Origin of the sequence: Devosia sp. 63-57 (genome assembly GCF_001899045.1) — a bacterium.
GTDB lineage: Bacteria > Pseudomonadota > Alphaproteobacteria > Rhizobiales > Devosiaceae > Devosia > Devosia equisanguinis.
On sequence record NZ_MKUY01000003.1, the window covers coordinates 114,540 to 172,210 of the forward strand.

General features: G+C 61.9%; 51 protein-coding genes (2 of these 51 cut by a window edge). 13 read left to right on the top strand and 38 right to left on the bottom strand.

From position 1 onward, the window contains the following. On the bottom strand, nucleotide 1 holds a 1-nt sliver of the coding sequence (locus tag BGO80_RS00555; RefSeq protein WP_286718045.1) for a helix-turn-helix domain-containing protein. The gene continues 1,625 nt to the left of window position 1, outside the view; just 1 of its 1,626 coding nucleotides falls inside the window; its start codon straddles the left edge of the window (only 1 of its three bases is visible, at nucleotide 1); the stop codon falls past the left edge of the window. A gap of 190 nt (nucleotides 2–191) precedes the next feature. On the opposite strand from BGO80_RS00555, the gene BGO80_RS00560 reads away from it, so the two are divergent. From BGO80_RS00560 to BGO80_RS00580, 5 genes are all read left to right on the top strand, one after another. Beyond that, the gene (locus tag BGO80_RS00560) at nucleotides 192–1,550 is read left to right on the top strand and encodes a substrate-binding protein (RefSeq protein ID WP_286718047.1); all 1,359 of its coding nucleotides are present in this window, start codon (nucleotides 192–194) and stop codon (nucleotides 1,548–1,550) included. Nucleotides 1,551–1,728: 178 nt separating this feature from the next. Beyond that, nucleotides 1,729–2,760: a branched-chain amino acid ABC transporter permease gene (locus tag BGO80_RS00565; protein WP_126152285.1), complete on the top strand. Its 1,032-nt coding sequence runs from the start codon at nucleotides 1,729–1,731 to the stop codon at nucleotides 2,758–2,760. Between the two features lies 1 nt (nucleotide 2,761). Next, entirely contained in the window at nucleotides 2,762–3,904 is a 1,143-nt protein-coding gene (locus BGO80_RS00570; RefSeq protein WP_286718051.1) for a branched-chain amino acid ABC transporter permease, read from the top strand. 9 nt (nucleotides 3,905–3,913) lie between these two features. Next, nucleotides 3,914–4,678, top strand: coding sequence for an ABC transporter ATP-binding protein (locus BGO80_RS00575; RefSeq protein ID WP_126152287.1), 765 nt, complete (start codon nucleotides 3,914–3,916; stop codon nucleotides 4,676–4,678). Between the two features lie 14 nt (nucleotides 4,679–4,692). Beyond that, nucleotides 4,693–5,451: an ABC transporter ATP-binding protein gene (locus BGO80_RS00580; protein WP_206437897.1), complete on the top strand. Its 759-nt coding sequence runs from the start codon at nucleotides 4,693–4,695 to the stop codon at nucleotides 5,449–5,451. Nucleotides 5,452–5,769: 318 nt separating this feature from the next. Here the strand turns inward: BGO80_RS00580 and BGO80_RS00585 are convergent, their stop codons facing one another. The 5 genes from BGO80_RS00585 to BGO80_RS00605 form a co-directional block, all read right to left on the bottom strand. Beyond that, nucleotides 5,770–6,540: a LamB/YcsF family protein gene (locus BGO80_RS00585; protein WP_286718053.1), complete on the bottom strand. Its 771-nt coding sequence runs from the start codon at nucleotides 6,538–6,540 to the stop codon at nucleotides 5,770–5,772. Continuing rightward, nucleotides 6,537–7,439, bottom strand: a complete 903-nt coding sequence (locus tag BGO80_RS00590; RefSeq protein WP_286718055.1) for a 5-oxoprolinase subunit C family protein — start codon at nucleotides 7,437–7,439, stop codon at nucleotides 6,537–6,539. The genes BGO80_RS00585 and BGO80_RS00590 overlap by 4 nt, the downstream gene beginning before the upstream one ends. Next, complete coding sequence (locus BGO80_RS00595; protein WP_286718057.1) at nucleotides 7,436–8,098, bottom strand: 5-oxoprolinase subunit B family protein; 663 nt, start codon at nucleotides 8,096–8,098, stop codon at nucleotides 7,436–7,438. The genes BGO80_RS00590 and BGO80_RS00595 overlap by 4 nt, the downstream gene beginning before the upstream one ends. 137 nt (nucleotides 8,099–8,235) lie before the next feature. Beyond that, complete coding sequence (locus BGO80_RS00600) at nucleotides 8,236–8,412, bottom strand: hypothetical protein (protein ID WP_164550492.1); 177 nt, start codon at nucleotides 8,410–8,412, stop codon at nucleotides 8,236–8,238. Nucleotides 8,413–8,531: 119 nt separating this feature from the next. Then, nucleotides 8,532–8,768: a hypothetical protein gene (locus tag BGO80_RS00605; RefSeq protein ID WP_126152292.1), complete on the bottom strand. Its 237-nt coding sequence runs from the start codon at nucleotides 8,766–8,768 to the stop codon at nucleotides 8,532–8,534. 141 nt (nucleotides 8,769–8,909) lie between these two features. Here BGO80_RS00605 and lexA point away from each other — a divergent pair, with 141 nt between their 5' ends. Together lexA and BGO80_RS00615 are read left to right on the top strand one after the other, a co-directional pair. Further along, nucleotides 8,910–9,629, top strand: coding sequence for a transcriptional repressor LexA (lexA, locus tag BGO80_RS00610; protein WP_126152293.1), 720 nt, complete (start codon nucleotides 8,910–8,912; stop codon nucleotides 9,627–9,629). A 1-nt stretch (nucleotide 9,630) separates the two neighbouring features. Further along, on the top strand, nucleotides 9,631–10,008 hold the full coding sequence (locus BGO80_RS00615) for a YybH family protein (protein WP_286718063.1): 378 nt from the start codon (nucleotides 9,631–9,633) through the stop codon (nucleotides 10,006–10,008). Between the two features lie 200 nt (nucleotides 10,009–10,208). On the opposite strand, the gene BGO80_RS00620 is transcribed toward BGO80_RS00615, so the two are convergent. Beyond that, complete coding sequence (locus BGO80_RS00620) at nucleotides 10,209–12,017, bottom strand: IlvD/Edd family dehydratase (protein ID WP_126152294.1); 1,809 nt, start codon at nucleotides 12,015–12,017, stop codon at nucleotides 10,209–10,211. A gap of 298 nt (nucleotides 12,018–12,315) precedes the next feature. On the opposite strand from BGO80_RS00620, the gene BGO80_RS00625 reads away from it, so the two are divergent. The 4 genes from BGO80_RS00625 to BGO80_RS00640 are packed head-to-tail and all read left to right on the top strand — an operon-like array spanning nucleotide 12,316 to nucleotide 16,697. Continuing rightward, nucleotides 12,316–13,233 (top strand): 2-dehydro-3-deoxygalactonokinase, encoded by a 918-nt coding sequence (locus BGO80_RS00625; protein ID WP_286718066.1) that lies wholly within the window; start codon nucleotides 12,316–12,318, stop codon nucleotides 13,231–13,233. A gap of 10 nt (nucleotides 13,234–13,243) precedes the next feature. Then, nucleotides 13,244–13,855 carry a 2-dehydro-3-deoxy-6-phosphogalactonate aldolase gene (locus BGO80_RS00630; protein WP_286718069.1) on the top strand — a complete coding sequence of 204 codons (612 nt, stop codon included), beginning with the start codon at nucleotides 13,244–13,246 and terminating at the stop codon, nucleotides 13,853–13,855. Further along, complete coding sequence (locus BGO80_RS00635) at nucleotides 13,852–14,727, top strand: SMP-30/gluconolactonase/LRE family protein (protein ID WP_286718072.1); 876 nt, start codon at nucleotides 13,852–13,854, stop codon at nucleotides 14,725–14,727. The genes BGO80_RS00630 and BGO80_RS00635 overlap by 4 nt, the downstream gene beginning before the upstream one ends. 8 nt (nucleotides 14,728–14,735) lie before the next feature. Next, nucleotides 14,736–16,697, top strand: coding sequence for a beta-galactosidase (locus BGO80_RS00640; protein ID WP_286718075.1), 1,962 nt, complete (start codon nucleotides 14,736–14,738; stop codon nucleotides 16,695–16,697). Here the strand turns inward: BGO80_RS00640 and BGO80_RS00645 are convergent. Then, a complete protein-coding gene (locus tag BGO80_RS00645) occupies nucleotides 16,666–18,654 on the bottom strand; it encodes a ComEC/Rec2 family competence protein (RefSeq protein ID WP_286718078.1) in 1,989 nt (662 codons plus the stop codon). The genes BGO80_RS00640 and BGO80_RS00645 overlap by 32 nt on opposite strands. Before the next feature lie 247 nt (nucleotides 18,655–18,901). On the opposite strand from BGO80_RS00645, the gene gltX reads away from it, so the two are divergent. Further along, nucleotides 18,902–20,317: a glutamate--tRNA ligase gene (gene gltX / locus BGO80_RS00650; RefSeq protein ID WP_286718080.1), complete on the top strand. Its 1,416-nt coding sequence runs from the start codon at nucleotides 18,902–18,904 to the stop codon at nucleotides 20,315–20,317. A gap of 183 nt (nucleotides 20,318–20,500) precedes the next feature. Beyond that, on the top strand, nucleotides 20,501–21,790 hold the full coding sequence (gltA, locus tag BGO80_RS00655) for a citrate synthase (protein ID WP_286718082.1): 1,290 nt from the start codon (nucleotides 20,501–20,503) through the stop codon (nucleotides 21,788–21,790). A 590-nt stretch (nucleotides 21,791–22,380) separates the two neighbouring features. On the opposite strand, the gene BGO80_RS00660 is transcribed toward gltA, so the two are convergent. The 30 genes from BGO80_RS00660 to nuoE form a co-directional block, all read right to left on the bottom strand. Beyond that, nucleotides 22,381–23,520 carry a lipid-A-disaccharide synthase gene (locus tag BGO80_RS00660; RefSeq protein WP_286718085.1) on the bottom strand — a complete coding sequence of 380 codons (1,140 nt, stop codon included), beginning with the start codon at nucleotides 23,518–23,520 and terminating at the stop codon, nucleotides 22,381–22,383. A 31-nt stretch (nucleotides 23,521–23,551) separates the two neighbouring features. Next, on the bottom strand, nucleotides 23,552–24,364 hold the full coding sequence (lpxA, locus tag BGO80_RS00665; RefSeq protein ID WP_286718087.1) for an acyl-ACP--UDP-N-acetylglucosamine O-acyltransferase: 813 nt from the start codon (nucleotides 24,362–24,364) through the stop codon (nucleotides 23,552–23,554). Continuing rightward, the gene (fabZ, locus tag BGO80_RS00670) at nucleotides 24,361–24,837 is read right to left on the bottom strand and encodes a 3-hydroxyacyl-ACP dehydratase FabZ (protein ID WP_286718089.1); all 477 of its coding nucleotides are present in this window, start codon (nucleotides 24,835–24,837) and stop codon (nucleotides 24,361–24,363) included. The genes lpxA and fabZ overlap by 4 nt, the downstream gene beginning before the upstream one ends. Continuing rightward, nucleotides 24,834–25,859: a UDP-3-O-(3-hydroxymyristoyl)glucosamine N-acyltransferase gene (lpxD, locus tag BGO80_RS00675; protein ID WP_286718092.1), complete on the bottom strand. Its 1,026-nt coding sequence runs from the start codon at nucleotides 25,857–25,859 to the stop codon at nucleotides 24,834–24,836. Before lpxD ends, fabZ begins: the two co-directional genes overlap by 4 nt. A gap of 72 nt (nucleotides 25,860–25,931) precedes the next feature. Beyond that, entirely contained in the window at nucleotides 25,932–28,076 is a 2,145-nt protein-coding gene (bamA, locus tag BGO80_RS00680) for an outer membrane protein assembly factor BamA (protein ID WP_286718095.1), read from the bottom strand. Between the two features lie 182 nt (nucleotides 28,077–28,258). Continuing rightward, nucleotides 28,259–29,395, bottom strand: coding sequence for an RIP metalloprotease RseP (rseP, locus tag BGO80_RS00685; RefSeq protein WP_286718097.1), 1,137 nt, complete (start codon nucleotides 29,393–29,395; stop codon nucleotides 28,259–28,261). 41 nt (nucleotides 29,396–29,436) lie between these two features. Continuing rightward, complete coding sequence (locus tag BGO80_RS00690; RefSeq protein WP_164550469.1) at nucleotides 29,437–30,258, bottom strand: phosphatidate cytidylyltransferase; 822 nt, start codon at nucleotides 30,256–30,258, stop codon at nucleotides 29,437–29,439. A 32-nt stretch (nucleotides 30,259–30,290) separates the two neighbouring features. After that, nucleotides 30,291–31,052, bottom strand: a complete 762-nt coding sequence (gene uppS, locus BGO80_RS00695) for an undecaprenyl pyrophosphate synthase (protein WP_286718103.1) — start codon at nucleotides 31,050–31,052, stop codon at nucleotides 30,291–30,293. A 31-nt stretch (nucleotides 31,053–31,083) separates the two neighbouring features. Further along, nucleotides 31,084–31,641, bottom strand: a complete 558-nt coding sequence (frr, locus tag BGO80_RS00700) for a ribosome recycling factor (RefSeq protein ID WP_126151843.1) — start codon at nucleotides 31,639–31,641, stop codon at nucleotides 31,084–31,086. Between the two features lie 104 nt (nucleotides 31,642–31,745). After that, complete coding sequence (gene pyrH / locus BGO80_RS00705) at nucleotides 31,746–32,465, bottom strand: UMP kinase (RefSeq protein ID WP_223214281.1); 720 nt, start codon at nucleotides 32,463–32,465, stop codon at nucleotides 31,746–31,748. 187 nt (nucleotides 32,466–32,652) lie between these two features. After that, a complete protein-coding gene (gene tsf / locus BGO80_RS00710; protein WP_286718110.1) occupies nucleotides 32,653–33,579 on the bottom strand; it encodes a translation elongation factor Ts in 927 nt (308 codons plus the stop codon). A 131-nt stretch (nucleotides 33,580–33,710) separates the two neighbouring features. Beyond that, nucleotides 33,711–34,484 (bottom strand): 30S ribosomal protein S2, encoded by a 774-nt coding sequence (gene rpsB, locus BGO80_RS00715; protein ID WP_126151846.1) that lies wholly within the window; start codon nucleotides 34,482–34,484, stop codon nucleotides 33,711–33,713. Nucleotides 34,485–34,821: 337 nt separating this feature from the next. Further along, nucleotides 34,822–38,277, bottom strand: a complete 3,456-nt coding sequence (dnaE, locus tag BGO80_RS00720; RefSeq protein WP_286718113.1) for a DNA polymerase III subunit alpha — start codon at nucleotides 38,275–38,277, stop codon at nucleotides 34,822–34,824. 473 nt (nucleotides 38,278–38,750) lie between these two features. Beyond that, nucleotides 38,751–39,437, bottom strand: coding sequence for an ABC transporter ATP-binding protein (locus BGO80_RS00725; RefSeq protein ID WP_286718116.1), 687 nt, complete (start codon nucleotides 39,435–39,437; stop codon nucleotides 38,751–38,753). Then, nucleotides 39,430–40,737, bottom strand: a complete 1,308-nt coding sequence (locus tag BGO80_RS00730) for an ABC transporter permease (protein ID WP_286719582.1) — start codon at nucleotides 40,735–40,737, stop codon at nucleotides 39,430–39,432. Before BGO80_RS00730 ends, BGO80_RS00725 begins: the two co-directional genes overlap by 8 nt. A 62-nt stretch (nucleotides 40,738–40,799) precedes the next feature. Further along, complete coding sequence (gene proS, locus BGO80_RS00735) at nucleotides 40,800–42,149, bottom strand: proline--tRNA ligase (protein WP_286718119.1); 1,350 nt, start codon at nucleotides 42,147–42,149, stop codon at nucleotides 40,800–40,802. Nucleotides 42,150–42,606: 457 nt separating this feature from the next. Next, nucleotides 42,607–42,858: a DUF1467 family protein gene (locus tag BGO80_RS00740; RefSeq protein ID WP_286718122.1), complete on the bottom strand. Its 252-nt coding sequence runs from the start codon at nucleotides 42,856–42,858 to the stop codon at nucleotides 42,607–42,609. A 62-nt stretch (nucleotides 42,859–42,920) separates the two neighbouring features. Then, the gene (locus tag BGO80_RS00745) at nucleotides 42,921–44,594 is read right to left on the bottom strand and encodes a ribonuclease J (protein WP_286718124.1); all 1,674 of its coding nucleotides are present in this window, start codon (nucleotides 44,592–44,594) and stop codon (nucleotides 42,921–42,923) included. 74 nt (nucleotides 44,595–44,668) lie between these two features. Beyond that, nucleotides 44,669–45,499, bottom strand: a complete 831-nt coding sequence (locus BGO80_RS00750; RefSeq protein ID WP_286718126.1) for a biotin--[acetyl-CoA-carboxylase] ligase — start codon at nucleotides 45,497–45,499, stop codon at nucleotides 44,669–44,671. After that, nucleotides 45,500–46,945, bottom strand: coding sequence for an NADH-quinone oxidoreductase subunit NuoN (gene nuoN / locus BGO80_RS00755; protein ID WP_286718127.1), 1,446 nt, complete (start codon nucleotides 46,943–46,945; stop codon nucleotides 45,500–45,502). Between the two features lie 9 nt (nucleotides 46,946–46,954). Next, entirely contained in the window at nucleotides 46,955–48,523 is a 1,569-nt protein-coding gene (locus BGO80_RS00760; RefSeq protein WP_286718129.1) for an NADH-quinone oxidoreductase subunit M, read from the bottom strand. Then, nucleotides 48,523–50,649 carry an NADH-quinone oxidoreductase subunit L gene (nuoL, locus tag BGO80_RS00765; protein WP_286718132.1) on the bottom strand — a complete coding sequence of 709 codons (2,127 nt, stop codon included), beginning with the start codon at nucleotides 50,647–50,649 and terminating at the stop codon, nucleotides 48,523–48,525. The genes BGO80_RS00760 and nuoL overlap by 1 nt, the downstream gene beginning before the upstream one ends. Before the next feature lie 11 nt (nucleotides 50,650–50,660). After that, on the bottom strand, nucleotides 50,661–50,969 hold the full coding sequence (nuoK, locus tag BGO80_RS00770; RefSeq protein ID WP_126151896.1) for an NADH-quinone oxidoreductase subunit NuoK: 309 nt from the start codon (nucleotides 50,967–50,969) through the stop codon (nucleotides 50,661–50,663). A 15-nt stretch (nucleotides 50,970–50,984) separates the two neighbouring features. After that, nucleotides 50,985–51,593, bottom strand: a complete 609-nt coding sequence (locus BGO80_RS00775; protein WP_126151856.1) for an NADH-quinone oxidoreductase subunit J — start codon at nucleotides 51,591–51,593, stop codon at nucleotides 50,985–50,987. An 11-nt stretch (nucleotides 51,594–51,604) separates the two neighbouring features. Beyond that, the gene (gene nuoI, locus BGO80_RS00780; RefSeq protein WP_126151857.1) at nucleotides 51,605–52,093 is read right to left on the bottom strand and encodes an NADH-quinone oxidoreductase subunit NuoI; all 489 of its coding nucleotides are present in this window, start codon (nucleotides 52,091–52,093) and stop codon (nucleotides 51,605–51,607) included. Beyond that, the gene (gene nuoH / locus BGO80_RS00785; RefSeq protein WP_126151858.1) at nucleotides 52,093–53,190 is read right to left on the bottom strand and encodes an NADH-quinone oxidoreductase subunit NuoH; all 1,098 of its coding nucleotides are present in this window, start codon (nucleotides 53,188–53,190) and stop codon (nucleotides 52,093–52,095) included. The genes nuoI and nuoH overlap by 1 nt, the downstream gene beginning before the upstream one ends. A 9-nt stretch (nucleotides 53,191–53,199) precedes the next feature. After that, on the bottom strand, nucleotides 53,200–55,302 hold the full coding sequence (nuoG, locus tag BGO80_RS00790) for an NADH-quinone oxidoreductase subunit NuoG (protein ID WP_286718139.1): 2,103 nt from the start codon (nucleotides 55,300–55,302) through the stop codon (nucleotides 53,200–53,202). A gap of 4 nt (nucleotides 55,303–55,306) precedes the next feature. Beyond that, nucleotides 55,307–56,614: an NADH-quinone oxidoreductase subunit NuoF gene (gene nuoF / locus BGO80_RS00795; RefSeq protein WP_286718141.1), complete on the bottom strand. Its 1,308-nt coding sequence runs from the start codon at nucleotides 56,612–56,614 to the stop codon at nucleotides 55,307–55,309. Nucleotides 56,615–56,616: 2 nt separating this feature from the next. Next, on the bottom strand, nucleotides 56,617–56,820 hold the full coding sequence (locus BGO80_RS00800; RefSeq protein ID WP_126151861.1) for a hypothetical protein: 204 nt from the start codon (nucleotides 56,818–56,820) through the stop codon (nucleotides 56,617–56,619). Further along, nucleotides 56,821–57,671, bottom strand: partial view of an NADH-quinone oxidoreductase subunit NuoE gene (gene nuoE, locus BGO80_RS00805; protein ID WP_286718146.1) — the 3' portion only. It continues 457 nt past the right edge of the window; the window shows 851 of its 1,308 coding nt (coding positions 458–1,308); the start codon falls outside the window, past its right edge; it ends in the stop codon at nucleotides 56,821–56,823.

Genomic DNA, 57,671 nt, shown 5'->3' on the forward strand with positions numbered 1-57,671 from the left:
TGCCCTCCCCCTCGAAACCATCACCTCCTGTCAACGAATTAACAGAAAGTCGACCGAACCAGAACAAGAGTTGACAGATTTTCCTTGTATTTACAATGGCATGTTGCCTGCGTTTGCAAATGTGTCGAATACTGGGCGAACGGTGAGCAGTCGGCAATGTATCGACGCCCCGTGCCATAAGGAGGAGATCAATGACACTTTCCAAGCGCGGGCTGACCCGCCGTAGAGTTATCCAGACCGGCATGGCCGGCATTATCGGCACGGGCATTGCGCCCATGGTTTTCACCCGCGGGGCCTGGGCTCAGGAGAACTTCTGCAACAACCCCACCGGCGACACCGTCACCATCGGCCTCAACCTGCCGCTGACCGGCGCCTACGCCGAAGAAGGCGCCGACGAACAGAAGGCCTATGAGCTGGCGATTGCCCACCTCAATGGCGAAGGCGACGGCGGCCTCATCGGCGTCCTGACCCCCACGGCCCTCAAGGGCAATGGCATTCTGGGCAAGAAGGTCGGCTTTGTGTCCTCGGACAGCCAGACCAAGTCAGACGTGGCCCGCGCCGGCGCCACCCGCATGATCGAGCGCGATGGCGCCATCATGATCACCGGCGGCTCGTCCTCGGGCGAAGCCATTGCCGTTCAGGGATTGTGCCAGGAAAAGGGCATCATCTTCATGGCCGGCCTGACACACTCCAACGACACCACCGGCAAGGACAAGCGCCGCTACGGCTTCCGCCACTTCTTCAATGCCTACCAGTCCGGCATCGCGCTCGGCCCGGTGCTCGGCGAAGAATACGGCAATGATCGCCGCGCCTATCACCTCACCGCCGACTATACCTGGGGTTGGACCCAGGAAGAGTCGATCAAGGAAGCCACCGAAAAGCTCGGCTGGGAGACCGTCGCGGCGGTCCGTACTCCGCTCGGCTCCACCGACTATTCCCAGTACCTGACGCCGATCCTCAATTCCGGCGCCGACGTGCTGATCCTCAACCACTACGGCCTCGACATGGTGAACTCGCTGCCCCAGGCCGTACAGTTCGGCCTGCGCGACCGTCAGGCCAATGGCAAGCAGTTCCAGATCGTCACCCCGCTGGTGTCGGAACTGATGGCCAAGGGCGCCGGCGAAGCCATGCGTGGTGTCTTCGGCACCTCCAACTGGCACTGGAACCTGCAGGACCCCGGCTCTATCGCCTTCACCAAGTCCTTCGGCGCCGCCTATGGCTCCCCGCCGTCCCAGGCCGCCCACACCGCCTATGTGCAGACCCTGCTCTATGCGGATGCGGTCGAACGCGCTGGCACCTTCTATCCGCCCGAAGTCATCAAGGCACTCGAAGGTCACGAATTCGACGGCATGGGCAATGGTCGTACGCTGTATCGCGCCGAAGACCACCAGTGCATGAAGTCGGTTCTCGTGGTGCAGGGCAATGAAGCCCCGACCAGCGAATTCGACGTGCTCAACGTGGTGCGCGAAGTCGACCGCGAGGGCGCCACCTACGACCCGTCGATCTTCGGCGGCGAGTTGGGCCCGGCAGAACCGGCCCCCGTGTGCTGATCGGCTGACAGCCATAGAGCGCTGAACGTGCCGCAACGACACCTCTCCCTCTGGGGGAGAGGTCGACCCTCTTGGGTCGGGTGAGGGGGCCTTCCCTGCGCATCGCAATAAGGCCCCCTCACCCGGCGTTGCACGCCGATCTCTCCCCTTGGGAGAGGTTAAGACAACGGAGCCACCCATGTTCGAAGTCATCTTTCTGCAATTTCTCAACGGGCTCGATAAAGGCGCTGCCTATGCGCTGATCGCCCTTGGTCTCACCCTCGTGTTCGGCACGCTGGGCGTGGTCAATTTCGCCCATGGCGCGCTCTTCATGCTCGGGGCCTTCTGCGCCGTCACCGTGCGCATGTTCCTCACCATGGAAACGGTCACCATCGACCCCGAAAAGCTCTCCCCCTGGGGGCAGCCGCTGGAAATCCGCGAGCCGCTGGTTCAGGCCTGGTTCGGCGATTTCGGCGCGGTCCTGGTTAATTACTCGGTGCCGCTCTCCATCCTCATCACCATTCCAGTCATGCTCGTGATCGGCATCGGCCTCGAACGCGGCATCATAAAGCACTTCTACAAGCGCCCTCATGCCGAACAGATCCTGGTCACCTTCGGCCTCGCCATCGTGGCCCAGGAAGTGATCAAGTCGATCTTCGGCCCCAATCCCATGCCGCAACCCATGCCCACCGATTTCCGCGGTGCCGCCGATATCGGCGCCTGGCTCGGCATGCAGGCCAACATCATCACCTACCCGATCTGGCGCCTGGTCTATTTCGTCTTTGCCGCCGTGGTCATCGGTGCGGTCTTCGCCTTCCTGCAGTTCACCACCTTCGGCCTGGTGGTCCGCGCCGGCATGGCGGATCGTGAGACGGTGGGGCTGCTCGGCATCAATATCGATCGCCGCTTCACCATCATGTTCGGCCTCGCCGCCGTGGTGGCCGGTGTGGCCGGCGTCATGTACACGCCCCTGCTGCCGCCGAACTATCACATCGGCATGGACTTCCTCGTCCTCTCCTTCGTGGTGGTCGTGGTGGGTGGCATGGGCTCGCTGCCCGGCGCCGTCGCCGCAGGTTTCCTCCTGGGCATCCTGCAGTCCTTCGCCTCGATGAACCAGGTGAAGGCCATTTTCCCCGGCATCGACCAGATCATCATCTATCTCGTCGCCGTCGTCATTCTACTGGTTCGTCCGCGTGGCCTCATGGGTCGGCGCGGCGTGATGGAGGCCTGACATGAACACCAATCTCATGTCCCGCAACGACCTCCTGCTGCTCGCAGGCTTCACCCTCGTCGTCCTGACCATGCCGATCTGGCTGGCGCCCCTTGGCGCCGGCTATCCGGACCTGCTGCAGCGCTTCATGATCTACGGCATCTTCGCCGTGGGCTTTAACATCCTCTTCGGTCTCACCGGCTATCTCAGCTTCGGCCACGCCGCCTTCTTCGGTGTCGGTTCCTACACTGCCGTGTGGTCTCTCAAACTGCTCACCCTTGATGCCATCCCGGCAATGGTGTTCGCCGTCATCGTCTCGGGCCTCTTCGCCCTGGTCATCGGCTTCCTGTGCCTGCGCCGCTCCGGCATCTATTTTTCCATCCTGACGCTGGCCTTCGCCCAGATGAGTTACAACCTCGCCTATTCGGTGCTCACCCCGATCACCAATGGCGAAACCGGCCTGCAGCTCACCCTCAACGATCCGCGCGTGCTCGATGCTGCCGTCGGCCATGGCTTTGTGGGCCAGCCGATCCCGACCCTGTTCGGCACCCCCATCGGCGGCTATGCCGGCTTCTATTTCTGCGCCGGCTTCCTGATCGTCGCCTTCTTCATTGCCCAGCGCATTGCCGGCTCGCCCTTCGGCATGATGCTCAAGGCGATCAAGTCCAACCAGACCCGCATGCAGTTCACCGGGTTCAATACCCGTCCCTATGCGCTGTCGGCCTTCGTCATCTCGGGCATGTATGCCGGCCTCGCCGGTGCCCTCCTCGCCGTCACCGACCCGCTGGCCGGTGCCGAGCGCATGCAGTGGACAGCTTCGGGCGAAGTGGTGCTGATGACCATCCTGGGCGGCGTCGGCACGCTCGTCGGTCCGGTCATCGGCGCCTGGATCATCAAATACTTCGAGAACATCCTCTCGGCGCTCAACGACAACATCCTCGCCCGTTTCTTCGACTTCCTGCCCGATGGCGTGGACACCTTCTTCGTCAAGGTCGTCGGCAAGTTCGTGGGTGATGGCTGGCACCTGACGCTGGGCCTGCTCTTCGTCATCATCGTGATCTTCCTGCCCGGCGGCATCATGGAAGGTGTGCGCCGCATCGCCGCCGCCTTCCGCAATCGCGGCGCCACCCCGCGCTCGTCCACCCAGACCCAAGCCGCAGAGTAGGATCAGCACATGTCCAATGGAAACATTGTCCTGCACGTCGCGGACGTCCACAAACGCTTCGGGGGCCTGCACGCCCTGGCCGACATCGATCTGCAGATCGAGGAAGGCAAGACCCACGCCATCATCGGCCCCAATGGGGCCGGCAAATCCACCCTGCTCAACGTCATCATCGGCAAGCTCGCCCCGACATCGGGCCAGGTGGTGTTCGACGGCACCATCCTCACTGGCCGCAAGCCCTTCCAGATCAACCAGCTCGGCATTGCCCGCGTCTTCCAGACCCCGGAAATCTTCGCCGATCTCTCGGTGCTGCACAATGTGATGATCCCGGCACTGGCCAAGCGCGACGGCATGTTCAAGCTCAACATGCTGCGCACGCTCGACAGCGAGACCGGCATCCGCGCCGAGGCCGAGCACATGCTCGAGGATGTGGGCCTCATCAACCGCAAGGACAGCCATGCCGGCTCGCTCAGCCGTGGCGACAAGCGCCGCATGGAACTGGCCATGTGCCTGATCCAGCATCCGCGCCTCTTGCTGCTCGACGAGCCGACTGCCGGCATGAGCCGCCACGACACCAACACCACCATCGAGCTTTTGAAGAAGATCAAGGCGCGCGGCATGACCAAAGTCATCATCGAGCACGACATGCATGTGGTGTTCTCGCTCGCCGACAAGATTTCCGTGCTCGCCCAGGGCCGTATCATCGCCGATGGCACGCCCGACCAGGTGCGCGGCAATCCCAAGGTGCAGGAAGCCTATCTCGGAGGAGCCCACTGATGAGTTCGCTCGCCATGTCAGCTGAAACCGCCATCCCCGGCAGCCACGCCGCCAATATCGAAACCAGCCGCCCCTTCTTCTCGGTGCGCGACGTACACGCCTATTACGGCGAAAGCTATATCGTGCAGGGCGTCTCGCTCGATATCCGCAAGGGCGAAATTCTCGCTTTGCTCGGCCGCAACGGCGCCGGCAAGAGCTCGACCCTGCGAACCATTGCCCGTGCCGACAACCCGGAAATGCGCGGCGGAGAAATCTGGCTCGACGGCGAACCCGTCCACCAGATGAAGAGCTACCAGGCTGCCCGCGCAGGCATTCAGCTGGTGCCCGAAGATCGCCGCATCATCCAGGGGCTCACCGTCGAGGAAAATCTCAACCTCGCCCGCGTCGCGCCCGGCCATGGCTTCAGCCTCGAGCAGATCTACGAGAGCTTTCCGCGCCTTGCCGAGCGCCGCACCCAGGAAGGCGTGACGCTTTCGGGCGGTGAGCAGCAGATGCTGGCCATCGCCCGGGCCCTGGCCCGCGACCTGAAACTCCTCCTGCTCGACGAGCCCTATGAGGGGCTGGCCCCCGTCATCGTGCACGAAATCGAGCGCATCCTGCACTCGATCAAGCCGCTGGGGATCACCACCATCATCGTCGAACAGAACGCCGTCGCAGCCCTCAAGCTGGCCGACCGCGCCGTCATCCTCGACACCGGCGAAGTCGCCTTCGCCGGCACCGCCCAGGAAGTGCTCGACAACGCCGAACTGCGGCACGAATACCTGGCGATCTGACACCAAACACAATCCGGCCCGCAAGGCCGCATCAGCTACCCTGGGTCCTTCGAGTTCAAAGGCATAATGCCGATCTCACCCTCTCCCCCTCGAAGGATCCAGGGTATTTTTGTCACTGAAGCCCGCTGCCCACCCACAAAACCGACCTCGGGCTCGACCCAAGCGCCATGCTTTGCGCAAACCCTCCCCCCAACGCGATGCAGCTCCTCCCCCTCCTTCAGGGGGAGGCTGGGTGGGGGTGTGCAAGTGCGATGGCTCCAGGAGGAGAAGGCGCTGCAGCCACATCAACCACAACGTGACTTAACAGAGCGCGCGCCCCTACAGCACCGGCGGTTCCTCCACCTCCGGCGCCAGCGCCCCGATCTCGACACCCTCCGCCTCCAGCGCATCGCGCACATCGCGCGCCAGCTCCACCGCGCCCGGCGTGTCGCCATGCAGGCAAATCGAGCGCGCTTCCGATTTCAGTACGGTGCCATCGATCGCCGCGATTTCCCCCTCCCGCGCCAGCCGCAGGCAGCGCTCGATCACCTGTCCGCTATCATGGATCACCGCGCCCTCCTGACTGCGCGGCACCAACAGCCCCTCGGCCGTATAGGCGCGATCCGCATAGGCCTCGCGAATGAGCGGCATGCCCACCGCCTTGGCCGCTCGCACCTGCTCGCTATTGTCCAGTGCCAGCACCGCAATACGCGAATCCATGCCCTGGATGGTGGCGAACACCCCTACCGCAAATGCCAGTTCCTCCGCCGTCTGGTTGGCCAGCGCGCCATGCAGCTTCACATAGCCCAACGGCACCTCGACCTCGTCCGCGATATGGCGAATGAGGAACATCTGGTCGCGAATCTGCCCCAGCAATTGCTCGAGCGGCATCACCAGCCGGAAGCGCCCGAACCGCTTGGGATCGGCATAACCCGGATGCGCGCCGGCCCGCACCCCGCGCGCCCGGCACAGTTTCAAAAGCCGCCGGATCGTCGGCGCATCGCCGGCATGCCCGCCACAGGCGATGGAGGCGCTGGACACGATTTCCAGCAGGTCCTCATCGGTGCCCATGCCCTCGCCGATATCGGCATTGAGATCGATCCTGGTCATCCCCGACATCCCCGCAACAGACGCTGCGCATGATCGACGCTGACCGGGACAAAGGCAACGGGGCTGCCCGGCCGCAATTGCGCAAACCGCCCGAGATCGACGCTGATTATCGTGCCGATGCGCGGATAACCCCCGGTCGGCTGATGGTCGACCATCAGCACCACAGGCGTGCCGTCGCCGAGGATCTGGATATCACCCGGCAGGATCGGATCCGAAATCAGCGACAGGATGCTTTCGCCGCCGAACACCTCACCCTTGTCCAGCAGGCGCACACCCATACGGTCGAGCGTCGGACTGACCACAAAGCCCGCCCCCACGAACCTGTTCCGCACCGCCGACGAAAACCGCTCGGCGTGAATGCCCCAGATGAAGCGGATCGGGCCATCCTCATCCATGGGCGTCGCGGGCAGAACCGGCGCCCTGCCCTCGCCAATCAGGCCGAGCACGTCCCCCGCCACCAGCGCCCTGCCCTCAAGCCCGCCCAGCCGTGCTCGCGTGCTGGTCGACTGGCTGCCCAGCACCATTGGCAAATCCAGCATCGCGCCGAACCGCAGATAGCCGTAATTCCCCGCCGCCCCCGGCGTAATCGACACGCGGTCGCCCGCTCCGAGCCAGGCGCCGCCCGGCCAGTCCTGCGCCACGCCATTCACGGCCACGCCAAACGCACCGCCATCCCAGCCCAGCACTGCCTGGCCCTCGGCCACCTCGATATCCAGTCCGGCTCGGGTGAATTCCAGCCCGCCATCTCCGCTGGCCCCGGCCCGCAGGCCCGCGCGCCAAAATGCTTCCCGATCCATTGGTCCCGAAGCGCTCACCCCATGCGCCAACATGCCGAAGCGGCCATTGTCCTGAATTGTGGTCAGCGGCCCGGCCCGCAATATCCGAAGCACGCTCCTCATGGCGCGGCCTCGAACACCACCATGTCCCCGGCCCGCAGCCGCGTCGGCGGATCGCGCTCGGGTTCGAAATTTCTGAAACCGGTATGCCCGATCACATGCCAGCCGGTCGGAATTTCCGTAGCGGCGATCGCCGTCTGCCCCGCAGCAAACAGCACCGACCCCACCGCCACCTTGGGCCGCACGGCCGTGCGCCTTGGCACGACCAGCTCGGGCGCATGAAAGCCGCAATAGACGAAACCCGGCGCAAACCCGGTGGTCAGCACCCGCAGCGCCTGTTCATTATGTCTGTTGATGAAATCGGCAACCGACAAGCCCAAGGCCTCGGCGACCTCGGCAAGGTCCGGCCCATCGAACAGCACGCCGATCCGATGCGTCTTGGTGTCGAGATCACAAGGCCGATGGGTGAGCCGCAAGCCGATCTCGCCAGCCAACCGCCAGCCATCGATCGCTTGTGGATCGTAGCGCACCAGCACCGAGACGAGGCTCGGCACAATCTCCAGCACGCCCGTGATAGGTAGCCGCAGAAGTTCTGCCGCCAAAGCCAGCGCATTGCGATTTGCGGCCTCGTCCAGATCGGACCCGAACCGCACCAAAACGGCACTATCGCCGAGCGGCACGATGCGCGGCGCCTGCCCGCTGCCAGTGGTTACCCTCTCCATGCCCAAGGCCCGTTGTTCATATGCGGAACGCACTCCTGCGATGAGGTCGCGCGTCCCGTCAAGTCTTGGGCAGGCTGGCCTTATCGGACCAGCGCGAGCGCTGCTATGGCGCCAGCATAGAGGAGGAAAGACTTGCGCTAATTGGGATCGCGGCCCTCCTGCTCAACCACGGCCTCAAAGAGCTCGCGGGCCTGCCCCGGTCCGATGGCCTCGATGGCCACGGCCGCAATGGCAGCAAAAAGCTCCGCGATTTCCTGGGGATCGGTGATTTCGGCGTCGTCTTCGTCGGCGTCAGCGTTGATCAGGGTAAACACAATAACGCGCCTCCACAGTGAGCCTACACCCACACTGTGCGGCGATTCCTGTTACCGTTTAAATAACGGATTGCACCGATCCAGCGCAGAGTTCGGCTTGCCGAACAGGTCAGGTCCGCTTACTCTTCGCCAGCTTCCAGGGCATCGACATAGGCTTCCACCTCGTCGAGCGTTGCCGAAAACGGCTTGGGACTATCTCCGAAGACTATTTTGAAACTCTCGTCATGGCGAATGGCGTGGCCGCCCGGGTGGCCAAGCACCTTCATCTTTTCCGAGGTCAGCACTGTCAGCCCGTAGCGCGCCGCAGCCCGCTTGATCCGCCGCATGCGCGACGCGTCGAATTCCTTCCGGCTCACTTGGCCACTCCAAACCTGTCAGATCGGCCGTTCGCATAACCCCGGCCGCAGCGACGTGCAAGTAATGTCGGCACTATTGCAGAACATAAATGGAACACCTATAGTCGTTCCGTCTATGTTCCGATTCTGGGTGTGGGGCCAATGCTGACGCGCAAACAACACGAATTGCTGATGTTCATCCATGAAAGGATGAAGGAAAGCGGCATTCCGCCTTCATTCGACGAGATGAAGGATGCGCTCGACCTCGCCTCCAAATCCGGTATCCATCGCCTGATCACCGCGCTTGAGGAGCGCGGTTTCATCCGCCGCCTGCCCAACCGGGCACGCGCGCTGGAAGTCGTAAAACTCCCCGATTCGATGAACCCTTCGCTTGGCGGCCGCAAGGCGCGCTTCGAGCCGTCCGTCATCGAGGGCAATCTGGGCAAGGTTGCCACCCCTCCGGCCCGTGTCAGCGCCGGCATGGCCGACGATTATGCCCGCCCCGTCTCCATCCCGGTGATGGGCCGCATTGCTGCGGGCACCCCGATCGAGGCGATCCAGTCCCATTCCCACACCATTGCCGTGCCCCCCGAAATGCTCGGGCCCGGCGAACATTATGCACTCGAAGTGCGTGGCGATTCCATGATCGATGCCGGCATTTTCGATGGCGATACCGTGCTCATCAAGAAGCAGGACGTCGCTTCCACCGGCGAGATCATCGTCGCCCTGGTCGATGACGAGGAAGCCACCCTCAAGCGCCTGCGCCGCAAGGGCAATACGGTGGCTCTGGAAGCCGCCAACCCCGCCTACGAAACCCGCATCTTCCCGCCCGACCGCGTCAAGGTCCAGGGGCGCCTGGTGGGCCTGCTGAGAAAGTACTGACTTGGCTTTCGCGACCGCCCAAGCGGTCATGGATGCTTATGCCGAGCGCATAAATGCCCACGACTTCGACCTGATGCTGGAGCTGATCGATCCCGACGCTGTGTTCTGGTTCAGCTCCGGCTCCCATCATGGCATCGCCGCTATTCGCGCCGCCTTCGTGTCGACTTGGGACCGATTGCGCAATGAAACCTATTGGCTCGAAGATCTGACCTGGCTGGCTTCTGGCGATGATGCGGCCGCCTGCATCTACAAGTTCCGCTGGCGGGCAGAGATCGATGGCGTCCCCACCGAAGGCGGCGGACGCGGCACTACTGTCCTCCGGCGCAAGGCTAACGGCTGGCATATCGTGCACGAACATCTCAGCCGTGAGCCCGCCTAATTACAAAATCTAACCCAAACGCGATGCAGCTCCTCCCCCTCCTTCAGGGGGAGGCCGGGTGGGGGTGCGCAGCACGCTCAAACGCACATGCTCTCCTCTCAAATGAGAGCCCGCAATAAAGCCGCATCAACCCGAACGTGAAGTGCCCAATAAAAAGGCCCGCCAAGCTGGCGGGCCTTTCTCAATTCATATTGCAGCGATCAGTGATTGTCGCGCGGCAGGCCTTCGTTCTGGGCGATGCGCTGATACTTGTCGGCGCCGCGCAGGATGGCGCCGTCGCCAAGCTGGCCGACCAGGCCGCGCTGGATTTCCTGCCACGGCGTCTGGTGCTTGGGGAACTTGTAGCCGCCATCCGACTCCAGCGCCGCGCGACGGGTCGCGATCTCCTCGGCAGAGATCAGGATATCGGCCTCGCCCTTGTTGAGGTCGATGCGCACCCGGTCACCGGTGCGGAGAATGGCAAGATTGCCGCCCGCCGCCGCTTCCGGCGAGGCATTGAGGATGGAGGGCGAGCCCGACGTGCCCGACTGGCGTCCGTCGCCGATACAGGCCAGCGACGAAATCCCCTTCTTGATCAGGTAATCGGGCGGCCGCATGTTCACCACTTCCGCCGCGCCCGGATAGCCGATCGGGCCTGCGCCGCGCATGAACAGCAGCGTATGCTCGTCGATCTCGAGCGACGGATCGTCGATCCGATGGTGGTAATCCTCCGGCCCATCGAACACTACGGCCTTGCCCTCGAACATGCCCGGATGGGCCGGGTCCGAGAGATAGCGTTCACGGAATTCCGGCGAGATCACGCTGGTCTTCATGATGGCATTGTCGAACAGATTGCCGCGCAGTACCAGGAACCCGGCCTCGGCCTTGAGCGGATTGTCGAAATGCCGGATGACCTTGTCGTCCTCGATCACGGTATTGCGGCAATTCTCGCCAATGGACTTGCCGTTGACGGTCGGTGCGTTCTCGTGGATCAGCCCCTGAGTCATCAGCTCGTTGACCACCGCCGGTACGCCGCCGGCATGGTAATAGTCCTCGCCCAGATATTCGCCCGCCGGCTGCAGATTCACCAGCAGCGGCACCTTGTGGCCATGCTGCTGCCATTCGTCGATATTGAGATCGACCCCGATATGCTTGGCAATGGCATTGATATGGATCGGCGCATTGGTCGAGCCGCCAATGGCCGAATTGACCACGATGGCGTTGAGGAAGTTTTCCTTGGTCAGGATGTCGGAGGGTTTCAAATCCTCATGCACCATCTCCACGGCGCGCTTGCCGGTGCGATAAGCCATTTCCTGGCGATCGCGATAGGGGGCGGGAATGGCGGCCGAACCCGGCAGCTGCATGCCCAGCGCTTCGGCCAGCGAATTCATCGTCGTGGCCGTGCCCATCGTGTTGCAATAACCGGTCGAGGGCGCCGAGGACGCCACCAGTTCGATGAACTTGGGATAGTCGATCTCGCCGGCCGCGAGGAGCTGCCGCGCCTTCCACACAATGGTGCCCGACCCGGTGCGCTCGCCCTTGTGCCAGCCGTTGAGCATCGGCCCAACCGACAGAGCGATCGCCGGAATGTTCACCGTCGCCGCACCCATCAGCATGGCCGGAGTGGTCTTGTCGCAACCAATGGTCAGCACCACGCCATCCAGCGGATAGCCGTAGAGCACCTCAACAAGACCCAGATAAGCCAGGTTGCGGTCGAGCCCGGCGGTCGGGCGCTTGCCAGTTTCCTGAATCGGATGCACCGGGAATTCGATAGCGATGCCGCCGGCTTCGCGAATCCCTTCGCGTAGGCGTTCGGCCAGCACGATGTGGTGGCGATTGCAGGGGCTGAGGTCCGAACCGGTCTGGGCGATGCCGATGATCGGCTTGTCCGACTGCAGTTCCTCGCGCGAAACGCCGAAATTCATGTAGCGCTCGAGATAAAGCGCGGTCATGTCCGGATTATCCGGATTGTCGAACCAGGCGCGCGAACGCAATTTGCGGGGGCCACCGCCGCCGTTGTCTGCCGTCATAGTCACTTTCCTTGCTCATCCGCAGAGCGGACTTTGGGGTCTTGCTGGAAGCCGTTCTATCACGCCGCGGGGCCGAGGGAATGGCTTTCTCGCAAAAAATCATACAATTCATGCACGGCGCTGGCTTTGGCCGATTCTGCCGCATGGCTTGGGCAATCTTACCCGGCGCGAAGACCGCATCCGGCGCCTGCTTTATCAGCAGGGGGACACGGAGGCGGGAATCGCTCTGGCAACGCACCGGGATCGGCTTTAGGGTCGCGCCGCCAATGAGACGACCCGCGAAATGGGAGAGGATTGAGTGACATTAACGGTTGCCTGGATTGCCGTGGATTGGGGCACCTCCAATATGCGCTGCTGGGGCATTGACGCCCATGGCGCCATCCTTGCCTCCGCGACCAGCGACAAGGGCATGGGGCGCCTGACGCCACAGCAATTTCCCGAAGCGCTGCGCGAAACCATCGCCGCCTTTCCGCTGCCCGCCAATCCCGTCGATGTGCTGATCTGCGGCATGGCAGGGGCGCGTCAGGGCTGGCGCGAAGCGCCCTATCTCGAAGCGCCGGCCGATCTGCGCGGCCTCGCCGCCGCAGCTGTTCGTCCCGACATGGACGACCAAGGGCTTCAGCCACTCATCCTCCCCGGCATCTGTCAGAAGCAGGGGGGCGAAAACGTCATGCGCGGCGAGGAGACTCAACTGCTGGGCCTTGCCACGCTGCTGCCCGACTATTCCGGCCTTGTCTGCATGCCCGGCACCCATTCCAAATGGGCGCTGCTGCGCGGCACGCATATCGAGCACTTCACCACCGCCATGACGGGCGAGATGTTCGAAGTGCTGAAAACCCACACCGTGCTGCGCCATTCCCTGACTGGCGAACTCGATGGCCCCGCCCGGGCCGAGGGTTTTGCCGCCGGTGCCGCCGATGGGCTGGAGCGCCCTCAGGATCTCCTGGGCCAGTTGTTCCGCGTCCGCGCCGCCGCCCTGCTCTCCGGCCGCCAGCCCGATTGGTGCGCCGGTTATCTCTCGGGCCTGTTGATCGGCACCGAGATCGCCGCCAACCGCCACCAGATCGGCAACGAGCCGGTGCCGCTCATCGGTTCGGCCAGCCTCTGTGCGCTATATGTGCAGGTACTCGAAATGGCCGGTGCCAAGGGCCGCCCGGTCGATGCCACCGAAGTCGTCCTCGCCGGCCTCAAGGCTGCGCGTCAGTTCCGTTCCTGAAGGATCAGCCATGTCCCATCGTCACATCATTGCCATTCTGCGCGGCATCACGCCCGACGAGGCCGTGCCGGTCTGTGCTGAACTGGTCGAAGCCGGCATTACCCTGATCGAAGTGCCGCTCAATTCCCCCGATGCCCTGACCAGCATTTCCCGCGCCAAGGCCGCCCTGGGCGATCGCGCCGAAATCGGCGCCGGCACCGTGCTCTCGGTGGAGGACGTCAATGCGGTGAACGAGGCCGGCGGCACCTTCATCGTCTCGCCCGACACCAATGCCGCCGTCATCGGCGAAACCGTGCGGCTCGGCCTGAAATCCTATCCGGGTGTCTTCTCCCCCAGCGATGCGTTCACCGCCATTCGCTCCGGCGCCACCGGCCTCAAATTCTTCCCCGCAGAAGTCTTGGGCCCCAAGGGCATCAAGGCCATGAAGGCGGTGCTGCCGCCCGCCATGCCGGTCTATGCCGTCGGCGGCGCCAATCCCGACAATTTCCACGAATATTTCGCCGCGGGCTGCACCGGTTTCGGCCTCGGCACCTATATTTTCAAACCCGGCATGAGTGCCTCCGAAGTGGCCGAACGCTCCGCCCTGGCCGTCGCCGCCTATGATAAGGGAGCCGGCAAATGACCGATACCGCCCGCCTATTGATCGACTGCAAATCCTCCCTCGGCGAGGGCCCGTTCTGGCACCCGGCCCGCCAGCAATTGTTCTGGTTCGACATCAACAACCAGCAATTGTTCGCCGCCAATGCAGCCGGCGTGGTTCAGGGGCAGTGGCGCTTCGATGAGATCGTCGCCGCGGCCGCCATCATCGACAGTGACACGCTGGCTCTGGCGACAGAAACCGGCCTCAAGCGCTTCGACCTCAACACGAACGAAACCGCTCATCTCATTGATATCGAAGCCGATGTCCCGGCGAACCGCACCAATGACAGCCGCGTCCATCCGTCCGGCGCCTTCTGGATTGGTACCATGGTCAAGGATGAGGGCCCCAAGAATGGCGCCGTCTATCACTACCGCGCCGGCGAGCTGACACGGCTGATTGCCAACGCCGCCATTCCCAACGCCACCTGCTTCTCGCCCGATGGCACCATCGCCTATTGGACCGACACGCCGAGCCAGAAGATACTCAAATGCCAGACCGATCCGGCTACCGGCATGCCGGTGGGCGATTGGACCCTGTTTGCCGACGTGTCCGAACATCGTGGCTATCCGGATGGCGCCGTGATCGATAGCCAGGGCTATCTGTGGAACGCCCGCTGGGGCGGCTCCTGCGTTATCCGCTATGCGCCCGATGGCACCATCGACCGCATCGTGGAAGTGCCGGTGTCCCAGGTCACCTGCCCCGCCTTTGGCGGACCTGACCTCAAGACGCTCTATATCACCACCGCCTCCAAAACCCTTTCCCCAGAACAGCTGGCCGCCGAAAAGGTCGCCGGTGGCGTCTTCGCCATCGACGTCGATGTCGCCGGTCTGCCCGAAACACCAATCAAGCTCTGAGCTCTGCCATGATCGACAGCCCTGCCCTTGGCGTCTGCTACTATCCCGAACACTGGCCCGAAGACTGGTGGGACCGTGACGCCCAGCGCATGGCCGAGGTCGGCATCAAATATGTGCGCATCGGCGAGTTCGCCTGGTCGCGGCTGGAGCCCACCCCCGGCAATCTCGACCTGTCCTGGCTGGTGCGCGCCATGGATACGCTTGGTCGCCATGGCCACAAGGTCATTGTCGGCACCCCCACCGCCACCCCGCCGCGCTGGATGATCGACAAGCATCCAGACATACTGGCCGTGGACGCCAATGGCCGCCCGCGCGGCTTTGGCTCCCGCCGGCACTATGATTTCTCCCATCTCGGCTATCGCGAGGAATCGGCCCGCATTACGCAGATCCTCGCCGATGCCCTCAGCGATCATCCGGCGCTGGGCGGCTGGCAGACCGACAACGAATATGGCTGCCACGGCACCACCTATTCCTACTCCCTGGCCGCCCGCGACGGCTTCCGGCTCTGGCTCGCCGCTCGCTACGGCACCATCCAGGCGCTCAACACCGCCTGGGGCAATGTCTTTTGGTCCATGGAATACAATAGCTTCGACCAGGTCGAGCTGCCCAATCTTCTGGTCTGCGAGCCCAACCCGATCCACGCGCTCGACTTCCGCCGCTACGCCTCCGACCAGGTCTCGGCTTTCAACAAGGTGCAGTACGACATCCTCAAGGCCCGCCGGCCCGACCTGCCGGTGATCCACAATTTCATGAGCCGCTACACCGAATTCGACCATTTCGACCTGGGCGAAACGCTAGATGTGGCGAGTTGGGACTCCTACCCCATCGGCCATCTGGCGGTCAGCGACGAGCCTGACGAGATCAAGCGCCAATATCTGCGCCAGGGCGACCCGGACAACGCTGCCTTCCACCACGACCTCTATCGCAGCGTCGGCCACGGCCGCTGGTGGGTCATGGAGCAACAGCCCGGCCCGGTGAACTGGGCGCAGTTCAATCCCGATCCGCTGCCGGGCATGGCCCGCCTGTGGGCCTGGGAAGCCTTTGCCCATGGCGCCGAAGTGGTGTCCTATTTCCGCTGGCGTCAGGCCCCCTTTGCCCAGGAACAGATGCATGCCGGCCTGTTGCGCCCAGACAGCGAGCCCGCGCCGGCCTATCACGAGGCCACCCAGGTGGCCGAAGAGCTGGCCGCCACCGGCCTTTCCGGCACCGCCAATAAGGGCCGCGTGGCGGTGATCTATGATTACCAGAGCGAATGGGCCTGGGAGATCGAAGCGCAGGCCCAGGGTTTTCAGCATGGTGCCCATGTCCGGGCCATCTATTCGGCCTTCCGCAAGCATGGTGTCGATATCGACGTCCTGCCGCCCTCCACGACCAGCCTTGCCGGCTATGACATTGTCGCCATTCCCGCGCTCTTCGCCTGGACAGATGCCCTGCGCACCGCCATTGCCGAGTTCGACGGAAGGGTGCTGATCGGCCCTCGCTCCGGCGCCAAGACGCAAGACTTTTCGATCCCCGCCCGCCTCGCACCAGATCTGCCGCAGAACCTGCTCGATGCGCGTGTCATGCGCGTCGACAGCATTCCCCCGCATGTCTCCGTGCCGGTCAAGGGTGGCGGTTCGGCCCGCCTCTGGCGCGAAAAGCTCGAGACCGGCGCCGAGGTGATCATGGAGGACGAAGAAGACCTGCCGGTGCTGGTTGCCCAGGGCAAGCTCTTCTATCTCTCCGCCAGCGGTGATCGCGCGCTGATCCAGCGCGTGGCCGACCATCTGATCGCCGATGCCGACCTGCCGGTGCTCAGCCTCCCGGCCGGCGTCCGCTGCCGCACCCGCGGCGGCTTCCGCATCTATGTGAATTACAGCGCCGGCAGCGCCCAGCTCAACCCGGCCGCCGACGAGGCCGGCTATGTCGTAGGTGCGGCCGATATGCCCGCCGCCGGCGTCACCGTGGCACGACTCGCCACGGCCGGTTGAGATTTGTAATCGCCGGGCGGACATCGAACCGCCCGGCTGCCGCATCCCAGTGCAGCCAATGCACGCCGCCCGCCGCCAATTGCTCCGGCCCGATCATCACCCCCTCCGCTCCACACCCGACCGGCGGCCTGATGCGGGCGATCACCAGATCATGCCCGAAGCAATCCTCGGCAAAAGCCGCCGCATTGCGCACAATGGCCACCGAAAACGCGTCGGTGCTGACAACACAGCCCAGGCTGTCGCATCGCGCCCCGGGATGCTGCGCCGCGATCGGTGTCTGGTAATGCCGGCTCCACACATCCACCGCGAAGCTGCCGGTCCGCCCGTTGGCCAGCGCCATGCCCTCGCCGCTGCTAATCGCCACCGCCTGCGTCGTGTCCGCTACCAACACATCCGGCCGTGGCTCAAACCCCAACACCAGGATCAGCGGCATTGCCAGCGCCGGCAGCAATAACCGCCATCGCCCCGCGAGCAGCGCAAACCACGCCAGCGCCAGAAGACCCACCAGCAGTGTCCAACCGGCAAGCAGCGGGTTACCGGTCAGCCCGGCACTCCACCCCGCCACCAGCTCGGCGACATCCACCATCCGCTCGATACCCCAGCCCATCACCATGAGGAACGGCGCATCGGCCCCGAACGGCATGGCCAGCACCGACAGAACCCCGAACGGCATGATCACGAAGCTGACAAAGGGCAGCGCCAACAGGTTCCCCACCACCCCCAGCGGCGCCGTCTGCTGGAAGTGATAGGCCGAGAACAGCAGTGTCGCGAACCCAGCGATAAAGCTCGTCCACGCCGTCGCGCTGACCAGCTTCACCAGTCGGTCAACCGTGCCATTCGCCGCCGGCGTGCCGCCACGCGGCATCTCATAGACCCCAATCAGCGCCACTACTGCCGAAAACGACAATTGAAAGCTCGGCCGGAACAGGCTGGCCGGATCGATCAACAGGATGACGAAGGCGGCAATTGCCACATTGCGCATGGTGAGCGCCCGTCGCCCCGCCAGCACTGCCCCAAAGATCAGCCCCAGCATCAGCGTCGAGCGAAAGGCCGGCACATTGTCCATGCCGCCGGCCAGCAGCAGATAGAAGAACGCCGCCAAGATCCCCGCCACCGCCGAAATCTTCTTCACCGGCCAGCCCACGGCCAGGGGCACAGAGGCCAGCGCCAGCCGCACCAGCCAAAATATGCCGCCCGCCACGATCGACAGATGCAGCCCCGAAATCGAATAGATATGCGCCAGCCCCGACGCCGCCATCACGTCACGTGTCTCGTCGGTGATATCGCTTTGATCGCCCATCACCATAGCCTTGCCGATGGCTGCACTGGCCCCCTCGAGCACCGCATCGATACGCGCGCCGATGAAATTGCGCAGCGCCTGCACCCGCCGGACCATGTCGCCCTCGTCGCCCGCCGCGACCACGCTCACCGTGCCGCCCGTCACCGAGCCATAAGCGCCGATCCCCGAGAAATAGGCGTGAAACTGCCCGTCATGCGCCCCCGGCAGCACCGGCCCCGGCACCGGCGCCAGCCGCATCGCCGCCCGGATCCGATCCCCCGGCGCCAAAGCCGGCTCGTTGGGCAGGAACAGCCGTGCCCGACGGATATCCGGCATGCGCGCGCCCTCCAGTGGTACCAGCTCCGAAATCACCACCCGCTGCCCATCGGCCCCGGCCGAAATGATCTCATCCACCCGCGCCTCATAGGTCCCATAGGCCGCCCGCGTCAGCATGGTGCTGTCATAGACCGCCGCATGCAGCGGCAGGAGGCAAAATCCCAGCGCCAGCGCCGCCAGCTGCACCCCCAGGCGCAGCCCGTCGAGCGAGCCCAGCAGCAGCGCGCCGCCGATTACCCCCAGCGCCACGAGGCCCGCGACGCCATAGAGCAGCATGCCGGGCTCGCTCGGCCAGGCCGCATAGGCGATCAATCCGACGATCAGGCTGAATGGCAAAAGCACGAACAGCCGCCGCTGTTCGAAGGCCTGGGCAAAAGCCTCGACCAGGCTCCCCCAGGCGACTCGAGGTCCAAAAGCGGGCGCCGGCCGAGGCGGCCACAGCCGCACCGCGCCCCTTGGCCCCGTCACCAACACGCCCTTTCCGTTCGCCCCTGCCCCCGCTTCGGCCAATCCCGGGCACCCCCACCCTTGCGCTCAAGCCCGCCTATGCTACACACGGCCCGCATTTCCTCAAAATTCTTCGGTTCCCATGTCCCAGGTCGTCACCCGTTTTGCCCCATCTCCCACCGGCTACCTGCATATCGGCGGCGCGCGCACGGCTCTCTTCAGCTGGGCCTATGCCAAGAACCAGGGCGGCAAGATGCTGCTGCGCATCGAAGACACCGATCGCGAGCGCTCCACCGAAGCCGCCGTCACCGCGCTGATCGATGGGCTGAAATGGCTGGGCCTCGATTGGGACGGCGAGCCGATCAGCCAGTTCGCCCGCGCCGCCCGCCATGCCGATGTCGCCCATGAACTGGTGAAGATGGGCCACGCCTATTACTGCTATTGCTCCCCCGAGGAACTTGAGCAGATGCGCGAGGACGCCCGCGCCGCCGGCAAGCCGCCCCGTTACAATGGCTATTGGCGCGATCGCGACCCCTCCGAGGCCCCCGAAGGCATAAAGCCGGTAGTCCGCATCAAGGCGCCGCTGTCGGGCGAAATCATCGTGCATGACCATGTGCAGGGCGACGTGGTCTTCAAGACCGAGAACCTCGACGACTTCATCATCCTGCGCTCGGACGGCACCCCCACCTATATGCATGCCGTGGTGGTCGACGATCACGACATGGGCGTCACCCACATCATCCGTGGCGACGACCACCTGACCAATGCCGCCCGCCAGATCGTTATCTACAACGCCATGGGCTGGCCTGTGCCTGAAATGGCCCATATTCCGCTGATCCATGGCCCCGATGGCGCAAAACTCTCCAAGCGCCACGGCGCCCTCGGCGTCGAGGCCTATCGGCAGATGGGCTATCTGCCCGGGGCCGTGCGCAACTATCTGGCCCGCCTCGGCTGGAGCCATGGCGACGACGAAATCTTCTCGACCGAGCAGATGGTGGAATGGTTCAGCCTCGAAGCCCTCAACAAGGGCGCGGCGCGCTTTGACTTCGTCAAGCTCGAGAACATCAACGGCCACTATATCCGCGAGGCCGACCCAACCTATCTCTACAATGTGATGGTCGAAACCGCGCGCGAGGTGGGTCGCGAAAACGACGTCACGGGCCTAACGGCCAATCACAACACCGTGCTGGCCGCCCTGCCCGAATTGCAGCCGCGTGCCAAAACGGTGCTGGAGCTGATCGACCTGGCGCAGTTCATCTATGCCCTGCGCCCCATTCAGCCCGATGCCGCCGCGGCAGCTCTGCTGACCGACGACGCCAAACTGGTGCTGGCCGGTATTGCCGAAACGTTAGGGGGCCTTGCCGATTGGTCAGTGCCCGCCATCGATGCGGCCATGCGTAGTCTGGCCGAAGAGAAGGGTCTCAAGCTCGGCAAATTGGCCCAGCCGCTGCGCGCCGCACTCACCGGACGCACCGTGTCGCCGGGCATTTTCGAGGTCATGGTGCTGATTGGCCGCGAGGAAAGCATGGCCCGACTCAGCGACCAGATCGGGGGCTGAACCGACCCGTCGGCCCGATGGCGACACCCGGCCGATAGATAAGTCATACTTACCTATCGGTTGCCCTTGCCGGTCAAGACCTGATACCTCTGCGGTAACGTTCGGCGCCGCTGAAAGGCGCCGACCCAAGCCTATAACATCGATCCTTCCTGCGGGGCGCGCGGGTGAAGCGAGGAGATATCAATGACCGATAAAGTCGCAAAACTCGTCATCGGGGACCACACCCATGAATTCCCGATACTGAGCGGTACCGTTGGTCCGGATGTCATGGACATCCGCTCCCTCTACGCCAAAACCGGCCTGTTCACTTACGATCCGGGCTTCACCTCCACTGCGGCATGCGACAGCGCCATCACCTTCATCGATGGCGACAAGGGCGAACTGCTCTATCGCGGCTATCCCATCGAGCAGCTGGCCGACAAATCCAACTATCTCGAAGTCTGCTACCTGCTTCTTTACGGCGAACTGCCGACCCCGGCCCAGTTCAAGGAATTCGAGCAGCTGGTCACGCGCCACACCATGGTGCACGAGCAGATGCACTATTTCTTCCGCGGCTTCCGTCGCGATGCGCACCCGATGGCGGTGATGACCGGCGTGGTCGGCGCCATGGCCGCCTTCTACCACGACTCCACCGATATCAACGATCCGCAGCAGCGCGAGATCGCCTCCATCCGCATGATCGCCAAGATCCCGACCCTGGCGGCCATGGCCTATAAATACTCGATTGGCCAGCCCTTCGTATATCCGCGCAACGATCTCGATTACGCGGCCAATTTCCTGCACATGTGCTTCTCGGTCCCGGCCGAGGAATACAAGGTCGATCCCAAGATTGCCCGCGCCATGGACCTGATCTTCACGCTCCATGCCGATCACGAGCAGAACGCTTCGACCTCGACCGTGCGCCTTTCCGGGTCGTCAGACGCCAATCCCTTCGCCTGTATCGCGGCCGGCGTGGCCTGCCTCTGGGGCCCTGCCCATGGCGGCGCCAACGAGGCCTGCCTCAACATGCTGCGCCAGATCGGCACGGTGGATCGCATCCCCGAATTCATCGCCCGCGCCAAGGACAAGAACGACCCGTTCCGCCTGATGGGCTTCGGTCACCGCGTCTACAAGAACTTCGATCCGCGCGCCAAGGTCATGCAGGCCACCGCCAAGGAAGTGCTCTCCATCCTCGGCGTCGAGAACAACCCGACCTTGCAGGTTGCTCAGGAACTCGAACGCATCGCGCTCGAAGACCAGTACTTCATCGACCGCAAGCTCTATCCGAATGTCGACTTCTACTCCGGCGTGATCCTGGACGCGATCGGCTTCCCGACCTCCATGTTCACCGTGCTCTTCGCCGTCGCCCGCACCGTCGGCTGGATCAGCCAGTGGAAGGAAATGATCGGCGACCCGCAGAAGAAAATCGGCCGCCCGCGCCAGCTCTACAACGGCGCCACCGCCCGCGACTACCAGCCCATCACCCAGCGCTGATCGCCCGGCCATCGCCAAACCAAAGCACCCCTTCCACCAAAGGGGTGCTTTTTCTTTATGGATCATCCGTAAGTGTTGGGTCCCCATATCTCCCGGCCCCTTCGCCTCCCTCCCCCTAGAGCTTTTCACGTTCTGGTTGATGCGGCTCCATCGCCCATCCCCCTTGAGGGCTTTGATCTGTCCCGGAGGGTAAATCTCTCCAGTGGAGAGATTTGAAGAGAAAAGGCCGGGGTGGGGTCGTTTAGCGATCCACTGATGGACCCCTCCCTCAATCCCTTCCCTCAAGGGGGATGGAGGCGAAAGAGCCAAGAATCCACGTCACTATGAAATGATCTAGAAGGCCATTTGAGCTACGCTCGAATGGCCTGGGATTGGGGGAGCGGGTTCTCACCCCAACTGCGATGCCACCCCTCCCCCTCCTTCAGGGGGAGGCTGGGTGGGGGTTCCGCAGGCCCAGCAAACTCCCAATGGCAAACGGTTTCCCGGATGGTCCCCCCGCTCCAAAGGCTTTCGCAAGCCTTCCCCTCACCGCACCGCTCTCGGGCTCAACTCGGGGGCCTGTCAGCGCGCCACAACCACAGCATCGCGCCTCAGCGCCGGACATGCCCTCGCAGCACCGCCAGCACCTCATCCGCCGGGTCCTGCCGTCCGTAATCCGCCTCGCCCACCTGCATCAGCGTATAAAGCTCGGCAAACGCCGCCACCTGCGCCTGCCTTGCTCCGAGATCCCGCACCAGAGCGAACGCAGCCCCTCCGACCGCCTCCGCGCTCAGCGATTGCGAGACCAGTTCCGGAACCGCCTGGCGGCCGAGAATAATATTGGGCAGCGACACCTGCGGCCGCCCGATCTGCTCATAGACCCGCGCCTGCGGCCCATCGAGCGCGTAGATCACCAGCATTGGTACGCGGGCCAGAGCCAGCTCCAGCGTCACCGTGCCGGAGACGCAAATGGCCGCCACGGCCTGACCATAGAGCGCCTTGCGTTCGGCCCGCCGATCCTCGATGCGCACCGGCACCGGCCAGTTGGCCACCGCCTTCTCGAGCCGCCCTCGCAGCGCTGGCAATGTTGGGATCACCAGTTCAGTCACCGCCGCCTCCGCCAATAGAGAAGGCGCAATCGCCGCGAGCAAAGGCAGATGTCGACGTAACTCACCCTTGCGGCTGCCTGGCAGCAGAACGAGCGGCCCCTGTTTCGGCGCGGTCTGGGTCAGCAGCGCCTCGCCGAGCGCCGGATGGCCGACATAGCGTGTCGGCGGCCCGCCAAGACGCTGCATCACCGCAGGCTCGAAGGGCAAGACCGCCAGCGTCGCATCGAACAACGGCCGCAGCTTGGCCGCGCGTTCCGGATGGCGCGCCCATACGGAAGGGGCAACATAGAGGATGATCGGGCCAGAAAAGCCCTTGGCTCGCAAACGCGCCGCCAATAGACGCGAAAAATCCTGCGCGTCGACCAGAACCACCATGTCGGGCTTGCTGCGCAGGATGGCACGCGTCGCCTGGCCGATGCGCCACAACAGTTTCGGCAGGTTGACGATCACGTCGGTGACGCCCATCACCGCCAGGTCCGACATCGGGAACAGCGGCACCAGTCCCTGCCCGATCAACTCGTCACCGCCGACACCGGACAGCGTCACATCGACCTTCTGGCGCAGGCGTCCGACCAGATCTGCAGCGATCCGGTCGCCGGATGGTTCACCGGCAAGAATGAAGAGACGAAGACTCTCCCTCATGCCACCTCCGCGGCGTTCAGAATCCGTTCATTTAGCGGTCAGACTCGTGCCCGTTCTTGGGAAGCAGGATCGGCCGGTCACCGCCATCGGCGATGAACTGCACCACGTCCTGCACCAGCGCATCGTCCTTGAACAGCGCCGCCGCATCCTCGACGCGCTCGCGCAACGTGCCCTCGCTGGCAAAAATCTGCCGATAGGCGGCCCGCAGGCGATGGATAGCCTCGCGGTCGAACTTTCGACGCTTGAGCCCAACCAGGTTAAGTCCCGTCAGCACCGCACGATTTCCCACCGCCATGCCATAGGGAATGACATCGCCGTCGACCATGGACTGCGCCCCGATAAAGGCATGCGAGCCGATGCGGGTGAACTGGTGAATGACGCAGGTACCGCCGAAAATGACGTTGTCACCCACATGAACATGGCCGGCAATGCCAACATAATTGGCCATGACCACATTATTGCCGATGATTGCATCATGCGCCACATGTGCATTGGCCATGATCAGGCAGTCATTCCCAACCTTGGTCAGCATTCCGCCGCCCTCGGTTCCAGGATTGATTGTCACCGCCTCACGAATAGTGCAGCGCTCGCCGATTTCGAGGCACGAATTCTCGCCATGATACTTTAGATCTTGCGGCTCATGACCGATAGACGCAAACGGAAAGATGCGCGATCCGGCGCCAATCGTGGTGTTGCCGTCGATCACGGCATGCGACACCAGCTCGACATTGTCGCCCAGAACCACGTTCTTTCCGACCATGCTATAGGGCCCGATGCGGACCCCACGGCCCAGCGTCGCGCCCTCGGCAACGATCGCCGTCGGGTGAACGACGGGCTCGGTCACGAATCCGCCCCGACAATCATGGCGGTGATCTCGGCCTCGGCGACCACCTTGCCATCGACAATCGCCTTGGCCTCGTACCGGCCCACATTGCGCCGGCGGTGCATCTTGGAGATATGGAATTCCAGCCGATCACCAGGCCCTGCAGGCTTGCGGAAGCGGGCATTGTCCACGCCCAGCATCATGACGATCTTCTTGCCGTTCGCATTGCCGTCATGCTTGATGACGATGGCGCCGGCAGTCTGCGCCATGCCCTCGATGATCAGCACGCCGGGGAAGATTGGATTGCCCGGAAAGTGTCCCTGAAAGATCGGCTCGTTGAAGGTGATGTTCTTGATTCCAACGGCAGATTCGTCGCCGTTGATATCAATGATCTTGTCGATCATAAGGAACGGATACCGATGCGGCAAAGCCTCAAGGATTTCCGCAATGCTCATCGCATCGAGTTCAGTGGCTTCGGTGACGGTATCGTTCATCCCCGCTTGTCCCCCTTAGACAATTTGCGCATCACGGCGATCTCTCGCCAAAAATCTCTTATATCCTGCGCCGGTGCCCCGGCAAGTTTCGAACCGGCGGGCCAGTTCTTGGTCACCGCCGCTCGCCCATGCACGACGGAACCGGCGCCAATGGTGACATGACCCGATGTCCCCACGCCGCCGCCCATCAGCACCCCATCCTCGACAATGGTAGAGCCCGAAAGCCCGCTCATCGCCGCGATAAGGCAGTTTCGACCGATCCGGCAATTGTGGCCGATCTGCACGAGATTATCGATCTTGGTACCGTCGCCGATCACGGTATCGCCCAGCGCGCCGCGGTCGATAGTGCTGTTGGCACCAACCTCGACACGATCCTGGATGATCACCCGGCCCAGCTGCGGAATCTTGCGGTTAGAGCTGCCGAAATCGAGCCAACCAAAGCCTTCCGTGCCAATACGGACGCCGGAATGCAGCACCACGTCATTGCCGATATGAGCACAGTCGATCGTGCAATTGGCGGCAATTGTGCAATTGCGCCCGATGGTTACGCCCGCACCGATGACGGTATTGGCGCCGATGATGGTACCGCGCCCAATCTCCACACCGGCGCCGATCACCACATTGGAGCCGATAGTAACGTCGCGCTCGAAAATCGGCGCACCCAGATCATCACGACCAGCCGCAATGATCGAGCGCGTACTGGACGGATAGAGGAAGTCGAGGACATCGGCGAAGGCATTGTGGGCCTTGTCGGCAGCGACACCGACCGTTCCGGCAGGCACGACATCGCGCAGCGCCCCGGAAACGAAGACAGCGCCAGCATTCGTGCGGCGCAGTTCCTCGATATAGCTGGTGTGAGCGGCCAGGGCGAGATCATTGGGACCAGCCAGATCCAATTCGGCAACGCCGGAAATGATCAGCTCGGCCTCGGAGCCATCAACCAACCCAGGAAGGCCGATCTGCTCCAGCAGGGCTCCGAGGGCAACGGGGCCCGCAAAGCGGTGAAAACGGGTATCGACCATGGTGCCACTTAAATAACGAGAGCCGCGGCGCTACCGCCCCGCGGCTCTTCAAACTCTGTCACGCGCCTTGCACTAGAGCAAGGTGGAGATGGTGAACTGGAACACCTGCGTCCGATCGTCGGTCGACTTGTTCAGCACATGCGCAACGTCTCCACGGAGCGGGCCGAACGGCGAGTCCCAGATGAGAGATGCGCCCACCGAGGTGCGCCACGGCTGATCGACGGAACCGGCCGACACGCCAACCGGGGCACCGGCACCGGTATTGATGTTCGGCAGGTTCGAACCGTCGATCCAGGCCGCATCGGCCCAGATGGCGCCGCTCAGGCCGTAGCTTTCCGGCAGGCCGGGGATCGGGAACTCGATTTCGGCTGACACGCCGGCATACATGGTCGCACCGAGATACTCGCCGCTGGTCAGACGCGGACCGATGCCGCGCGGCTGGAAGCCGCGGATCAGCTGCGAACCAGGGGTGAAAGCCTCGACGGCATGCACACCGGTATTGTTCATGCTGTTGACGACACCAGCCTGACCGCGAACGCTGGCCACGATGCCGCTGTCGTCGAGGAGCGGCATGAAGTAGCGTGCGCGCGCCTCGGTCTTCAGCAGGTTGTGGTCCCAACCGATATACTGCTGGGAGAACGTCGCATAGAGACCCTCGGTCGGGTTCTTGACGCTATCGACGCCATTCCAGACCAGGTTGTAACCGATGAATGCCTTGTTGAATTCCTGCTTGTCGGTAACCAGCGAAGACCTATACTGCGGATTGTCCTTGGTATCGGAGATGATCTTGCGCTCGTAACCAGCGAAGAGCCCAGCATTCAGCGTGCTGGTGATCGGAACGCCCAGGCGCACCTGGCCGCCAGTCACCTGCGAACCGTAGAAGGTCGTGGTGGTCTCGTCGTAGATGCGGTGATAGGCGTCGACGCCAGCCGAAACCTTCATGCCCATGAAGCGAGGTTCGGTGAACGAGAAATCGAAGGTACGGCCGGACTGCGTCGCGCCGATGGCGGCACGCAAGTACTGGCCACGCCCGAGGAAATTGCGCTCGGTGAGCGACACTTCACCCAGAATACCGTCGACCGTCGAATAACCGGCAGTCGCACCATATTCACCGGTCGAGGTCTCGGTCACATTGACGTTGAGCACGACCTTGTCGGGCGAAGATCCCGGAGCGGTGGAAATTTCCACCTTCGAGAAGAAGCCAAGCGCTTCGACCTTACTGCGACCACGGATAACCATGGAGCGGTTGAACGGGTCGCCTTCGCCGAATTCGAATTCCCGACGAATGACAAAGTCACGCGTCTTGGTATTGCCGGTGATATTGATGCGTTCGACATAGACGCGAGCGCCTTCATCCACGAGGTAGGTGATGTTGAACGTGCCGGTCGCGACATCACGATCCAGACGAGCGCGGACGTCAGCGAAGGAATAACCCTGAGCCGTGGCTTCGTAAGCCATGTCTTCCAGCGTCTTCTGCAGATCGGCAACCGAGTAACGACCACCCTGCCCGGTCTTGACCGTGCCCTTGAGCACATTGGTATTGAGACCGTTGATGCTGGTTTCGATATTGACGTTGCCGAATTCGTAGGGCTGGCCTTCATTTACCGTGAAATTGATGAAGTAGGCATTGCGCGAGGCATCATACTCGGCAACCGAGTTGACCTGCGCATCGGGATAGCCGCGATTGGCGTAGTAGAGACGGATACGCTCGCGATCAACCGCCAGCTTCTGCTCGTCATAGGTATCGTCGCGGAGCAACCAGCTGAGAACGCCAGTTTCCTTGGTGAGCATGGCGCCCTTGAGGCTGCCGGCACCAATCGCGTTATTGCCAGTGAAGTTGATCGCCGCAATGCCTGCGCGCTCGCCCTCATTGACCTGGAAAACCACTCGCACGCGACCATCGGCAGTTGCCTCGGTCCGCGCCGTCACACCGACGGACATGAAGCCATCGCGGTCGTAAGCCTGACGAATGCTTTCGATATCAGCAGCCAGTCGCTGCTGCGAGAACACTCCGGACGAACTCAGATCGACCATTGCCAGCAATTGCTTGTCGGAGAAGCGACGATTGCCCTCGAACAAGACAGAACCGACCAATTGCTCCTGAGCGTAGGCACTTACGACACCGAAAACCGGCACACCGCCTGCGATCAGGGGTGCAGCCCCCATAAGGGCAATCGCGGAAACCGCTCCACGCATCAGCTTGGTGGGGTTGATCATATTGTTATTGCCTTCTGCGACCTGCCCAGGGAATCGCGAACACACCGCTCCCCCAAGCCAACTCCATTGAAGTGTTTTACTGTTTTTTTAACCAGGGACAAGGCGTTCATCCCGACGCGGTTAGTAATTCATTGGCGATCTGGCATTCGTGCAACACCTTGCGAACCAAGGTTAATGGCGGGTTACCGCAGAATTCCAAAGTACGAGAACACCGTATCGTTAAATACGGTGAACACCATCAGCGCCAGGACCAGGGCAAAGCCGAAGCGATACCCTATTTCCTGTACCCGCATGCTGAGCGGGCGACCACGAACGGCCTCAACGAGATAGTACATTAGGTGGCCGCCGTCGAGCATCGGCACCGGCAAAAGATTGAATATACCGATATTTAGAGAGAGCAGCGCCATGAGGTTGATCAGGGCAACAATCCCCAGCGTTGCCACTTCCCCGGAAACCTTGGCCACTTTCACCGGGCCGCCCAGCTGCTCGACGTCCCCGCGCCCCACAAAGAAGTCTCCGAGGAACGCAGCCGTCCGCTGGATGATGAAGCGAATCTCCTCGAAGGTCATGCCGATCGCTTCCACCGGACCCGGCCGGTAGAGCGTGATGTCGGTATCATCGACATTGCGCGTCACCCCGATACGGCCGATGCGCTGCAAATTGCCAAACCGATCTTCGACCTGCACGGCTTCGGGCGTCAGAGTCAGTGTTTGCTCGGCACCATTGCGAACTAGGTCAACCACCACTTCGCGCGAGGGGCTGGTCGCTACATAGCGCTGAAAATCCTCGAAGCCGCGGACTGCGTAGCCATCAACCGATACGATCGTGTCGCCCGCCTGCAGCCCTGCCTCTTCGGCCACCGAACCGGCGATCACCTCGCCGACTACCGGCGGAATGGTGTAGCGCCCATAGCCAAGGAGCAGCGCATAGAGGATGAAGAAAGTCAGCAGAACATTGGCGATGGGACCGGCCGCTACGATGGCGATGCGCTGCCACACCGACTTGTTGACGAAGAGGCGCGGCGCCAGTTCTGGCGGCAGGTTCTGCGTCGCCTCAGGATCCGGCATACTGGCCGCATTCATATCGCCGACGAAGCGAACATAGCCACCCAGGGGAACCGCCGAGATACGCCAGCGCGTGCCGTGCTTGTCGTTCCAGCCGACAAGCTCCCGCCCAAAACCAACCGAAAAGGTTTGAATGGCCACGCCATTCCATCGTGCCACCAGATAGTGCCCCATCTCGTGTACGAACACGATGACGGTCAGGACAGCTAGGAACGGAACGACGTAGGACAGGAGCCAGAAGGCAAAATCAAACATGGGTCTTCCAAACTCTGCACATCACCCGCTGGGCGCACGTGCTACCAATATAGCAGGCCCTCGGCGATCGCTCCGAATCCGGCATGCAGACTGCCCACGATCACAACGAAGATGACGCCGAATGTAAGGCTGTCGAGACGGTCCATGAGACCGCCATGGCCGGGAATGATATCGCCGCTATCCTTGATGCGGAAATGACGTTTCAGCGCGCTTTCGGCCAGATCGCCCGATTGGCCGAGCACGCTGATGACGGCGGACAGCAAAAGACCGATCCAGATCGGAGAATCGGTGACCAGCAGCCAGACCACCAGGCCCGCGCCGGTACCGAGCGCCAGCCCTCCGAGGGCTCCCGACCAGGTCTTTGATGGCGAAATCTCCGGCGCCAGCTTTTCGCCACCGATCTGCCGGCCGGTGAAGAAGGCCGCCGAATCCGTCATCCAGATCACCGTACCGAGATAGACGCCTGCCCAGATACCAACCGTGCCTTCCCCGCGCATCATCAGGATGAGAAGGATCAGGCCGCCGAACAACCCGAGGCCGGCAAACCGCCAGACCAGAAGCTTTCGGTCCATGAACAGCGCCACCACACAGGCCACGAGGATAGTTGCAACGGCCCCCAACACGCCAAACAGCGGATAGGCCAGACCGGACAGCGCCACGAGACCGATCAGCACCATGCCCATGGGTGTCAGCGGCGCGCGGGAAATCATCGTTTCCCACTCCCGATAGACGCCGCCATAAACCGCGCCCACCACCGCCGCGAAGAGGTAGCTGCCGATGTAAAGCGCCGTAGCTGTCAGCGCGATGAGCACCAGAGCCGAAATGAGCCGCGGTCCGACATCTGCCCAGTTACGGCGAGTCACTGTTTTCTCGGGAGGGGGACCGTCCGGCATGCTCACGACCCTGTCGCGCCTATGCCGCCAAAGCGTCTGTCCCGCAACGAGAAGGCCTCGAGCACGCGCAGGAAGCTGGCTTCGTTGAAATCGGGCCAATGCTCGTCAACGAACACGAATTCGGAATATGCCGCCTGCCAGAGCAGGAAGTTGGAGAGCCGCTGCTCGCCGCTGGTCCGGATGATCAGATCGGGATCCGGCATGCCTTCGGTGAACAGCGAACGGGCGATGGCAGCTTCGTCGATTGCGTCCGGGTCCAGTCGCCCCGCGGCCACTTCATGCGCCAGCTGACGCGCAGCAGCTGCGAGCTCGGCCCGGCCTCCATAATTGAACGCAACCACCAGCGTCAGCCCGGTATTTCCGGCAGTCTTGGCTTCGACATCGTCGATGAGCCGCACCAGGGAGTGGTCGAGCCCCTCGCGCGTGCCGATGATCCGCACCTTGACATTGTTGCGGATCAATCGCTGCAGATCGGAAGCGACGAAGCGCCGCAAAAGATTGAAAATGAAGGAAATCTCGTCAGGAGGACGCGACCAGTTCTCGGAGGAGAAGCTGAATACGGTCAGGTACGAGACGCCGTAGGTGATGCAAAGCTCGACCATGCCGCGCAGGGCACCAACGCCCTGCACATGCCCTTCGGTGCGCCGCTTGCCGCGCGCCTTGGCCCAGCGTCCATTGCCATCCATGATTACGCCGAGATGCACCGGAATGCGCAATCCCGACGCCATCCGCGGTGTCATGCTGGCGGCCGGTTCCCCTGCCATCGACGCCCTCCCGGCGTGGATCAGCCGGTCCTTAGACCTGCATGATCTCCTGTTCCTTCTGTGCCACGATCGTATCGATCTCGGCGACGGCATCATCGGTGGCCTTCTGCACCAGATCCGACTGCTTCTTGGCGTCGTCCTGGCTCATGTCGCCGTCTTTCTCAGCCTTTTTCAAGGCATCCATGCCGTCACGGCGAATGTGGCGCACGGCCACACGAGCCTGCTCTGCATAGTTATGGGCGACCTTGGCCAGCTCCTTGCGGCGCTGCTCATTGAGCTCGGGCAGCGGCACGCGGATCACCTGCCCCTCGCCCATCGGGTTGAGGCCGAGGCCGCTATCGCGGATGGCCTTTTCGACGGCATTGGCCATGGAGCGATCCCAGACCTGCACCGACAGCATGCGCGGCTCGGGGACGGTGACCGTGGCAACCTGGTTGAGCGGCATGCGCGAACCATAGGCTTCGACGACCACCGGCTCCAGCAGGCTGGCGCTGGCCCGGCCCGTGCGCAGGCCGCCAAGCTCGTCTTTCAACGACGCGACGGTCTTCTGCATGCGGGTCTTGAGTTCCTTGAGATCGTAGTTGGCCATTGCCTGCTTCCTTCCAGTCCCTCGTCGGGCGTCGCAGAAACTGACACCCAACCTAAACTTGTTATCTTTCCGGCTGACTAATAGTGCCGAATTTTTGGTGCCTGTCAGGCATCCTTGCCGACGCGCGTGGAAAGGCCCCTGCCTTCCAGAACGCCGGAAAGCCCTGCCTGATCGTCCAGGGCATATACAATTATCGGCATGGAGTTGTCGCGGGCAAGCGCGAAGGCCGCCGTATCCATGACCTTGAGATTATCGGAGATGACCTTGTCATAGCCGATGCTGGAATAGCGCACCGCATCGGGATTGGTCTTGGGGTCTGCGGAATAGACACCGTCGACCTTGGTACCCTTGAGCACCACATCGCACTCCAGCTCGATGGCGCGCAGGGTAGCGGCCGTATCGGTGGTGAAAAACGGATTGCCAGTGCCGCCACCAAGCACAACGACAAACCCTTCTTCGAGAGCCTGCTTTGCATCGCGCGCCGTGAAGGTATCGGCCACAGACGGCATTGTCGCGGCGCTGAAGGGCTTGGACTTCATGCCCTGGCGGCTGATGGCATTGGAAAGGGCGAGGGCATTGATCATCGTGCCCAGCATGCCCATGAGATCGGCGGTAACGCGATCAGTACCATCGGCAGCGCCGGCCATGCCGCGGAAAATATTGCCGCCACCGACGACAATAGCCACTTGCGTTCCGCCGCGCGCCACATCGGCGATCTGCTTGGCGACACCCTGGAGAAAGGGTGGCTCGATGCCGAAGGAATTGTCTCCCGCCAGCGCCTCGCCCGAAACCTTGAGCAATATGCGCTTATAGGCAGACGACATTGGCGGACCTCTCGACATGTATGAGTACGGCCACCGAATCCAGCGGGGACCCGGCCGACCCTAGTGCAAAAACGCCCCACAAAGAAGGCGAAGTTGCGGATGATGAAGTTTAGGCTACAGAAATCTCGATCCGGAAATGTGCGATCCGGAGAGGAGCGGGTGGGCCATGGCCCACCCGAAACGGGTCTTACTTGACGCCGGCAGTGGCAGCGACTTCAGCCGCAAAGTCGGTCTCGACCTTTTCGATGCCTTCGCCCAGGGCAAAGCGCACGAACTTGGTCAGCTTGACCGGCGCGCCGACTTCCTTTTCGGCATTCTTGATGGCGTCGCCCACGCGGGTCTCGCCGTCGATCACGAACACCTGGCTGAGCAGCGTGACTTCTTCGAAGTACTTGCGCATGCGGCCTTCGACCATCTTCTCGGCGATGTCGGCGGACTTGCCGCTTTCCTTGACCTGCTCAAGAATGATGGCGCGCTCACGGGCAACCACTTCCTGATCCAGCTCTTCGGGAGCAATGGCCTGCGGCTGCGCGGCAGCGATGTGCATGGCCAGCTGCTTGCCGAGTGCCGACAGGGCAGCCTTGTCACCAGTGGATTCGAGCGCCACCAGGATACCGATCTTGCCCATGCCCGCCTTGACGGCATTGTGGATATAGCTTTCCACCACGCCATCGGTAACGGTCACGGTCTGCGTACGGCGCAGGTTCATGTTCTCGCCGATCTTGGCGATAGCCTCGGTCAGTTCAGCCGAAACCGAGTGGCCGGTACCCGGGTACGGCATTTCGCCCAGCTTGACGACATCGCCATCGGCGTCGAGCGCCAGCTTGGCAATGTTGCCGACGATGGTCTGGAACTGCTCGTTGCGGGCAACGAAGTCGGTTTCGGAATTGACTTCAACGACGGCGGCCTTGGTGCCGGCAGTGGCAACGCCAACCAGACCTTCGGCAGCAACGCGATCTGCCTTCTTGGCAGCCTTGGCGAGGCCGCGCGTGCGCAGCCAGTCGACTGCAGCTTCCATGTCGCCATTGGTTTCAGCGAGGGCCTTCTTGCAGTCCATCATGCCGACGCCAGTCGACTCGCGGAGCTGCTTAACCATTGCGGCAGTGATTTCCATGGTTCACCTCTTGGCGGCCCCTCGCGGGGCTGCAATGTTCAATTGGATTTGGCCCGAATGTCCGGGCCACGGTACGCTTTCGAGAAAGGTGGAGACCACCTTTCCCATTATCAAGCGCAACTAGACGAAGATCAGTTGACGGCGGCTTCCGCGTCGGAAGGCAGATCTTCAGCCGGAGTTTCAGCGCCGGCACCGAGATCGGCACCCAGAGCGCTCGACGAACGGCCGATGCCGTCAATAGCGGCGCGCGAGATCAGCGAGACATAGAGCTCGAGAGCGCGGCTGGCGTCGTCATTGCCCGGAATCGCGTAGTCGACGGTGTCCGGATCGCAGTTGGTATCGACGATGGCCACCACCGGGATACCCAGGCGACGGGCTTCCTTGATCGCGTTGGCTTCCTTGTTGGTGTCGATCACGAACAGGAGGCTCGGCAGGTTGCCCATGTCCTTGATACCGCCCAGGTCGCGCTCGAGACGCTCCTGCTCGCGGGACATCATCAGGCGCTCCTTCTTGGTGCGCAGCGCCAGGTCGGCATCGCTCATCGACTCGAGCTCACGCAGGCGAGCGATCGAGTTGGAGATGGTCTGCCAGTTGGTCAGCGTGCCGCCGAGCCAACGCGAGTTCACGTAGTACTGAGCGGACTGCTTGGCAGCATCGGCCACCAGCGGAGCGGCCTGGCGCTTGGTACCAACGAACAGCACGCGGCCGCCATCGGCAACGGTGTCGGATACGAGCTGCAGAGCGCGGCTCAGGGCCGGGACGGTCTGCGACAGGTCGAGAATGTGGATATCGTTGCGCACGCCGAAGATGTAGCGTTCCATCTTCGGGTTCCAGCGGTGCTTCTGGTGGCCGAAATGGACGCCTGCTTCGAGAAGCTGACGCATGGAGAATTCTGGCAGTGCCATGATGGGCTGCTCCTTTACCGGTTTATGCCGCCACGAAGCCTTGCGACGATGCTCGTCACCGGATGGATTTCTGAACGACAGAAAGCCTGCTTCGTGTGTGTGATTGCGCCGGACCACGCCGAACGCGTGCGCCATATAGGCGAACAATGGCCCCGACGCAACCCACCTGCACCACTTCGAACTGGACGAATTTCACGGAATCGTCAGGGAACAAAGCGCTTTGGCCACGATTGACTATGCATAGACCCGCGCCTGGCACGCGGGGACAAGGGTGAAAACCCCTGAGCGGGAGAGGAAGGGCCAAGGCTCGCCTCTTCCGCGTTGTTATGTGATGCGCTCACGCGAACCGAACATCCATCACGCCATCGAGCGCTTTGATCCCGCCGGCGACCTCGGCGGTCAGCTGGTATTTTCCAGGCAATTCCAGCTCGTACTCTCGAGCGCCGCCATCCCGGATCACCACGAAACTGACGGTGCCATTACCGCCGCGCTTCAGCTGCGCACTGGTCGGCTCCAATGCTTTGGCGTCGGCCATGAAGATGGTCATCTGCCGATCCACGCGCTCAGCCATGCCCTCGATGGGCTTGGCCGAAACCAGACGCAGGCTGATACCTTCCGCCCGCTCGTCAGCACCGACCTCCAGGATCACCGAATTGCCCGGCTGCAGAATTGCGCCGAACTCGTTGATCTGCTCGGAGAAGGCAATGCATTCGAACGTGCCGCTCTGATCCGAGAGCGACAGGATCATCATCGGCGTGCCTTTTCGCGTTCGCCGATCATTGCGCCCAGAAATCGTGCCGGCGAGACGACCGGCACCCGCCCCATCCTTCACAGCCCGCTCGAAATCGCTCCAGCGCTGCACCCGCAATTTTTCGAAAAGATCGGCATAGGCATCGAGCGGGTGCGCCGAAAGATGGAAGCCGATGGCGGCCAGTTCGCGATCCGCCCGCTCGGTCGAGCTCCAGGCCGGCACGCCGGATGGCAGCCTGAACGGCTCGGGCTCGGCGCTGGCGAACATGTTCCATTGGCCTTCATTACGCTCCGAGGTCAGCGCCTGCGCCGTGCCGATCACCGACTCGACCGCTGCAAAGGCAACTTCCCGACGCGGCACCAAGCCATCGAAGGCCCCGGCATTGACCAGTGTCTCCAGCGTCCGCTTGTTGAGGACCCGCGGGTCGACCCGACGTGCGAAATCGCCGAGATCCTTGAACGGCTCGTTGCCTCGTACCTCGACGATGTGTTCCGCCATCGCCCGGCCCACGCCCTTCACCGCCGAAAGCCCGTAATGGATGCGGTCTTCCTTGACGGAGAACACCACTTCCGAGCGATTGACGCAGGGCGGCACCACTTCAATACCCTTTTTGCCCGCTTCGCGACGGAAGTCGCTGAGCTTATCGGTCTGCGCCATGTCGAGCGTCATCGAAGCCGCATAAAATTCGTGCGGAAAGTGCTCCTTGAGATAAGCGGTCTGGTAGGAGACCCAGGCATAGGCCGCCGCGTGGCTCTTGTTGAAGCCGTAATTGGCGAACTTGGCGAGCAGGTCGAAGATTTCATCGGCGAGGGTTTCGCTCACCCCCTGCGGCCCGGAGCCTTCGCGGAATCGGACGCGCTGGGCATCCATTTCCGCCTTGATTTTCTTACCCATGGCGCGGCGCAACATGTCCGCCTCGCCCAGCGAGTAGCCTGACAGAAGCTGGGCGATCTGCATCACCTGCTCCTGGTAGACGATGATGCCGTAAGTCTCATCCAGCACCGTCGACAGCGCCGGATGCGGATAGCTCACCTCTTCGGTGCCATGCTTGCGATTGATGAAGCTCGGGATATTGTCCATCGGGCCAGGCCGATAGAGCGCGTTCATGGCGATAAGGTCTTCGATACGGTCGGGCTTGAGCTCCATCAGAGCACGGCGCATGCCAGCCGATTCAAACTGGAAAATGCCGTAGGTATCGCCCCGGGCGTAGAGCTTGTAAGTGGCGGCGTCTTCAATCGGAATGGCGTCGATATCGAGGTTGATCCCGCGATTAGCCACCATCTCAACGGCATAGCGGATCGTCGTCAGCGTCTTGAGGCCGAGGAAGTCGAACTTCACCAGGCCTGCCGGTTCCACCCATTTAAGGTTGTACTGCGTAACCGGCATTTCCGAGCGCGGATCGCGGTAGAGCGGCAGCAGTTTTTGCAGTGGACGGTCGCCGATCACGATGCCCGCGGCGTGGGTCGAGGCGTGGCGGAAGAGCCCCTCGAGAGCCTGAGCAATCTCCACCAGTTGGCCGACGGTCTCGTCCTCGTCCGCCATCTGCTTGAACTGCGGCACCTCCTTCATGGTCCGTTCGATGGACCAGGGATCGGCCGGATTGGCGGGCACGAGCTTGCAGATGCGATCCACCTGCCCATAGGGCATCTGCAGAACGCGACCGACGTCGCGCAACACGGCGCGCGCCTGCAGCGTTCCGAAGGTGATGATCTGCGCCACCTGTTCGGCGCCATACTTCTTCTGGACGTAGTCGATGACCTCTTCACGACGATCCTGGCAGAAGTCGATATCGAAGTCGGGCATCGACACGCGTTCCGGATTGAGGAAGCGTTCGAACAGCAGATTGTAGCGCAGCGGATCGAGGTCGGTGATGGTCGTGGCATAGGCCACGAGCGAACCGGCACCAGAACCGCGCCCCGGTCCCACCGGGATGCCATGAGCCTTTGACCACTGAATAAAATCAGCAACAATAAGGAAATAGCCAGGGAACTTCATCTTTTCGATGATAGAAAGCTCGAAAGCCAGCCGTTCCCTGTACTCGGCTTCTGTCTTGCCCGGCGCGATGCCAGTCGTTGCCAGGCGCGCATTAAGACCGGTCTCGGCCATCTCGCGCAATGCCAATGCTTCGGCCGCAACAACAGCATCTTCGGTGTCGTGTGACCCGGCAGCGAACTTGGGCAGGATCGGGCCCCGCGTCCTCGGACGGAAGGCGATGCGCTGCGCAATCTCGATGGTGGATTCAAGCGCCTCGGGCAGATCGGCGAACAGCTCGATCATTTCGGCCCGGGTCTTGAAATAATACTGGTCGTTGAGCTTGCGCCGCTCGGTCTGTGCCAGCACGGTGCCGCCGGCGATCGCCAGCAGTGCGTCATGCGCCTCGAATTCCTTGGCGGTCTTGAAAAACGGCTCATTGGCCGCGACCAGCGGGATACCTCTGCGATAGGCGTAGTCGATGAGGCGGGGCTCAACAACCGCCTCTTGCGGCCGACCATGCCGCTGCAACTCAATATAGAGGCGATCATCGAAGAGCTCGGCCAAGCGGTCGAGCCGGCGGATGGCGTTGGCGTCCTGCCCTTGCGCTAAGGCCATATCGATGGCGCCCTCGGGACCACCTGAGAGGCAGATCACTCCCGCCAGGCCTTCGCGGGACAGCCAATCCAGCTTGACACGCGCCAGCCCGTTTTCGCCTTCGAGATAGGCGCGTGACACCAGGCCGGAGAGATTGGCAAACCCCTCCTCCGACTGCGCCATCAAGACGACACTGGACTTGCCCGTCCAGGCCACGTGCCCGCGCTCACTGACGCGTTCTTCGGCAGCAGCGAAGTCGAAGGGCAGTTCCACCCCGATCAGAGGCTGGATGCCCTTCTTGGTCGCCTTTTCGGAAAACTCCAACGCGCCAAATAGATTGCCGGTATCGGCGATTCCGATCGCCGGCTGGGCATCGGCCGCTGCCAGCTTCAGAATGGTTTCGAGCTGCAGAGCGCCTTCGAGCAGAGAGAAGGCAGAATGGACATGTAGGTGAATATAGCCGGGGCCGCGCATAAGCATCTCCTGGCCGGAACATGGGCTCCTGGCGAGCCAGGGTCAAACCTTTCTCGGCCCACAATCCACAAGTGATCACGCCAGATGCGTGATGAGGTCCATCCAGGTGAGCGAGCCGATAGTGAACGCACCCAGCGTGACGAAAGCGGCGAAGTCCTTGATGAAATCGAGCATTCTTGCCTCCTGTGTTTCTGTATTGTTCTTATAAGTTCTATTTTTGTTCACGTCTAGACGGGAACAGCGGTGAAACCGGGGACAGGGGTTAACTGGTTAGGAAAGCGTTAGGATAGGTTGTTGGTCGTTAAGATTCGGCGCTGTGCGGCCCCCGGCGCGCGCTCGACGAAATTGGGATCGTGAGGGGCCGTGGAAACCGCAAAGCAGAACACCGCCCCCTTTCAGGAGCGGTGCCAAACTGCAGGTCCGGATCGACGATGCGGCCGCCACTTTGAGACGCTAGGCATTCTTCACGAACCCTAGAGGGTGTGTGGAACCACCAGACCATTACGGATCGTGACGATCCGATCCGCGCGTCGCGCGAGGTCATAATTATGCGTCGCGATAAGCGCAGCGGCGCCTTCATTGCGGATGAGGCTCTTGAGGGCCTCAAACACGCGGTCGCTCGTCTCCGGGTCGAGATTGCCGGTCGGCTCATCAGCGAGAATGACACGCGGATGATTGGCGGCGGCGCGGGCGATAGCGACACGCTGCTGCTCCCCACCGGACAGTTCAGCGGGGCGATGGGTGGCGCGCGGAGCGACACCCAAGAGGTCCAGCAGTTCCATGGCCCTGCCCTCCGCCGGCTTTTGCGTCTGACCGGCGATCAATTGCGGCATCACCACGTTTTCGAGCGCGGTAAATTCGGGCAGCAGATGATGGAATTGATAGACATAGCCAACCGTCGAGCGCCGCAATTGCGTGCGTGCGCGATCGCCCATCTGGCTGGTTTTTTGCCCGACAATTTCGATCTCGCCCGATTGCGGCGATTCCAGCAGACCGCACAAATGCAGCAATGTGGATTTGCCTGCGCCTGATGGCGCGACGAGGGCAACCATCTCACCACTGTCGACGGTTAGATTGGCAGATTCGAGCACGCGCACGGTGCGCTCGCCTTCGCCATAATGCCGGTGGACGTCCTGCAGCAGCAGATGCGGCTTACTCATAGCGCAGGGCCTCCACCGGGTCATATTGGGCCGCACGCCAGGCCGGGTAAATGGTGGCCAGGAAGCTCAGTCCCAGTGCCATGCACACCACCACCGTCACCTCCACCGGATCGGTGCGGCTGGGCAGAGACGACAGGAAAAACACCTCTGGAGGGAACAGCGTCACCCCGAGGAAATCGGAGATTGCCGCGCGGATGGTTTCGGCGTTGGCCGCCACGATCAGACCAATCACCGTGCCGGCAAGCGTGCCGATGACGCCGATCGTCGTGCCGGTGATCGAGAAGATGCGCATGATTGACCCGCGGGTCGCACCCATAGTGCGTAGCACCGCGATATCAGCGCCCTTGTCCTTCACCAGCATGATGAGGCTGGAGATGATGTTGAACGCCGCCACCAGGATGATCATCGAGAGGATAGTGAACATCACGACACGCTCGACCTGCAGCGCCGAGAAGAAGGTCTCGTTGCGCTGTTGCCAACTGGTCAGGATCATTGGCCGCAGATTGGGCATGGCCTCAATCCGCTCGCGCATCATGTTGACCGAGTCGGGATTGTCGATGAACACTTCTACGCCGCTGGTGCGCGGCACGCGGTCATAGGCGGCGTCGATTTCAGCGTCGCTCGCCATGATATCGAGCGGCGCCTGGCCAGGCTTCAGCACGTCATCGATGAGCTTGAAATAATCCTGCGCAGGCTCGAGCGGCATGAAGATGTAGAAACTGTCGAACTCGACCATGCCCAGATTGTAGATGGCATTGACCGGATAGGACCGGATCTGTGGCGTCGAGCCGAAGGGCGTCATCGCCCCATCGGGATTGATCAACTGGACCTGGTCGCCGATGCCGACACCCAGGGTCTGCGCAAGGCGGTAGCCAATGGCCACCCCGGTGCTTTCGTCCCAGCTGTCGAACCCGCCCTGCTCAGCCGAATTGTAGAGCAGATCGAGTTTCTTGAGATTTGCCTCATCCATGCCGCGGACAGTGGCCCCGGTCGAACTGCCCCGGCCGGACGCCAGAACCTGACCTTCGACGAAATAGACAGCAAACTTGACGCCATCGACCTGTTCGAGCGCCGACACAGTTTCCTTATAGTCGGTGAACTGGCTCTCGATGGGATAGCCGGTGAAATGACCGTTGAGCCCCAGAATCTTGTCGAGGAGCTCGCCGCGGAAACCGTTCATCACCGACATGACGACGATGAGCGTCGCCACGCCGATGGCCACGCCAACCATGGTGAGGCTGGCGATGACCGATATAAAGGCTTCCTTGCGTCTGGCGCGTAAATAGCGCCCAGCAATCATCCATTCGAAACGGGCAAAAGGCCGGGTGCTCCGGCCGCCCGCTGCTTGCTGTGCGCTCTCGGTCAAATGTCGTTCATCCGCTGGGGTTCGATCAGGGCCCGCAGGCGTGCAACCGCCTCGGACAGCGGCAGCGTCTCCCGCTCACCACTTTTGCGATGCTTGATCTCGACTTCGCCGGATTTAAGGCCACGCGGCCCCAAAATCAGCTGATAGGGAATGCCTACGAGATCGGCGGTGGCAAACTTGCTGCCAGCCGGCTGGTCGCGATCGTCATAGAGCAGGTCGATACCGGCCGCGGAAAGCTCCGCATAGAGAGCATCGCATGCAGCATCAGTGTCGGCATCGCCGGCCTTGAGGTTGATCAGCACGGCTTCGAAGGGCGCCACGGATACCGGCCAGACAATACCGTTTTCATCATGGCTGGCCTCGATGATCGCCGGGACCACGCGGGTCAGGCCGATGCCATAGGAGCCCATATGCACCACGGTTTCCTTGCCATCCTGCCCGGTGACGCTGGCCTTCATCGGCTCCGAATATTTGGTGCCGAAATAGAAGATGTGCCCCACCTCGATACCGCGCGCCGACACCCGCTTGTCCTCGGGAACTGCGGCTTCATACTCGGCCTGGTCCACCATCTCTTCGGTGGCAGCGTAGAGCGACGTCCAATCGTTGAAGATCGGCTTGAGATCCCCCCGGAAATCTACATCCTTGGACGGGATCGACTTGTCGAGCAGGTCGCGATGACAGAACACCTGGCTTTCGCCCGTTTCCGCAAGGATGATCCATTCATGGCTGAGGTCGCCACCGATGGGGCCGGTATCGGCGCGCATCGGAATGGCGGTCAGCCCCATACGGGCATAGGTGCGCAGATAGGCCACGAACATTCGCTCATAGGCGGCGACAGCACGATCCTTGTCGAGGTCGAAAGAATAGGCATCCTTCATCAGGAATTCGCGACTGCGCATCGTGCCGAAGCGGGGGCGCACCTCGTCGCGGAACTTCCACTGAATGTGATAAAGGTTCAGCGGCAGGTCCTTGTAGGACTTCACATAGGTCCGGAAGATGTCGGTGATCATCTCTTCATTGGTCGGGCCGTAGAGGAATTCGCGCTCGTGGCGATCCTCGATGCGCAGCATTTCCTTGCCATAGGCGTCATAGCGCCCTGACTCGCGCCAAAGGTCGGCCGACTGGATGGTCGGCATCAGCAATTCAATCGCGCCGGAGCGGTTCTGCTCCTCTTCGATGATCTTCTGCACCTTCATCAGCACTTTGTAGCCAAGCGGCAGCCAGGAATAGAGACCGGACGCCTGCTGACGGATCATGCCTGCACGCAGCATCAGCCGGTGCGAAACGATCTCTGCCTCCTTGGGCACATCGCGCAGCACCGGCAGGAAATAGCGGGAAAGGCGCATGGGAACTCCGAAACTCGTGCTCGACTCGTAGAATTTGCTCGTGCCCACTCAAATCCTAACCGTCCATTCGATGCAAGCATGCAAGCTATGCAGAATCTACTTGGCAGACCCCAAAACTGTTGTTAGGTTCCCTCGCAATAAAGCAAAGGCGGTCCAAACCGCCGGACGTCGACAACGTCAAGGGAGGAGCGTTGGCTGCCGCTTTGTAGCGTGCCTAAGACCAGCGTATTGTCGAACAAACTCAATTCAGCAGGGCCCTAGTGCCCTGCTTTTTTGTTTGATTTCAAACAATTGTGGCTAAATTCGCGTTCGAAGCATGAGAATGCCGAACAAGGCACCACGGCACTATGACCAGCGGCCTCATACCAACGATCTATGTAGGTTTTGCGACAGACATCGAAGTCCGTCGCCTCAGGCCGTCAAAACAACTTTTGAGGTCCAACTGAGCGAAGATCGCTCAACGATTCCAGTAAGCGTGCAGCGTCTCGTTGGACAGCCCCCACAAGAGCAGGCCCGTGAACACAATGGAGAGACCGGTGGTCAAGAGTATCTTCCTGACCAGATGCGGCTTCAGCGGCGCGCCGGGATCGCTGCCCGCAACCACTTCCACGCCCGCCTCATGATGGCTGCGCGCACCAATGGGTAACACTGCCACGAAGGTGAGCCACCAGACCACGAAATAAACAGCGAGGATCGAACCGTATTGCATGACCTGTCCTAGCCCAGAAGGCGACCGGCGCGAAAGAAGCCAACTTGTCGCGCCGGATGCAATTAAACGCGATGGACGAAGACGCTCACGTTCGGTTTGCGACCCCAGAAGGCATTGACCTCACCGCGAATGGCCTTGAACAGCGCAGAGTTCAGCACCTCGGTGTCGCTGCGGCGCTTCGGCGGCATGGACTTGATCACACCGGCAACCGTCTGCTCGACCAGTTCGACCACGGACTCATCCTCGGTCTCAGGCAAGCCTTCAACGACGAGATCGGGCCCAGCAACAACATGGCCGTTGGAATTGACGCAGAGGCTCACCACGATCATGCCGCCGAAGGACAGGCGGCGCCGTCCCTTGACACCACTTTCTTCGGGCGTGCACAGCACGAGGCCATCCAGATAGAGTTCACCGGTCCGCACCTCGGCCGGATAGGCCATCGGTTCAGGGAAAAGACGCACCAGGTCGCCATTGCGCGCCTCGCAGACATCCGGAATACCTTCCTGTCGGCCGAGCTTGGCATGGGCGTCGAGATGCATCGCTTCACCGTGCACCGGCACCAGCACCTGCGGCTTCACCCAGGAATAGAGCTTGCGCAATTCGTCACGGCGCGGATGGCCGGTGACGTGGACCAAGGCGTCGTTCTGCGTGATGACCTCGACGCCCTTGTCGATCAGCAGGTTCTGGATATCGATGACTTCGCGCTCATTGCCGGGAATGGCCCATGAGGAGAAGATCATCCGATCGCCGGCATTGAGATCGATCACCGGGTGATCGCCGCGAGCAATGCGGGCAATGGCGGCCCGCGCCTCGCCCTGGCTGCCCGTGCAGACCAGCACGCACTTGTTGCGCGGAATCGACTTGTAGGCGTCCTGATCGTGGACCTGCGGCAGACCCTCGAGCATGCCCAGTTCCTTGGCAATACCCATGATGCGGTGCAGCGAGCGCCCGGACATCACCACCTGCCGGCCGGCCTGATGCGCGGCCCGCACGATCGAGACGACGCGGCCCACATTTGAGGCAAAGGTGGTCACGGCAACGCGATTGGGGGCCTCGGCGATCAGCGCGGCCAGATTGGCGCCGACATCGGCTTCGCTCGGGCTTTCGCCGTCCTTGAGCGCATTGGTGGAGTCGCAGATCAGAGCCAGCGGCAGGCTGGTATCGGCACCGATGGCCTGAAGGCGGGCAACATCGGTGGGCGCATTGAGCACCGGGGTGGGGTCGAGCTTCCAGTCACCGGTATGCAGCGCCCGCCCGACTGGCGTCGTAATAAGCAGACTGTTGGATTCTGGAATTGAGTGGGCGACGTTGATCGCCTCGATTGTGAACGGACCGACAGTGAACGGCTTGCCTGGCTGCATGATGGTAATGTCGACATTTTCGACAATACCGTCCCCTGCCCGCTTCGCGGCCAGCATGGCAGCGGTGAATGGGGTCGCATAGACCGGCTTGTCAAACACCGGCCACAAATCAAGCACGGCGCCATAATGGTCTTCGTGGCTGTGGGTCAGGATAAGGGCCAGCACGTCGTCAGCGTTTTCTTCGAGGAACTCCGGATTGGCCATGATCAGCTCAATGCCCGGCAGGTCCGGCCCGCCAAAGCTGACGCCGCAATCCACCACGATCCATTTGCGCGACCGCTCCGGACCAAAGCCGTAGGCGGCCATGTTCATGCCGATTTCGCCAACGCCGCCAAGCGGCACGAAGACGAGTTCATCCCTTTGGTTCTGAGCCATGGGTCGTTATGTCCTATCTGTCGGCGCGACGCCTAGCGAACTCTGGTCGCCGGTCGCCACGCATCATGTTGTGGTCAGCTTCGGGCGCTGGCCGTTGCCCCAAAATGCACATCGCCCGCCGTGATCGGAAAGCGCGAACCGTCATCGTCGCGAATGATCAGCCGTCCCGAGGAGTCGATGGTTTCAAAAATGCCGCGTCGGATAACACCATCCTGCTGAACCGCGACCGGCGCACCGAGCCCCGCCGCAGAACCACGCCACAGTTCGAGCACGGCGGCAACGCCCCGCCCGTCATCCCAAAGGCCGAATACCTCGACCCACGCGTCGGAAAGCGCTTCGAAGACCTCCGCGGCGGTCTTTTCCACCCCGAGAGCCCGCAAAGAGGTCGCCGGATATGGCGTGCCTTCAGGCGCCGACACGACATTGACGCCGCAGCCGACGACGATGGCGCTGCGCCCATCTGGCGTCTTGGACGCTTCGAGCAGGATACCCGACAACTTCTGGCCATCGGCCAAAACGTCATTGGGCCATTTGAGCGCAATGCGGGAACGCCCGTCAGCGCCATCCGCACCGTCTATGCCGATCCGGAACGTACCGCTTGGCAGCACAGCAGAAAGGCCCCGATTGAGCGCGACACCGGCGGCAAAGCCGAGGGTTGCAATCAACTCTGCCGACGCGTCCGGAACGATCAAAAGGCTGGCGGCAAGGTTGCCGGGCACGCTGTGCCACTGACGTCCGCGCCGACCGCGACCCGCAGTCTGGTGAAGCGAGGCAAACCACACGCCGCCCGGGTCGCCCGCGGCAGCAGCCGCGAGCGCTTCATTATTGGTCGATCCGATTTCCTCAAAGCCGACCAGCCGATAACCGGCGGCCTTTGCTTTGGGGCCGAGCGCGAAGTCGGACACCTAGAACAGGCTTCCCGCAGCACTATGCGCAAAGCTGGAGAGCGGATTACCCACAGTGAAGAAATAGGTCACTATAAGGAAGCCAAACACCACCATCACGACGTTCAGCTCGGCCGGCACAGCCACGAACTCTTTTACCGGCTCGTCGAAATACATCACCTTGACGACGCGCAGGTAATAGAAGGCGCTGATGGCGGAGGCGAGCATGCCGATGACAGCCAGCACATAGAGATGCGCTTCAATGGCCGCAAGGAACACTTGCCACTTGGCGAAGAACCCAGCGAGCGGAGGCAATCCGATCAGCGAGAACATCACGATGGCCATGATCCCGGCGACGACTGGACGAGTCCGCGATGCGCCTGCCAGGTCGGCAATAGTTTCGACATAGCCGGTCTCAGTGCGCAGCGACAGGATGCAGGCGAACAGGGCGACAGTCATGCCAACATAAATCGCCATATAGATCGCCACGCCTTCGACGCCAACCTGGGTCCCAGAGGAAAGGCCGACCAGAGCAAAGCCCACATGACCGATGGACGAGTAGGCGATCAGGCGCTTGATCGACTGCTGCCCGATGGCGGCGAATGCGGCCAGCACCATGGAGGCGATCGACAGGAACACCACGATCTGCTGCCAATCCTGCGTCAGTGGCGCAAAGCTGACCATGACGAGACGGATCATCAGCGTCATCGCCGCCACCTTTGGTGCCATGGCGAAGAAGGCCGTGACCGGGGTCGGCGCGCCTTCATAGACGTCCGGCGTCCACATGTGGAACGGCACGGCCGAAATCTTGAACGCGACACCGGCCAGGAGGAACACCATGCCGAAAATGAGGCCGATCGAGCGACCTTCGCTGGCAATGGCAACCACGATCTCGGAGAGATTGGTGTGGCCGGTAAAGCCATAAACCATCGAGGCCCCATAAAGCAGCATGCCCGATGACAAGGCGCCCAGCACGAAATATTTGAGGCCCGCCTCGGTGGCGCGGCTGTCGTCGCGCTTGATCGCAGCCATCACATAAAGCGACAGGGATTGCAGCTCGAGACCGATATAGAGGCTCATCAGATCATTGGCGGAAACCATGATCATCATGCCCAGCGTGGCCAGCACTGCGAGGACGGAATACTCGTATTTGTGCAGTCCGTTCTCTTCATCGTTGTGATGCGCGAGAACCAGTGCCAGCACCGCACCCACGATCACCAGCACCTTCATGAACCGGCCGAAGCTGTCAACGATGAAGAGCCCGTTGAACAACACCCCATCAGCCGGATTGAACATCAGCACGAGGCCGGCCACGGCCAGAAGGACGATGGCACCGATAGAGACGAGGAGCGAGCGCTCCTTGTTGAGCACGATGCCCACCACAAGCAGCACCAGGGCACCGACCGCAACGATCAGTTCCGGATAAGCGGGAGCCAGGCTCGCGAAATCAGTAACGTCAGAGTTCACGTCAGTCTCCTAGTGCGAAGCAGGCGCGGGGGCCGGCTGGCTCTCGCCCGTAGGCGCGGCATAATCAAGTGGAGCGCGGGCATCAGCCAGCGAGACGGCCGGGTCAAGACCAACCGAAGCCGCATAGTGCTCGACCAGGTTGTTCACGGCGGCCGCCGTCGTATCGAGGATCGGGGCCGGATAGAAACCGAACACCACGGTCAGCACGATCAGGGGATAAAGGACGATCTTCTCACGCAGGTTGAGATCGAGAATGCCCTTGAGGCTTTCCTTGGTCAGCGCACCGAAAATCACACGGCGATAGAGCCACAGCGCGTAGCAGGCCGAGAAAATCACACCGAACGCGGCACCGACACCCACCCAGGTATTGACCTGGAATACACCGATCATGGTGAGGAACTCACCAACGAAACCCGAGGTGCCCGGCAGGCCGACATTGGCCATGGTGAACACCATGAAGGCGAATGCGTATTGCGGCATGCGCTCGACCAGACCGCCATAGGCGTCGATCTCACGGGTATGCATGCGGTCATAGATGACGCCAACGCAAAGGAAGAGCGCACCCGACACGATGCCGTGCGAAATCATCTGGAACATCGCGCCTTGGATACCCAGGGCATTGCCCGCAAAGATACCCATGGTCACGAAACCCATATGGGCAACGGAGGAATAGGCGATCAGCTTCTTCATGTCGGTCTGCACCAGCGCCACCAGCGAGGTGAGGATGATGGCGGCGATCGACAGCACGAAGATGAAGTTGGCGAACTGCGCCGACGCATCGGGGAACATGGGCAGGCTGAAGCGCAGGAAACCGTAACCTCCAAGCTTGAGCAGAATTGCGGCCAGGATCACCGAGCCGGCGGTCGGCGCCTGCACGTGCGCTTCCGGCAGCCAGCGATGGAACGGCCACATCGGCATCTTGACGGCAAGTGAGGCGAAGAAGGCCAGCCACAACCACGTCTGCATGCCCACTGGGAAGTCATGGGTGAGCAGGCGCGCAATGTCGGTGGTGCCGGCGTCCCAATACATCGCCATCATGGCGAGCAGCATCAGGACCGAGCCGACAAAGGTGTAGAAGAAGAACTTGTAGGCCGCCTGAATGCGCGCCGAACCACCCCAGATCCCGATGATCAGGAACATCGGTAGCAACGTGCCTTCGAAGAACACGTAGAACATGGCCAGGTCGAGCGTGGTGAACACGCCGATCATCAGCGTTTCGAGCACCAGGAATACGATCATGTATTCCTTGAAGCGGGTCTCGACTTCCCAGCTTGCTATGACTACGGCCGGCATCAGCAGCGCGGTAAGCACCACGAACAGCACCGAGATGCCGTCAACGCCGACGCGATAGCCAATGCTGTCGCCGATCCATGGCATGTTGACCACGAACTGGAAGCCGGCATCGGACGGATCAAACGCCTGCCACAGGGCTAGGGACAAACCAAACACCACAAGTGTCACCAGCAGCGAGACCCAACGGATCGCACCGATGGCGGTCTTCGGCATCGCCAGAACGATGGCTGCACCGATGACCGGAAGCCAGGTGATGATGGACAGAATTGAATTGGCGAAGGTCATTAGAGAAGCCCCCCGACCGTAATGGCCCAGGTCAGCAGCGCCGCAATGCCGATAAGCATGGCGAAGGCGTAGTGATAGAGATAGCCGGACTGCAATTTGACCACCCAGCTGGTGACGTTCTGGACGCGACGGCCCAGGCCTTCGGCGACCTTGCCGTCGACCAGCCAGTCATCGAAGCCCTTCCAGATGGCATTGCCGATCCAGAGCGCCGGGCGCACGAAGACCGTGTTGTAGAGCTCGTCGAAGTACCACTTGTTGAGCAGGAACTTGTAGAGCCCAGGATTGGCGGCCGCAAGCTTGCCCGGCAGGTCAGGACGCTTGATATACATGAACCAGGCCGACACAAAGCCAATGATCATGGCGATGGTGGCGCTCCACTTCACCCAGGTCGGCACGTGATGCGCGTCCTCGATGATCTGGTGATCGACATAAATCGAGCCAGCGAAGAAGTGCTCGATATGCTCCACCTCGTGGAAGAACATGCCGTAGAACACCACGCCGGCCAGTACTGCGCCAACAGCCAGCACATAAAGCGGCACCAGCATGACGTTGGGCGATTCATGGGCATGGTCATAGGCCGAACCATGGTGGTGAGCATCGTCATGCGACACTGCAGCATGAGCATGATCGTCGAGATTGCTGTCGTCGATCGGCTCGTCATGGGTTTCGGCAGCGGCATGGGCCGGGTCCGGATGGGCTGTATGGCTATGCTGCACATCGCGCGGCGAACCGTGGAATGTCAGGTGGACCAGACGCCAGGAATAGAAACTGGTGAACAGGGCCGCGATGACGAGCATCCAGAAGGCGAAGCTGCCAATATTGCCACCGAAAGCATAGGCGCTTTCGATAATGGAATCCTTGGAGAAGAACCCCGCAAAACCGAAATTTGTACCCGGAATGCCGACGCCGGTCAGAGCCAGCGTACCGATCATCATCATTGCATAGGTGATGGGGATCTTCTTGCGCAGGCCGCCCATATTCCGCATGTCCTGCTCATGGTGCATCGCATGGATGACCGAGCCGGCGCCCAGGAACAGCAGAGCCTTGAAGAAGGCGTGGGTGAATAGGTGGAAAACACCGGCCGAATAGGCCCCTGCCCCCAGTGCCACGAACATGTAGCCGAGCTGCGAACAGGTGGAGTAGGCGATCACGCGCTTGATATCGTTCTGCACCAGACCAACCGTCGCCGCGAAGAACGCCGTGATGGCGCCGATGACGATAACAACCATAAGCGCGGTCTGCGAAGTCTCGAACAGCGGCGACAGACGCGCAACCATGAAGACACCGGCGGTCACCATGGTGGCCGCGTGGATGAGCGCCGACACCGGGGTCGGGCCTTCCATGGCGTCCGGCAGCCAGGTGTGCAGCAGGAACTGCGCTGACTTGCCCATGGCGCCCATGAACAACAGCAGGCAGATGACCGTCATGGCGTCCACGTCCCAAGACAGGAAGCGGATGATCGGCAGGCCGGTGGTCGCGAACTCGTCCACGGCATGGAAAGCGCCGTCGAAGTCGATGTGACCCAACACCATGAAGGCACCGAAGATGCCCAGGGCAAAACCGAAGTCGCCCACTCGGTTGACGATGAAGGCCTTCATCGCCGCTGCAGTGGCGGAGGGACGGGTATACCAGAAGCCGATCAGCAGATAGGAGGCCAGCCCCACCCCTTCCCAGCCGAAGAACATCTGCAGGAAGTTGTCGGCGGTCACCAGCATCAGCATGGCGAAGGTGAAAAGCGAGAGATAGGCGAAGAAGCGCGAACGGTGCGGATCTTCGTTCATGTAGCCGATGGAATAGAGGTGGACGAGGGCAGACACGGTGTTGACCACGACCAGCATGATGGCAGTCAGCGTATCGACACGCAGCGTCCAGCGCAGGTCCATGTCGCCCACCTGGATCCAGCGCATCACCTCGACCCTGAGGACAGCCGCATGACCGTCGCCTACGGCGCCGACCAGGCCATCACCAAAGGCGACGGGGATGAACACGACCCAACTCAGGACCGCCGAAATCAGCAGCAGCCCGGTGGTGATGAATTCGGACGGACGGTGCCCGATCTGTCGGCCCAACAGGCCGGCAATGAGCGCCCCGATCAGGGGCAAGAAGACAATCGCTTGAATAATCATAGCGGGTGCTCTCAGCCCTTCATCATGTTGACGTCCTCAACCGCGATGGTCCCACGGTTGCGGTAGAAAATAACCAGAATGGCGAGACCGATGGCGGCCTCGGCGGCAGCCACGGTGAGGATCAGCAGCGCGAACACCTGACCCTGAAGGTCCTGCAGATGCGCGCTGAACGCCACGAAGTTCAGATTAACGGCCAGAAGGATCAACTCGACCGACATCAGGATGACGATGATGTTCTTGCGATTGATGAAGATACCGAACACGCCGAGCGTGAACAGAATGGCCGCTACGGTCAGGTAATGACCGAGCCCGATTTCCAGACCCATGATAACCCCCTATAGCCCCTGACCGCTTTTGACCTTGACGACCTTGAGCGTCTCGCCGGCCTTGCGCGCCACCTGATCGACAGGGTTCTGGCGCTTGGCATTGGTCTTGTGACGCAAGGTGAGAACGATGGCGCCGATCATGGCGACCAGAAGTACCGCCCCGGCACCCTGGAACAGGAAGACGTAGCGGGTGTAGAGCACATTGCCGAGCTGGCGCGTGTTTTCCATCGTGTTGTCGATGGGGAGCGCCGAACCACCGGCAATATCGGGCGATATCATCGCACTGCCAGCCACCAGCAACAGCTCAAGCAAAAGGATGGCCCCGACAAGGATGCCGATCGGCGCATATTGCAGAAGGCCCGATTTCAATTCGGCGAAATCGATGTCCAGCATCATCACGACGAACAGGAACAGCACAGCGACCGCGCCCACATAGACCACGATCAGCAGCAGCGCCAGGAACTCGGCGCCGGTGAGCATGAACAGGCCCGCGGCATTGACGAAGGTCAGGATGAGAAACAGCACCGAGTGCACCGGATTGCGCGACGAAATGACCATGAAGGCCGAAGCCACGGCAATCGCCGAGAAAACATAGAAGAAGAACAGTGGAAGGGTCATGCTCTTCCCTCTCAGCGGTACGGCGCGTCAGCGGCCAGATTGGAGGCGATTTCACGCTCCCAACGATCGCCATTGCTGAGGAGCTTTTCCTTGGAGAAGTAGAGCTCTTCGCGCGTTTCGGTTGCAAATTCGAAGTTCGGGCCTTCGACGATGGCGTCGACCGGGCAGGCTTCCTGGCAGAAGCCGCAATAAATGCACTTCACCATGTCGATGTCGTAACGCACCGTGCGGCGCGTGCCGTCGTTCTGGCGCGGGCCAGCCTCGATGGTAATGGCCTGTGCCGGACAGATGGCTTCGCACAGCTTGCAGGCGATGCAGCGTTCTTCCCCATTCGGATAACGACGCAAGGCATGCTCACCGCGGAAACGCGGGCTGACCGGCCCCTTCTCGAACGGATAGTTGATGGTCGGTTTGGGCGCAAAGAAGTAGCGCATGGCCAGGAAAAAGGCCGAAACGAATTCCTTGAGCAGCAGCGTGTTGACGAGCTGAGTGGCGCGCATCAGGCAACTCCTCCATGCCAGCCCCAGCCGGTGAGCTGCAGGACGAAGGCAACGATGACAACCATGATCAGGGAAATCGGCAGGAACACCTTCCAACCAATCCGCATGAGCTGGTCATAGCGGTAACGGGGCACGATGGCCTTGGCCATGGCGAACATGAAGAACACCAGCGTGACCTTGACGAAGAACCAGATCACGCCCGGGATCCAAGTGAACGGCGGTAGGTCGATCGGCGACGACCAGCCTCCCAGGAACAGGATCGTGGTCATGGCGCACATCAGAAGGATCGAGATGTATTCGCCGAGCATGAAAAGGAGGTACGGCGTGGCCGAATACTCGGTCATGAAGCCGGCCACCAGTTCGGATTCGCCTTCGGCCATATCAAATGGCGGGCGGTTGGTCTCGGCCAGGGCCGAGATGTAGAAGATCACGAACATCGGGAACAGCGGCAGCCAGAACCAGTTGAGGAAGCTGAGCCACGGCACGCCAAGCGCATGGGCCAGACCCATTTCTCGCTGGGCGAGGACGATGTCGTTGAGGTTGAGCGAACCGACGCAGAGCAGGACGGTGATGATCACGAGGCCAATGGAGACTTCGTAGGACACCATCTGCGCCGCAGAACGCACCGAACCAAGGAACGGATACTTCGAGTTCGAAGCCCAGCCGCCGATGATGACGCCATAGACGCCGAGCGAGGAAATGCCGAGCAGGTAGAGAATGCCGACATTGATATTGGCCATGGCCCAGCCGTTATCGACCGGAATGACCGCCCAGCCGGCAAGCGCCAGGGTTGCAGTGATCAAAGGCGCCAAAAGGAACAGAACCTTGTCCGACCCGGCCGGCAGCACCGGCTCCTTGAAGACGAACTTCAAAAGGTCGGCAAAAGATTGTAGCAGCCCGAAGGGGCCAACCACGTTAGGGCCCCGACGCATCTGCACAGCAGCCCAAACCTTGCGGTCTCCCAGCAGGATGAAGGCGGTGAAGATCAGCAGGCCGACCAGCAGCGCCAGAGCCTTATAGACGAACCCGATATGCACGCCCCAACCGAGGAAGGGGATGCCCAGGAGATAATCGAGAGCAGCGAGAAGAAAGTCCATTGTGCTCCCCTACTCCGCCGCCTGCTGAAGGCCAGTGGCCAGCTGCGCGCATTCGGCCATCGTGGCCGAGGCGCGGGCAATCGGATTGCTGAGATAGAAATCGGTCACCGGCGATGCGAATGCCGCCGACTTGGTCTTGATCGCTGCCTTGGCCAGCTTGGCCACGTCACCGACAGATCCCGGCGCGACCTGATCGACGCGGGCTAGATGGGGGAATTCGGCATAGATGGCGGCACGCAGCTGGGTCAGCGAGTTGAACGCCAGCGGCTTACCCAGTGCGCCCGAAAGCGCCCGGATGATGGCCCAGTCTTCCTTGGCATCGCCGGGCGGGAATACCGCGCGGCTGGTGACCTGCACACGACCTTCCGTGTTCACATAGGTGCCGGACTTCTCGGTGTAAGCCGCACCCGGCAGGATGACATCGGCGCGATGCGCACCGCGATCACCATGGCTGCCGATATAAACCACGAAAGCCTTGCCCATCGCGGAGGTGTCATACTCGTCGGCACCGAGCAGGAAGAGAACATCAAGCTCTCCCTTGCCCGCCAGAGCAATCTGGTCGGCCGAACAGACGCCACCGGCATGCGGCACGAACCCAATATCCATGCCACCGACCCGGCTCGCCGCATTATGCAGCATTGCAAAGCCATTCCAGCCTTCGGCGACAGTGGAACCGGTCGCAAGCTTGGAGGCGAGCGCGATAACATCGCGGCCGACCTGTTTGCCCAGCTGGGCGTTGGACACTGCGCCTTCGCCTACGATGACGAGCGGGCGCTGAGCCTTGGACAGCACCTCGGCGAAGCTACCCTTGCCCGCTGCAAGTTCGGCCAGGCTCTCGAAGCCCTCGCCCAGATACTGGTACGAATAGGTGAGGTCGGCCTGTTCCCCGATTACGGCGATCGGGACGTTCTTGGCGCGCCAGGTCTTGCGGATACGTGCATTGAGCACGGCCGCTTCACGACGCGGATTGGACCCGATGATCAGGATCGCGTCGGCCTCTTCGATCCCGGCAATGGTCGGGTTGAACAGATAGGCAGAGCGCGGCATGGACGGATCGATACCGGACATGGCAGGGCGCACATCGGTCATCCCGGAGCCGATCGAGGTCAGCAGCGCCTTGAGCGCGTACATTTCCTCGACCGCGCTGAGGTCACCGGCAATGGCGCCGACCTTGTTGCCGGCCTTCTTGATGCGCGCAGCAACAGCGGACAGGGCTTCGTCCCAGCTCGCCGGCTGCAGCTTGCCGCCCTTGCGGACATAGGGACGATCGAGACGCTGGCTCTTGAGCCCATCCCAGACGAAACGCGTCTTGTCCGAAATCCACTCTTCGTTGATCGCTTCATTGATACGCGGCAGGATGCGCATCACTTCGCGGCCACGGCTATCGACCCGGATGGCGGAACCAACGGCATCCATCACGTCGATAGATTCGGTCTTGTTCAGCTCCCAGGGGCGCGCGTGAAACGCGTAGGGCTTGGAGGTCAGCGCCCCAACCGGGCAGAGATCGATGACATTGCCCTGCAATTCGCTGGTCAGCGCGCGCTCGAGATACGGGGTGATCTCTGCATCTTCGCCACGGCCAAGCAGACCCAGCTCAGAAATGCCGGCCACTTCGGTGGTAAAGCGCACGCAACGGGTACAGTGAATGCAGCGGTTCATCGAAGTCTTGATGAGCGCGCCCATATACTTGTCTTCGACGGCGCGCTTGTTCTCGTGGAACCGCGAACCGGACACGCCATAGGCCATGGCTTGGTCCTGGAGATCGCATTCGCCGCCCTGATCGCAGATCGGGCAATCGAGCGGATGGTTGATCAGCAGAAATTCCATCACGCCTTCGCGGGCCTTCTTGACCATAGGCGTGTTGGTAAACATCTCGGGCGGCTCGCCATTCGGGCCGGGACGCAGGTCCTTGACCGACATGGCGCAGCTAGCCTGCGGCTTGGGCGGACCACCCTTCACTTCGACCAGGCACATGCGGCAATTGCCCGCGACCGAAAGGCGCTCGTGATAGCAGAAGCGCGGAATCTCAGCGCCGGCCGCTTCGGCCGCCTGCATCAGCGTGTAGTAATCTGGAACTTCGACGAGCTGGCCGTCGACCTTGATGGAAGCCATAGCCCTACTCCGCAGCGATCGACGGCACGGCGCCGTCGCTGGTGGATGAATATGTATACTGCTCGATCCGCGCCTCGATGGTCGGGCGGAAATTGCGGATGAGACCCTGGATCGGCCAGGCGGCAGCGTCGCCGAGCGCACAGATGGTGTGCCCTTCGATCTGCTTGGTGACCTCGAACAGCATGTCGATTTCACGCTTCTGGGCGCGGCCTTCGACCATGCGTTCCATGACGCGCATCATCCAGCCGGTGCCTTCGCGGCACGGCGTACACTGACCGCAACTCTCATGCTTGAAGAATGCCGAAATGCGCCAGATGGCTTTGATGATGTCGGTCGACTTGTCCATGATGATCATGCCGCCGGTGCCAAACGAGCTCTTCTTCTCGCGCAGGCCATCGAAGTCCATGACGGCATCCATCATGTCCTCGGCCTTGACCACCGGACAGGATGCGCCGCCGGGGATCACAGCCAGGAAATTGTCCCAACCGCCGCGAATGCCGCCGCAATGCTTTTCGATAATGTCCTTGAAGCTCTCGCCCAGGGCTTCCTCGAACGTCGCCGGCTTGTTCACATGGCCCGAGACCATGAACAGCTTGGTGCCGACATTGTTCGGACGGCCGATGCCCGCAAACCACCCTGCCCCGCGACGGAGGATTTCCGGCACGACGGCAATGGATTCGACATTGTTGACGGTGGTCGGGTTGCCATAGACGCCCATGCCGGCCGGGAATGGCGGCTTGAGGCGCGGCTGGCCCTTCTTGCCTTCCAGCGATTCCATCAGCGCGGTTTCTTCACCGCAGATATAGGCGCCGGCGCCGTGATGAACGATGATATCCAGGTCCCAGCCATGGATATTGTCCTTGCCGATCAGCTTGGCGTCATACGCCTCCTGCACGGCCTCTTCCAGGCGCTGACGCTCGCGAATGAACTCGCCACGCACATAGATGAACGCCAAATGCGCATCCATGGCGCGACAGGCGATCAGGCAACCCTCGATCAGGTGATGCGGATCGTGACGCAGGATCTCGCGGTCCTTGCAGGTGCCGGGCTCGGATTCGTCGGCATTGACCAGGAGGTAATGCGGACGACCATCGCTCTGCTTGGGCATGAACGACCACTTGAGGCCGGTGGGGAAGCCCGCACCGCCGCGGCCACGCAGACCCGAAGCCTTCACCTCATTGGTGATCCAGTCGCGCCCTTGGTCGAGGAACTCCTTGGTTCCGACCCACGAGCCGCGCTCACGTGCACCTTCCAGCCGCCAGTCGTGGTGGCCATAGAGGTTGGTGAAAATGCGATCCTTGTCAGCGAGCATGATCAGCTTTTCCGCTTCAACAGATAAAAGAACCAGGCGGCAACACCAATCGCCGCCCCAGCCGCCGAAGCCAGAAAGCTCGGCAGCGCAATATTGAAAGCCGCTTCAAGACCGGACAGGACTGCTGTGGCCACCAGGGCAAAGGCCACGCCAATGGCGTAGTCTTTGAGGGTCAGCGATCCGAAGTCGATCTTGCTCTCAGCCATTTAACGGGGGGCCTTCCCAAACACCTTGCGGTATTCTTCGACCCCGCCCTTGGCGAGCGCCTTGGCCTGCTTCACCCATTCATCGCGATCAATGCGGCCCTTGAAGTTCAGCACCTCGTCGACGCGCGTAATATCAGCCTTCTTGAACTTGGCGATCTGCTCGAAACGGGTGATGCCCAGAGCGTGCAGCTTGCCTTCAAGCACTGGACCAACGCCGGAGATCAGCTTGAGGTCGTCCGGTTCGCCCGCAGGGCGCTCGAACAGTGGCTGCAAGACATCGCCCTTCTCGGCAGTCGGCGTCACTTCCTTGGGGTTGGCAGCAACTGCCTCAACCACGGGCTTGGACTTCTTCACCGAGGCCGATGCACCGCCTTCGGCGGGCTCAGCAACCTTGGCCTTGCCGGGCGCCTTGCCCCCGTCGACCTTGGCCCCATCGGATTCAGCGCCGCTCGCACCTTCACGCATAGCCTGGTTCGGGGCGCCATCGGCCTTCGCCTCGACCGCAGCAGCCTTGCGCTCGCCCTCGGCCTTGGCTTCGGACACCTTGGCTTCCTGCGGTGTCCCCTTGAGGGCCGGAGCGTTCTCTTCGGCAACATCCTTGGGCTTGGCGGCCGTGGTCGGCGCCGGCGGTGCGGCGGGCGCAGCAGCCGGCTGCTCGGCAGGAGCCGGAGGCACGAATTTCTCCCGCTTCGCCGTCGGCTTTTCGGTGAGCGTGGTCATGCCACCCTCAGCAGCGGCGTTCTGGCGGTCGATCTGCGTACCCGGCTTGATCGTGTCGCCCTTGCCGGCGGCAAAGGCGTCGATGATCTCTTCCATGCGCTGGGGCGTCAGGTCTTCATAGGTGTCATGAT

Coding starts and splice junctions, on each gene's coding strand:
- BGO80_RS00580 (WP_206437897.1), top strand. CDS start 4,693: ATGTCAGCTGAAACCGCCATCCCCGGCAGCCACGCCGCCAATATCGAA.
- rseP (WP_286718097.1), bottom strand. CDS start 29,395: ATGTTTGATTTTGCCTTCTGGCTCCTGTCCTACGTCGTTCCGTTCCTA.
- BGO80_RS00585 (WP_286718053.1), bottom strand. CDS start 6,540: ATGACCAGGATCGATCTCAATGCCGATATCGGCGAGGGCATGGGCACC.
- fabZ (WP_286718089.1), bottom strand. CDS start 24,837: ATGAACGATACCGTCACCGAAGCCACTGAACTCGATGCGATGAGCATT.
- BGO80_RS00775 (WP_126151856.1), bottom strand. CDS start 51,593: ATGACCCTTCCACTGTTCTTCTTCTATGTTTTCTCGGCGATTGCCGTG.
- gltX (WP_286718080.1), top strand. CDS start 18,902: ATGTCCCAGGTCGTCACCCGTTTTGCCCCATCTCCCACCGGCTACCTG.
- proS (WP_286718119.1), bottom strand. CDS start 42,149: ATGCGCCTTTCCCGCTATTTCCTGCCGGTGCTGCGCGATGTGCCCAAG.
- BGO80_RS00635 (WP_286718072.1), top strand. CDS start 13,852: ATGACCGATACCGCCCGCCTATTGATCGACTGCAAATCCTCCCTCGGC.
- lexA (WP_126152293.1), top strand. CDS start 8,910: ATGCTGACGCGCAAACAACACGAATTGCTGATGTTCATCCATGAAAGG.
- BGO80_RS00570 (WP_286718051.1), top strand. CDS start 2,762: ATGAACACCAATCTCATGTCCCGCAACGACCTCCTGCTGCTCGCAGGC.
- BGO80_RS00630 (WP_286718069.1), top strand. CDS start 13,244: ATGTCCCATCGTCACATCATTGCCATTCTGCGCGGCATCACGCCCGAC.
- dnaE (WP_286718113.1), bottom strand. CDS start 38,277: ATGCGCGGCCCCGGCTATATTCACCTACATGTCCATTCTGCCTTCTCT.
- nuoG (WP_286718139.1), bottom strand. CDS start 55,302: ATGGCTTCCATCAAGGTCGACGGCCAGCTCGTCGAAGTTCCAGATTAC.
- BGO80_RS00730 (WP_286719582.1), bottom strand. CDS start 40,737: ATGATTGCTGGGCGCTATTTACGCGCCAGACGCAAGGAAGCCTTTATA.
- nuoI (WP_126151857.1), bottom strand. CDS start 52,093: ATGCGCGCCACTCAGCTCGTCAACACGCTGCTGCTCAAGGAATTCGTT.
- bamA (WP_286718095.1), bottom strand. CDS start 28,076: ATGATCAACCCCACCAAGCTGATGCGTGGAGCGGTTTCCGCGATTGCC.
- BGO80_RS00560 (WP_286718047.1), top strand. CDS start 192: ATGACACTTTCCAAGCGCGGGCTGACCCGCCGTAGAGTTATCCAGACC.
- uppS (WP_286718103.1), bottom strand. CDS start 31,052: ATGGCAGGGGAACCGGCCGCCAGCATGACACCGCGGATGGCGTCGGGA.
- BGO80_RS00590 (WP_286718055.1), bottom strand. CDS start 7,439: ATGAGGAGCGTGCTTCGGATATTGCGGGCCGGGCCGCTGACCACAATT.
- gltA (WP_286718082.1), top strand. CDS start 20,501: ATGACCGATAAAGTCGCAAAACTCGTCATCGGGGACCACACCCATGAA.
- BGO80_RS00595 (WP_286718057.1), bottom strand. CDS start 8,098: ATGGAGAGGGTAACCACTGGCAGCGGGCAGGCGCCGCGCATCGTGCCG.
- nuoL (WP_286718132.1), bottom strand. CDS start 50,649: ATGATTATTCAAGCGATTGTCTTCTTGCCCCTGATCGGGGCGCTCATT.
- BGO80_RS00745 (WP_286718124.1), bottom strand. CDS start 44,594: ATGGCTCAGAACCAAAGGGATGAACTCGTCTTCGTGCCGCTTGGCGGC.
- BGO80_RS00565 (WP_126152285.1), top strand. CDS start 1,729: ATGTTCGAAGTCATCTTTCTGCAATTTCTCAACGGGCTCGATAAAGGC.
- BGO80_RS00620 (WP_126152294.1), bottom strand. CDS start 12,017: ATGACGGCAGACAACGGCGGCGGTGGCCCCCGCAAATTGCGTTCGCGC.
- tsf (WP_286718110.1), bottom strand. CDS start 33,579: ATGGAAATCACTGCCGCAATGGTTAAGCAGCTCCGCGAGTCGACTGGC.
- BGO80_RS00740 (WP_286718122.1), bottom strand. CDS start 42,858: ATGCAATACGGTTCGATCCTCGCTGTTTATTTCGTGGTCTGGTGGCTC.
- BGO80_RS00800 (WP_126151861.1), bottom strand. CDS start 56,820: ATGGCTGAGAGCAAGATCGACTTCGGATCGCTGACCCTCAAAGACTAC.
- lpxD (WP_286718092.1), bottom strand. CDS start 25,859: ATGGTCGATACCCGTTTTCACCGCTTTGCGGGCCCCGTTGCCCTCGGA.
- BGO80_RS00660 (WP_286718085.1), bottom strand. CDS start 23,520: ATGAGGGAGAGTCTTCGTCTCTTCATTCTTGCCGGTGAACCATCCGGC.
- pyrH (WP_223214281.1), bottom strand. CDS start 32,465: ATGTCGTCTGCCTATAAGCGCATATTGCTCAAGGTTTCGGGCGAGGCG.
- BGO80_RS00725 (WP_286718116.1), bottom strand. CDS start 39,437: ATGAGTAAGCCGCATCTGCTGCTGCAGGACGTCCACCGGCATTATGGC.
- rpsB (WP_126151846.1), bottom strand. CDS start 34,484: ATGGCACTGCCAGAATTCTCCATGCGTCAGCTTCTCGAAGCAGGCGTC.
- nuoH (WP_126151858.1), bottom strand. CDS start 53,190: ATGGACTTTCTTCTCGCTGCTCTCGATTATCTCCTGGGCATCCCCTTC.
- BGO80_RS00575 (WP_126152287.1), top strand. CDS start 3,914: ATGTCCAATGGAAACATTGTCCTGCACGTCGCGGACGTCCACAAACGC.
- BGO80_RS00640 (WP_286718075.1), top strand. CDS start 14,736: ATGATCGACAGCCCTGCCCTTGGCGTCTGCTACTATCCCGAACACTGG.
- BGO80_RS00760 (WP_286718129.1), bottom strand. CDS start 48,523: ATGACCTTCGCCAATTCAATTCTGTCCATCATCACCTGGCTTCCGGTC.
- nuoF (WP_286718141.1), bottom strand. CDS start 56,614: ATGCTCGCTGACAAGGATCGCATTTTCACCAACCTCTATGGCCACCAC.
- frr (WP_126151843.1), bottom strand. CDS start 31,641: ATGGCCAACTACGATCTCAAGGAACTCAAGACCCGCATGCAGAAGACC.